We start from the raw sequence: 48,426 nt of genomic DNA, 5'->3' as shown, positions 1-48,426 counted from the left end.
GCAATCTCTTCGACCGGTTCGGCGTCATGTGGGCGCTGTCCGTGGACGCCTGAGGGGAGTGGGGACGATGAAGCACGCGATGATCTTCGTGAATCTGCCGGTCGCCGACCTGGCGGCGTCCCGGGCCTTCTTCGAGGCACTCGGCTACACCTTCGACGAGCGGTTCAGCGACGAGAACGCCGCCGGGCTGCTCCTCGGTGACACCCAGGTGGCCATGCTGCTGCGGCGCGACTTCTACCAGACCTTCGTGCCGGATAAGCAGGTCGCCGATGCGCGGTCGGCCAGCGAGGTCCTGGTCTGTCTGTCCGCGGAGAGCCGGGACGAGGTGGACGCGCTGGCCGATGGCGCGGTGGCGGCGGGAGCGAGCGCGGGACGGACCGAAGACCACGGATTCATGTACGGTCGCTCGTTCGACGATCTGGACGGGCACACGTGGGAGATCATGTGGATGGATCCGGCCGCCGTCGAGGCGGGGCCGGAGGCCTACGCCGCCGGGCAGTCCTGAGCGGCGACCAGCAGATCGGACGGTGGAGGTGGTCACGGTGACCGGAGACGGTTCGCGCGCGCAGACGGACGAGGTCACGCGCGACTTCGAGTCGGCGACCGCCCCGCTGCGCGCCGAGCTGCTGGTGCACTGCTACCACCTGCTCGGCGCGGCGACCGACGCCGAGGACGTGGTGCAGGAGGTGTACCTGCGGGCCTGGAAGGCCTTCCACCGCTTCGAGGGCCGCTCGTCGGTACGCACCTGGATGTACCGGATCGCCACCAACGCCTGTCTCGACGCGCTCGCCGGCCGGGCCCGCCGGCCGCTGCCGGTGGGCCTGGGCGGCCCGGCCTCGGATCCGCAGGTGCCGGTGGTGGCCGACACCGAGACGCTCTGGCTCCAGCCGCTGCCCGACGCGGCGGTGAGCGCGGCCGCCGGGGACGTCGCCGACCAGGTGGCGCGGACCGAGACGGTCGGACTGGCGATGGTGGCGGCGCTGCAGGAACTGCCGGCCCGCCAGCGTGCGGTGCTCAGCCTGCGCGAGGTGCTGGCCTTCAGTGCGGCCGAGACCGCCGCCATGCTGGACATGACGGTGCCGGCGGCCAACAGCGCTCTCGCCCGGGCGCGGGCGAGCATCGGCGACGGCGTCGCGCAGGGACGGCGGGTCAGTGAACTGTCCGACCGTGAACGGGCGGTGTGGGACCGGTTCTGCTCGTCGTTCGCCCGGCACGACGTCGACGGGGTGGTGCGCATCCTGGCCGAGGACGCGATCTGGGAGATGCCGCCGTTCCCCGGTTGGTATCAGGGGGCCGAGCAGATCGGTCAGCTGACCCTCAGCCAGTGCCCGGCGCAGCATGACGGCGACCTGCGGCTGATCAAGACGAGCTGCAACGGGCAGCCCGCCACCGGCATGTACCTGCGCGACGACGATGTCTGGCATCCGTTCCAGCTGAACGTGCTGTCCTTCTCCGCCGCCGGCGAGCTGGTGCACGTCGGGGCCTTCTTCGAACCGGAGCTCTTCCGGCTGGCCGGGCTGCCCGAGGTGCTGACCTGAGCTGACCGGACTCTCTGTGGGCGATCGTGATGCTGGTCACGATCGCCCACAGAGACCGCACTGCGTCAGACGTCGTCCTCGGCGACGGGGCCGCCCTCGTCCTCCCAGGTGTCGATCATGGTCACGGCAGTACGGGTGAACTTGCGGCGCACCCCGACTCCGCCGTTCTCGTCCTCCGGGACGAAGCGGGCGCCGAAGTAGGTGAGTGCGTCGGTGAGCTGCTGGATCTCGCCGGCCGAAAGGGTGTCGCCGCCCTTCTCGTACTTGCGCACCGCCTTGGTGTCGAGGCCGGCGCGGCGGGCCACCGTACGCACCGAGACCTGGCACAGATGGCGCGCCGCGCGGGCCAGGGAACCGTCCATGTGGAATTCGATCGCAGGCATGGCCCCAGCCTCTCATGTTCTGCCTCCGGAGGGGCGAACGCCGACGGGTCAGGGGGCGGCGGTGAGGGCGCGAAGCGACCCGAGCCGGGCGTGCGCCTGACTCATGATCGACTCGATCAGTTCGGCGCAGCTCGGCAGATCCTCGATCATGCCGACCACCTGGCCGGAGGCGAGCACCCCGGCGTCGGTGTTGCCGTCCACCAGCCCGGCCTTGAGCAGCATCGGGGTGTTGCCGGCCATGATGATCTGCTGCCAGGTGCGCTCACCGGACTTTCGCATGGTCCGGCCGTCGCGCAGCATGGTGGTCCACTTCATCCCGGTCAGCTGCTTGAACTCGTTGGCGTTGCGGGCCGCCGCGGCCAGCGCTCGGACCTTGGAACCGCTCTCGAGCGCGTTCACCAGTTCGGTGCGCAGCACCCGGTGCGGCATGCCGTCGACCTTCGTCGAGACCACGGTGTCGGCCAGCCCTCGCTGCAGATACTCCTGCTTGACGCTCTCGGGCACCGCCGAATCGCTGGTCAGCAGGAAGCGTGTGCCCATCGCGACGCCCTCGGCGCCGTAGGCCAGGGCCGCGACCAGTCCGCGGCCGTCGAAGAAGCCGCCGGCCGCGACCACCGGAATGGAGGTCTGCCCGTCCGGGCCGCCGAGCGCGTCGATCACCGACGGCAGCAGCAGCGAGGTGGCCACCCCGCCGGTGTGCCCGCCGCCTTCGCCGCCCTGCACGATCACCGCGTCGGCGCCCCAGGAGGCCACCTTGACGGCGTGCTTGGCCGCTCCGATCGACGGGATCACCACGATCCCATGGTCTTTCAGCTTCGCGATCAACTCGGCCTTGGGTGCCAGCGCGAACGAGGCCACCTTGACCTTCTCCCGGATGAGCAGATCGATCCGCTCGCCGGCGTCGGTGGCGTCGGCACGCAGGTTCACCCCGAAGGGCTTGCCGGTCAGCGACTTGGTCTTGGCGATCGCCGCCTCGAGCTCGGGATAGGTCATCGTCGCCGAAGCGAGGATGCCCAGCCCACCGGCCTCGGCGGTCGCGGCCGTCAGCCGCGGGCCGGACACCCAGCCCATGCCGGTCTGCACGATCGGGTACTCGATCCCGACGAGATCGGTGAACCGGGTACGCAGAGCCGGGGCGGTCACGACTTCACCTCGCGATCGCGCACACTCTTCGGGTCGAGCACCTCGCGGATGATCCGCAGCTGCTCGGCCGTCGGCTCGGCGGTGACCGGTGCGCTGTCGAGTTCGGCCACCGGGAACGAGGTGTTCTCGGCGACCTCGTCCGGGGCGACACCCGGATGCAGCGAGCGCGCCCGCATGCTGTGGGCCGGTCCGTCGAAGTCGAAGACGCCCAGATTGGTGACCACCCGGTGGATGTTCACCCCGTCGAAGGCGGGGTTCTGCTCGTCGACCTTGTCGAAGCCGATGCCGGCGACGATGTCCACCTCGCTGAAGACCCGGGCGCTGTGGCGGCCCACCCAGTAGCTGGTGGCGTGGTTGATGGTGTTGCCCGGGGCGCCGCGCACCCCGAACATCTGCCGGGTGGGATGCTGCAGCGGGCCGAAGGCCGACAGGTTCTGATTCCCGTACCGGTCGATCTGGTTGGCGCCCATCACCACGTGCCGACGGCCGCTCGCGACCACGTCGAAGACCTTGCGGAAGGGCATCCAGCCCTCGATCGGTCCGGTCGCGCCGATGGCCGGAGTGTCGGCCAGGATCAGTGCCTCGCCGTCGGTGATGAGCAGGTCCGGTTCGGTGGTCAGCCGCGCCAGCCGGGCACCGAGCAACGGCACCGGCGCCATCGGCGAGGCCATGATCTCGCCTGCGCCGGAGAAGATCTCGGCGCAGGCTGCCACGCAGTACTCCGCCCTGGTGATGTCTGTCGCACTCACTGCTGCTGCTCCTGTTCGGCCTGCCACCTGGTCACTTCGCGCTGATATGCGGCCTCGTCGACGTCCAGGAAACGCTCCTTGAACGACGCCCAGGCCTGCTCGTCGGCGGCCGAAGCCGCATAGAACTTCTGGAACGCCTCGTCGCGGCGGTACTCGCCGGCGAAGGTGAAGTGCGCCCCGTTGGGCGTGTGCACCACGCGGTCGACGTTCATCCGGCTGATGAGCAGCTTCTCCCGCGGCACCGCGGCCACCAGTTCCTCGGTGGACACCAGCCGGTCGGCCTCGAGGTACCGGCGATCGGCGGCCGCGAGGTAGAGGTCGTCGAAGTACGGATCCACCCCGGTGTAGGCGGCGTTGCCGCGGTCGTCGGCCAGATCCAGGTGCACGAAGGCGGCGTCCAGGCGCAGCGCGGGCATGGCGACGAGGGTCTGGGTGCGCCCGTCCGGATCCGGATACGGCGACTGCACGGTCTGCAGCTCGCCCTCCCAGAAGTTCAGCACGTCGGAGCCGAGGCCGGCCCGGATCGGCAGGAAGGGCAGTCGGGCGGCGGCGGCCTCGAGTCCGCACTTGACCATGCCCTCGTCCATCTCGCGTGCCTCGATCACCCCGCCGGTACGGGCCTTGGCGAACCACGGATCGTAGAAGGGGGCCGAGTCGAGGGAGACGAATCCGTAGTAGGCGCGCTTGACCTTGCCTGCCGCGCAGAGCAATCCGAGATCGGCGCCGCCGTAGGTGACCACGGTCAGATCGGTGATCGAGGAGCGGGCCAGGGCGCGCACCAGGGCCATCGGCTTACGCCGCGAACCCCAGCCGCCGATGCCGATGGTCATGCCGTCGGAGAGTTCGGCGATCACCTCGTCGAGCGTCGAGGTCTTGTCGTGTCCGGCCATCATCAAGCCCCTTTCGGTTTGCCGGTCTCGACGAAGGCATCGCGATGCTCGTCGGCCACCCCGGCCAGGTTGAGTTCGTAGGTGTACCGCTGCTCGAGCAGATAGCTGCGTTTGACGTCCACCGGGTCGATGTTGTTGATGGCGGCCTTGGCGGCGCGGATCACCCGGGTGTCCTTGGCGGCGATCAGGGCCGCCACCTCGCGGGCGGTGGCGAGCAGCTGCTCGCGCGGCACCACCTTGTACACCGAGCCGAAGTGCTCGAGCTGCTGCGCGGTGACGTTCTGCGCGGTGAAGTACAGGGTGCGCATCAGATGCTGGGGGACCAGGCGGGCCAGGTGGGTGGCGGCCCCGAGGGCGCCGCGGTCCACCTCGGGCAGGCCGAAGACGGCATCGTCGGAGGCGACGATCACGTCGGCGTTGCCCACCAGCCCGATTCCGCCGCCGACGCAGAAGCCGTTGACGGCGACGATCACCGGGACGGCGCAGTCGTAGACCGCGGAGAAGGCCGCCGCGCAGCCGCGGTTGGCGCCGATCAGAGCGTCGAAGCCCTCGGTGGCCTGCATCTCCTTGATGTCCACGCCGGCGTTGAAGCCCCGTCCCTGCGCGGTGAGGATCACCACGGAGGTGCGCGGGTCGTCGCCGGCGTCCAGGATCTTCTCGGCCAGTTCGAACCAGGCGGCGCTCGGCAGCGCGTTCACCGGCGGGAAATCGACGGTGACGGTGACGATGCCCGCGTCATCGCGGGCGGTGGTGATCGGCACTCGCAGCTCCTTCCAGAGTCGCCCAAGCAAATGCTTGGTTGTTTGGTAGGGTAGCACCATGACTGATCCGGTGCACACAAGCCTCGACCTGGGCCTGCAAGGGCAGATCGTGCTGGTCACGGGCGGTGTTCGCGGAGTCGGCGCGGGTATCGCCGAGGTGCTGGCCGGACTCGGGGCCCAGCCGGTGGTCTGCGCCCGCCGGACCGACGGTGCACGGTGGCCGGCCTATGCGTGCGATGTCCGCGACCCCGACGCCGTGGCGGGCATGCTCGAGCAGATCGTCGCCGAGCACGGTCGCCTCGATGCGGTGGTGAACAACGCCGGCGGCTCACCGTTCGCGCTGGCCGCCGACGCCTCCGCCAACTACTCCGCCAAGATCGTCGGCCTGAATCTGCTGGCACCGCTGGCGGTGGCCACCGCCGCCCATGCGGTCATGTCCGGCCGGCCCGGCGGCGGTGCCATCGTGAACATCTCCAGCGTCAGCGGTCACCGGCCCTCGCCGGGCACCGCCGCCTACGGCGCGGCCAAGTCCGGACTCGACAATCTGACCGCCAGTCTGGCCGTCGAATGGGCGCCCGACGTCCGGGTCAACTCGGTGGTCGTCGGGCCGGTGCAGACCGAACTCGCACACCTGCACTACGGCGACGAGGAGGGAATCGCCGCCGTCGGCGCCACCATCCCGATGGGCCGGATGGCGCTGCCGTCCGATGTCGGCCACGCGGTGGCCTTCCTGCTCTCACCGCTGGCCGGTTACCTGACCGGATCGTCGATCCTGGTGCACGGCGGCGGCGAGAAGCCGGCCTTCCTCGATGCGGCGAACGCCGGGAACGCGACCTGACACACTCACTCGACAAGAAAGCGAAAAACCTTGAGCACCAAGATCAATGAAGGCCGCATCGTCATCGTCACCGGCGCCGGCCAGGGTATCGGCGCCGCCCACGCGCAGGCCTTCGCCGCCGACGGGGCGAGGGTCGTGGTGAACGACTACGACGCCGAGGCCGCCGCCCGCACCGTCGCCGCGATCACCGACGGCGGCGGCACCGCCGTCGCGGCGGTCGGCGATGTGGCGGACTGGGCCACCGGCGAGCGGATCGTCGCCACCGCGGTGGATGCCTTCGGTGGCCTGGACGTGCTGGTGAACAACGCCGGCTTCCTGCGCGACCGGATGCTGCTCTCTATGAGCGAGGAGGAGTGGGACTCGGTGGTGCGGGTGCATCTCAAGGGGCACTTCGTCATGCTGCGCCACGCCGGTGCGTACTGGCGCGCGGAGTCCAAGGCCGGCCGCAGCCCGGTCGCGAGCATCGTCAACACCTCTTCCGGCGCAGGCATTTTCGGTTCGGTGGGCCAGGGCAACTACGCCGCGGCCAAGGCGGCGATCGCCGAGCTGACCATCCAGGCGGCCACCGAACTCGGCGGTTACGGTGTCACTGTGAACGCGATCGCGCCGTCGGCGCGGACCCAGATGACCGTCGGTGCCGGCGGCGAGATGGCGGAGCGGATGGCCGCACCCACCGACGGTTCCTTCGACGTGATGAACCCGGCGAACATCTCGCCACTGGTGGTCTGGCTGGGCTCCCCGCAGGCCCGTGAGGTGACCGGCAGGCTCTTCGAGGTGGAGGGCGGTACCGTCACGGTGCTCGACGGCTGGCAGCGCGCGGCGTCGGCCGACAAGGGCGCCCGCTGGGAGCCCGCCGAGCTGACCGGCGTGGTGCCCGGGCTGATCGCCGAATCACCGGTGCAGGTGAAGGCATATGGCGCTCGGTGACGCCGACCGCATCGCGGCAGCGCGGGCCTACGTCGATGCGCTGGTCAGCCACGACATCGCCGGGGTCCGGGTGCATCCGGCGTGCACCCGCACCGAACTCGGCGTACGCACCGGTCGCAACGGCGCGCACATCCTGGCGAGTCTGCAGCGCGGACCGCAGTTCCGGCTGATCCACGCGATCAGCGGCTTCACCGCCGAGGTGGACGACGAGGGAACGGTCCGCACCAGCTATCACGTGCACGTGCGGCCGAAGGCGCTGGGTCTGGCCGCCACGGTGATCGAGAGCTTCGAGGTCGACGACGACGGCCGGCTCACCGCCATCGTCGCCCGCTTCTCCGCCCCGCACCGCCGACCGCTCTGAGACCCGGGCGGGCGCGGCACCCGGCGCGCCGCACGATTGAGGCCCCGCTCCGGCGGGGCCTCAATCAGGCGGTGTTCAGGCGCCCGGGTGTTCAGGCGCTGGGAATCCAGGCGCTGGGAATCCAGGCGCTGGGAATTCAGGCACTGGGCGCGCGCACCACCATCGGCACACCCGGGAAGTGGGCGGCCATCTGGGCGCGCGAGCGGCGCAGCGCAGCGGTGCCGTAGCCGCGCTTGCGGGCCTGCGGCCGGATCCAGATCCGCACGTCCACTTCGCCGCCGTGCAGTTCGCCGAAGACCAGGCCGATCTTGGCGTCGCCCTCGACGGCGACGAGCCAGACGGCGTCCTCGGAGTCCACGCGCTCGACGCCTTTGGCGATCTCCTCGCTGACCTCGCCGGCCGGTGCACCCGAGCCGTCGGCCGCCACATGCAGTTCCTCGGTGCGCTCGGCCAGGATGTCGGCGTCCTCCGCGGCGGCGAACGGCCGCAGGTCGACGGCATCGTCGGTGCTCGCCGGACGCTCGGACGCGGTGAAGGGGATCTCCGCATCGAGATCGGCGAGTGCCTCCTGGTTCTTGCGCCGTTCGTCCTTGGTGAGCTGATGCAGTGACATGTTCAGCACCGCATCGACGCCGATCGGCGACTTGCCGAGCAGCGTGGCGATCGCCTCGACGGCGGCCTCGCGGTTCTCGGCGTCGACGATCACGTCGAGCACCTCGTGGCGCCGCTCGAGCGCGGTGAGCAGAGCATCGGTGATATCGCGTCGGGCGGTTGCCTTGTCCACATCAGTCATAGCGCCGATGGTAAGCGCGTTCCGGACGGTGCGCAGGCTACCGATCGGTCTACCCACGGGTATGACATCTGATCGTCACAGTGGGACGTCGTGACCCCGGTTCCGGCCGGAACTCTTTCCAGGAAATAGAACACGTTCTAGTGTGTAGGTCATGAGTGAAACCACACCTTCCTCGCACCTGCGCACCGGTGTCCACCTCGGCGACCTGATGGTCGCCGCGCTTGCGCGCCACGCCGATTCACCCGTTCTGCAGATCGGTGAGGTGGCCCTGACCGGTAGGCAGATGGCCGACGAGATCAGCCGCTACGTCCAGGCCTTCGAGGCCAACGGCGCCGGTACCGGCACGGCGGTGGGCCTACTCGCGCTGAACCGCCCCGAGGTGCTGCTGGTGATCGGTGCGGGTCAGACGCAGGGCTGGCGGCGTACCGCGCTGCACCCGCTCGGCTCGCTCGACGACCACGCCTATGTGCTCTCCGATGCGGGCGTGCAGACCCTGGTGATCGACCCGGTGCCCGCCTTCGTCGCGCGGGCCCGGGCACTGCTGGAGAAGGTCCCCGGGCTGACCACGGTGCTCACCCTGGGACCGGTCCCGCCGGAGCTCGCCGACGTGGGGGTGGACATCGTGGCCGCCGCGGCGCAGTATCCGGCCGCGCCGCTGACCGCCGCCGTGCTCGAGCCGGATCACGTCGTGTCGATCACCTACACCGGCGGCACCACCGGCAAGCCCAAGGGCGTGATCGGCACCGCGCAGGCCATGGCCACCATGACCCAGATCCAGCTCGCCGAGTGGGAGTGGCCGGACCGGCCGCGCTTCCTCATGGCCACCCCGCTGTCGCACGCCGGGGCCGCATTCTTCGTCCCCACCCTGATCAAGGGCGGAACGATGGTGGTGCTCGACAAGTTCGACCCGGCCAAGGTGCTCGAAACCATTGAGCGGGAACGGATTACCGCGACCATGCTGGTCCCGTCCATGCTCTACGCGCTGCTCGACCACCCGGACGCGAAGACCCGCGACCTGAGCTCACTCGAGACCGTCTACTACGGGGCCTCGCCGATCAACCCGGTGCGGCTGGCCGAGGCCATCGAGCGTTTCGGGCCGATCTTCGCGCAGTACTACGGACAGTCCGAGGCGCCGATGGTGATCAGCTATCTGCGGCGTGACGAACACGATCCGGCGCGGCTGTCGAGTTGCGGACGGCCGTCGGCCTTCCTGCGGGTGGCGCTGCTGGACCCCGAGGGGCGGCCCGTCGCGCAGGGCGATCCCGGCGAGATCTGCGTCTCCGGTCCGCTGCTCGCCGGCGGCTATCTCGGCCTGCCCGAGCAGACCGCCGAGACCTTCGCCGGCGACTGGCTGCACACCGGCGACGTCGCCCGTCAGGACGAGGACGGCTTCCTGTTCATCGTCGACCGCACCAAGGACATGATCGTCAGCGGCGGCTTCAATGTCTTCCCGCGTGAGGTGGAGGACATCGTCGCCGAGCACCCGGCCGTCGCTCAGGTGGGTGTGGTGGGCACCCCCGACGACAAATGGGGTGAGGCGGTCACCGCGGTGGTCGTGCTGCGCGAGGACGCCGACCAGAGCGAAGCGGGCCGGGCGGCGATCACCGAACAGATCCAGGCCAGGGTCAAAGAGGTCAAGGGATCGGTGCAGTCGCCCAAACAGGTTCTGTTCGTCGACGCGCTGCCGCTCACCGCGCTCGGCAAGCCCGACAAGAAGGCACTGCGCGCCCGGTTCTGGACCGGTGAGCGGGCCGTCGGCTGACGGCGCCGAGAAGCACCGTCGGCCGAGGCCTTCGGGAACCGTCTGCCGGCGGGGCTCAGCGGGTGCGTTCGCTGAAGGCGCCGGGCCGGTGGGCACCCAGTGGTGTGCCGTTCGCTTCGAGCAGCGCGCCGATCGCCTGCGGGACCTCGCCGGTCACCGTCCGGCACATGGAGAACGCGATGCGCGAGCCCTGCAGCTTGGCCAGATCGGCGTGCGGGCCGCTGTAGTGGTCGTCGACGGTGGCGTGCCACAGGGCGAGCCAGCGTTCGAAGTGCCGCGGCTGCAGGTGCGCACGCTCGTGCAGTTCGCGATGCGGGGTCAGCACGTTCCGGCGGTACCGGCCCTCGTGCAGAATCACCTTGGCCCAGAAGTCCGTGATGTCGGGGATGTGGACGGACAGATCCATCCGGGCGATGTCGACGAACACCGGCCGCAGCAGTGCATCGGCGAACGCACGGCGGTAGAAGTCGTCGAGCAGCACCGTGATGTCCTCGCGGTCGGCGAGGTCGGGCAGATCCGGGCGGATGTCCACGATGCCGACGGTACGCGCGCCGCGGGGGAGCGGTGAAGGGCCTTGCGACCCGCTTCGGCCGCGTCGTCGGCGCCCGCGCGGCATGATCGACGGTATGAGTGGCGAGAGTCTGCCCTCCGACCTGATCGACGGGCTGCGGGTGCGGTCGGCGCGGCCCGTCTCCGGTGGTGACATCGCCCGGGCGTACCGGTTGGAGACGCCCGACGGGACGCTGTTCCTCAAATGGCGCCCGCAGGCGGCTCCCGGACTGTTCGAGCGGGAGGCGCTGGGTCTGCGTGCTCTGCGGGCGCACGCGAGCGGACTCGGCGTGCCGCAGGTGCTGCGGTCGAGTCCGTCCGGGCTGGTGCTCGAGTGGATCGAGGCCGGGCCCGGCTCGGCGGGCGCCGACGAGGACTTCGGGCGCGCGCTGGCCGGCCTCCATCGGACCGCCGGCCCGGCGTTCGGGGCACTCGACGGCGGGCGCACCGGCTATCTCGGTTCGCAGCCCGTGGATCTGACGCCGACCGGCGACTGGCCCGAGTTCTACCGGGACCGCCGGCTGAGACCGCTGATGCGCCGGGCCGTGGAACTGGGCCGGCTGCCGGAGTCGGCGATGGGGCTGCTCGAGTCGCTGGACGCGCGCGAACTGTGCGGGCCGGCCGAACCGCCGGCCCTGGTCCACGGCGATCTGTGGGCCGGGAACCGGATGGTGGACGTCCGCGGCCGCAACTGGCTGATCGATCCGGCCTCGTTCTGGGCGCACCGGGAAGTGGATCTGGCGATGATGGCGCTCTTCGGCGGCTTCGGGGCCGGCGCCTTCGCCGCCTACGACGAGACCTTCCCGCTCGCGGACGGCTGGCGGGACCGGGTGGACTGGTATCAGCTGGCGCCGCTGCTGGTGCACGCCGTGCTGTTCGGCGGCGGTTACGGCCGCCGGGCGCTGGCTGTGGTGCAGAGCTACGCGCGCTGATCTGCACCCATTGCAGTTGGTGTGGGGCTGCGTAGACTCGCATCAGGTGGGCCTGTCCGCGCAGGCCCCGTTGCGGCGCGTACCGGACCCGTGGTGAGTTCCGGACGATTCTTCCTCGCGGCCGCCGGGGTGTGCGGCGGCGCCACCTGAGCCGTCGGCAGTCAGTGCTTGCTTCGCTGTGCGGCGGCTCGCGATGACAACAGAAGATCGGCCGAATGCCGAATGAGGGAAAGGATCTTCCGATCGTGACAACTCGCAGCGCAACTCGACCAGTCGATGTGTACCGCACCCGACTGAACCATCGCAGCCAGATCGAGCCGCGGCCGCACCCGGTGGTGTGGGCGGACGGCGCCGCCGGTCCGCTGAACCGCACGCAGCTCAGCGCGTACGACGAGCGCGGCTATCACACCGCCGAAAACGTCCTCTCCGCCGACGACATCGCGACCACGATGGCGCAGGTGCAGTCCGTCGTCGACCGGCTCGGGGACGACGAGCGCATCATCCGGGAGGCGAGCGGCGGTGCCGTGCGCTCGGTGTTCGCCGTGCATGAACTCAGTGAGGCCATCGCGGAGATCTTCGCTCGGGAGGAGATCGCCGGGGTGGCCCGGCAGATCCTCGGCGAGGACGTCTACATCCACCAGAGCCGGGTGAACCTCAAGCCGGGTTTCGCCGGTGGACCGTTCTACTGGCATTCGGACTTCGAGACCTGGCATGCCGAAGACGGCATGCCGGCGCCGCGGGCGCTCAGCGTCTCGCTGGCGCTGACCCCCAACTATCAGACCAACGGGGCGCTGATGATCATTCCGGGATCGCACCGCCGGTTCGTCAGCTGCGTGGGGAGCACCCCCGACGGCTATCACGAGGAGTCGCTCAGCTCCTACCGGCCGCCGTTCGGCACTCCCGAGGAGGAGGATGTGACGGCGCTGGCCGCCGACCACGGCATCGACCTGATCACGGGCCCGGCCGGCTCGGCGCTGTACTTCGACTCCAACTGCATGCACGCCTCGGCCGGCAACATCTCTCCGGACCCGCGCAGCAACCTGTTCGTGGTGTTCAACGCGGTGTCCAATGCGCTCGAGGAGCCGTTCGGCGCCGAACGGCCGCGCCCGCGCTACCTGGCGCATCGGTGACGTCGCGCAGCCGCGGGCCGGCCGACGGCAGCTGACCGCACGACGCCGGGGCCGGTACCGCCGGGCGGTACCGGCCCCGGCGTCGAACCGGTCAGCGGGGCTCGCAGATCACCACGGGGATCTCACGATCGGTCCACGCGTCGTAGGTGTCGAAGTCGGCGTAGAGCTCGGTGAGCCGTGGCCACAGCGCAGCGCGCTCCTCGGGGCCGGCGGTCCGGGCGCGGTAATCGGCTGTCCGCGAACCGATCTGGATAGTCACCTGCGGCTCGGCCACCAGATTCAGGTACCACGCCGGGTTGCGGGCCAGACCGCCCTGCGAGGCGACGACGACGATGCGCTCGCCGTCGCGCAGGTAGAGCAGCGGCGCGGTGCGCGGCTGCCCGGACCTGCGGCCGACGGTGGTCAGCAGGCACACCGGCACCGGCTTGCGCAGGCCGGCGCCGATCCGCCAGGTACCGCCGAGCCGGCCGCCGGTCAGCGCATAGAGCCGGGCGTTGAACCGGGAGCCGAGCTTGATGATCCGCGCGACGATCGGCGAGTCGAGCTGGTCCGGGCGCGCCGCCGGATCCATGATCAGATCCGCTCGATGATGGTGGCGGTCGACAGCGCGCCGCCGGCGCACATGGTGATCAGCGCGGTCTGCCGGTCACTGCGTTCGAGCTCGTGCAGGGCGGTGGTGATCAGCCGGGATCCGGTGCTGCCCACCGGATGCCCGAGCGCGATCGCGCCGCCGTTGACGTTGACCTTGTCCATGTCCGCGTCGTGGACCCGCGCCCAGCTGAGCACCACCGAGGCGAAGGCCTCGTTGATCTCCACCACGTCGATGTCGGTCATCGACATCCCGGAGCGCTCGAGCACCCGCTCGGTGGCCTGGACCGGTCCGTCGAGGTGGTAGTACGGCTCGGCGCCGACCAGCGCCTGGGTCTTGATCCGGGCGCGCGGGGTCAGGCCCAGTGCGCGGGCCTTGTCCTCGTCCATCAGCAGCACCGCGGCGGCGCCGTCGGAGATCTGCGAGGAGTTGCCGGCGGTGTGGATGCCGCCGTCGATCACCGGCTTGAGCTTCGCCAGGGATTCGGCGGTGGTCTCGCGCAGCCCCTGATCGCGGGTCACGTCCAGGGTCTGGCCGGTCGGCTCGCCCTCCTTGGTCCGCTCGGGGGCCTTCATCGACAGCACTTCCCGGTCGAAGCGCCCTTCCGCCCAGGCCCGCTGCGCGTTCTGCTGGCTGCGCAGGCCCAGTTCGTCGACGTCCCGGCGGGTGATCCCGCGGCGCCCGGCGATGCGCTCGGCGGCTTCGAACTGATTGGGCATGTCGATGTCCCAGGACTCGGGGCGCCGCGGCCCGGCGTCGGTGCCCACATTGGCGCCGAGCGGCACATGCGACATGCATTCGACGCCGCAGGCCATGCCCACGTCGACCGCGCCGGTGGCGATGAGCCCGGCGATCAGGTGGTTGGCCTGCTGGGCCGACCCGCACTGGCAGTCGATCGTGGTGGCGCCGGTCTGCCAGGGCAGGCCGGCGTGCAGCCAGGCCGTCCGGGTGACGTTGTTGCCCTGTTCGCCGACCTGCATGACGGCACCGCCGATGACCTGTTCCACCTCGGTGGCCGGGATGCCGGCCCGCTCGAGGACCCCGCTCTGCGCGGCGCCGAGGATCTCAGCCGCGTGCAGCCCCGACAACCAGCCGTTGCGCTTGCCGATCGGAGTGCGTGCCGCTGTGACGATGACCGGTGTACCCATGGAAATACCTCTTTCGTTGCGCGGCCGCGGGGAACGGCCATGAGACAAAACTAGAACATGTTCTTGTCGCCGTCTAACTTGTGTGGCACAGTGAGCAATGACACACAGTGAAACAAGTTCTCGTTTTGTGGGTGCCAGCCCCGGAAACGTGTGAGAGATGAAGGTGGAGGCGTGACACAGATGACGCAAAGTGTCCCGGCGACCGACGCTGCCGAGCAGTGCCCGTTCATGAAACAGGAGGGCTGGGACTTCACCGACCCGTTCCTGCTCGAGAAGGGGCTGCCGGTCGCGGAGTTCGCTCAGCTCCGGAAGACGGCCCCGGTCTGGTGGAACGCCCAGGCGCCCGGCAAGGGCGGCGGCTTCCACGACGGCGGCTACTGGGTCGTCTCGCGGCACCAGGACATCCGTGACATCTCCAAGAACTCCGAGGACTGGTCCGCGGCGGAGAACGGCGTGATCATGCGCTTCGAGGACGACATGGGCGCCGACGAGATCGAGATCACCAAGGCGCTGCTGATCAACCACGATCCGCCCGAGCACACCAAGATGCGCAAGATCGTGTCGCGGCTGTTCACCCCCAAGGCCGTGCACGCCCTCGAGGAGAAGCTCGACGCGGCGGCGCGCAAGATCGTCAGCGAGGCGGCCGAGGCCGGTTCCGGCGACTTCGTCTCCCAGGTCGCCGTGGACCTGCCGCTGATGGCGATCGCGGATCTGCTCGGTGTGCCGCAGGTGGACCGGATGAAGCTCTTCGAGTGGTCCAACTCGATGATGAACGCCGACGATCCGGACTTCCCGATGGACCCGAAGATGGCCAACGCGGAGATCCTCGGTTACGGCTACACCATGGCCGAGGATCGGCGGAAGTGCCCGGCCGACGACATCGTCACCAAGCTGGTGACGGCCGACATCGACGGCGAATCGCTCGACGAGACCCAGTTCGGCTTCTTCTTCATCCTGCTGGTGGTGGCCGGCAACGAGACCACCCGCAATGCGATCAGTCACGGCATGAACGCCTTCCTGAACAATCCCGACCAGTGGGAGCTGTTCAAGAAGGAGCGGCCGGCCACCGCGGTGGACGAGATCGTGCGGTGGGCCACACCGGTCAACTGCTTCCAGCGGACCGCGCTGCGCGACATGGAGATCGGCGGCCAGCAGATCGCGAAGGGGCAGCGCGTCGGCCTCTTCTACGGCTCGGCGAACTACGACGAGGACGTCTTCGACGACCCGTTCAGCTTCAACATCATGCGCGATCCGAACCCGCACGTCGGATTCGGCGGCAACGGCACGCACTTCTGCATCGGGGCCAACCTGGCCCGCATGGAGATCAACCTGATGTTCAACGCGCTGGCCGACCTGGTGCCCGACATCTCCCGGCTCGGCGAGCCGGTGCGGCTGCGGCACGGCTGGATCAACGGCATCAAGGATCTCCAGGTGGACTATGGCACCAAGTGAGGCCCCAGTGACTGACGATCGCACGCCGGCGTATCTGAACATCGACCGGGAGAACCATCCCGCGGTGCTCGCCGGCCGGCGTTCGCGCGAGGCCGTGCAGGCCCGGGACAAGGAGGCCTGGCTGGCGAACTTCTCCGCCGACGGCAGTGTCGAGGACCCGGTGGGGCCGTCGATGTTCGACGAGGAGGGCGTGGGTCATCGCGGCCCGCAGCAGCTCTCGGAGTTCTGGGACAAGACCATCGGCACCACGGAGAAGATCGACTTCGTCTTCGACCGGGAGATCATCTGCGGCGACGAGGTGGCATACATCGGCACCATCGTGACCAGGATCGCCGGACACATCTCCGAGGCCCAGGGCGTCTTCACCTACAAGGCCGACGCGGACGGCAAGCTCGCCGCGCTGCGGGCCTTCTGGGAGGTCGAGGCCACGATGAACTCCCTGCGGCCGGCCTGACGGCCCCCGAGTCACTCGACGACTCTGCCCCCGCGCGATCGCGGGGGCAGAGTCGTCGTTCGGGTGGGTCCGATGCTCAGCCGGCGTCGACGGATTTCCGCTTGCGCAGGCGCAGCACGTTGCCGTCCACCGAGAGGACGCCCTGGTCGGCGACGCCGACGGCGATCAGTCCGGCGATGAGGGCCAGCGGCAGTTCGAAGCCGCCGATCAACGGCTGGTCGATGTGAGCGATGAAGATCGCGCCGATCATGTCACCGATGAGGATCAGCGCCACCAGAGGCGTGGCCAGACCGACGATCAGCAGACCGCCGCCGATCAGCTCGGCGAGCGCAGCCAGCCAGGCTGAGAAGGTGGGTGCCGGAGCGCCCATCGCCTCGAAGCCGGCGGCGGTGGCATCCATGCCGTTGGTGACCAGCTTCTGCCAGCCGTGGGCGAAGAAGATGATGCCCAGGATCACCCGGGCGGCGGTGACGGCCAGGGCCTGGCCGGAGTGCAAGCGGGACATCGACGGTCTTCCTGTTCGGGGGGTCGGACCTCGTCGACATTAACCGGACTGCGGTCCGGTAGCAAGCGGGGTGGTGCAGCTAACACTCGATCGGCTCCGTCGCGGCGCGGGCCGTGACGGAGCCGATCGGGCGAGTCGGTGGATCGGGGCGGGGCTAGGGCTTCTCGGCCCCGACCAGCCACATGGAGAAGTACTGCGAGCCGCCGCCGTAGGCGTGCCCGAGCGCCGTGCGGGCGTCGGGGACCTGGTGGTCACCGGCCTTGCCCATCACCTGGATGGCCGCCTCGGCGAAACGGATCATTCCGGAGGCGCCGATCGGATTGGAGGAGAGGACGCCGCCGGAGGCGTTGAACGGAATCCGGCCGCCGATCTCGGTCTCGCCGGCCTCGGTGAGCTTCCAGCCCTCGTTCTCTGCCGCGAAGCCCAGATTCTCCAGCCACATCGGTTCGAACCAGGAGAACGGCACGTAGACCTCGGCGGCGTCGATCTGGTTGAGCGGATCGGTGATGCCGGCGGCCTTCCACAGCGCCGCGGCCGCATCCCGGCCCGCCTGCGGACTCACCACATCGCGATGTGCGAAGTTCAGCGGTTCGGTGCGCATGGCGGTGGCGTGGATCCAGGCGACGGGCGTGCCCTGTGCCACGGCCGCGTCGGCCACGTCCTCGGCGCCGATGACCACGGCGCAGGCGCCGTCCGACGACGGGCAGGTCTCGTCGAAGCGGATCGGATCCCAGAGCATCTGGGACTGCATGATCTTCTCCACCGTCATATCCGGCTGGTGCAGGTGTGCCAGCGGATTCAGGGCGCCGTTGCGGCGATCCTTGGCGGCCACGATGGCGCCGATGTGCTCGGGTGCGCCCGAGCGGCGGATGTAGGCGCGCACATGCGGGGCGAAGAAGCCGCCGGCGCCGGCGCCGACCGGTTTGGTGAACGGGACCGGAATCGACAACGCCCACATGGCATTCGACTCCGACTGCTTCTCCCAGGCTACGGCCAGCACCCGCTTGTGCAGTCCGCCGAAGACCAGCGAGGCGCCCACATTGGCAGTGGTGCCGCCCACCGAGCCGGCGGTGTGCACGCGGATCAGCCGCTTGCCCACCGCGCCGAGCGATTCGGCCATGGCGAACTCGGGGATCATGGTGCCCTCGAAGAGATCCGGCGCCTTGCCGATGACGATGGCGTCGATCTCGTCCATCGTCACCCCGGCGTCGGCGAGGGCCTTGTCGATGGCCTCCCGGCACATGCCGGCCATCGTCACATCGTGCCGTTTGGCGACGTACTTGGTCTGTCCGGTGCCCAGTACCGCGGCGCGGTTCCTGCTGCCCATCAGTTCTGTCCTTCCGCCGCGGAGCTCAGAGTGACCACCATGTTCTGCTGCAGCAGCGGTCCGCCGGCGGCGTGGGCGACCGCGGTGCCGGCCTCGCCGCTCAGAATGGCGTGAGCGGCGTAGCCGATGCGCTGCAGGCCCGCCGAGAACAGCGAGTTGCCGGTCAGGGCGCCGCCGGACGGATTGATGCGCACCGAATCGGGAAGCCGCAGAGCGTTCTTCACGATCAGCTCCTCGTGCGTGAAGGCCGCCTGGATCTCGGCCACGTCCACTGCCCGGGACCGGTCGCCGAAGGCGGTGTCACCGGCCAGCGCCGTCGACGGCGAGACCGCCAGGTCGCGGGCGCCGAAGTTCGGCGAGTCGATGCGGTGATCCCAGCCGGTGATGAACGCCGGATTCGCCACCAGCTCGCGAGCACGGTCGGCCGTCGCGATCACCACGGCGGCCGCCGCGTCGGTGAACGGGGCGATGTCGTGGGCGCGCAGCGGGTGATAGCGGTAGTCGGCGGCGAGCAGCTCGTCGACCGGCGTGCCGGTGGTGCGGGCGGCGACCGCGGCCATGTCGGCCTCGGAGAAGGCGCCGGCGTCCAGTCCGGCCCGCGCCTGCAGGGCGCCGAGGGAGTGGCTGTGCGGCCACAGCGGGGCCACCGTGTACGGATCTGTCTGCATGGACAGGGTCAGGTCGACGTCCGAGGCCGAAGACTTGCCGAATCCGTAGGCCAGAGCCAGGTCCACCTCACCGGAGGCGACCTTGGCGTAGGCCTCGTACAGCGCCCAGGCGCCGTCCATCTCCACATGCGATTCGTTGATCGGCGGCATGGCGCCGATCGAATCGACTGCCGAGATGAACGAGAAGGCGCGGCCGGCCAGGTAGTCGGAGGATCCGCTGCACCAGAAGCCGATGTCGGTGCGCTCGATGCCCAGCTGCGCGTACAGCTTCTCGAAGCAGGGGATCAGCATCTCCACGCCGTTGGTGGTGCCGTGGGAGCCGACCACGTTGGGGCTGTGCGCGAAGCCCACCACAGCGATCTCGGGAACGGTCATCACACGTACTCCTGGTAGCTCTGGTAGTCGGCGTCCGGTTCGCCGGTCGGCCGGAAGTGGCTGATATTGCCCATCGAGTGCTCCCACTCGTCTTCAGGCAGCCACACCGCCTGCACCCGCATACCCATCCGGACCTCGTCCGCCGGGCAGTCCAGGATCAGGTGTAGGAACGGGATGTCGGTGCCGTCGAGCAGCACGTAGGCGGCCACGTACGGCGGTGTGATGCGCTGTCCCTGGAAGGGCACGTTGACGATGCAGAAGGTGGTGACCACGCCGGTATCGGGCAGTTCCAGAAACTCGGCGGAGGGGGCGCCGTCGGCCGGACTCACATCGCGCGGCGGGAAGTAGACCCGGCCCTCGTCGACACCGGAGGCGATCCGGTTGCCGATCAGCTTCCCGGCCTTGATGCCTTCCAGGAAGACCGATTCGGCGGCGGCGGCCGAGTGGGTGATGGCGGTGGTGATCGGGGTGGTGACCACCACGCCGGCGCTCTCGTCGGCCGGGAGCTCGGCGGTGTTGGCCGGCACCGCCGCCGGGGCGTCACCGGGAACGAAGTGAGCGATGTCGGTGATCAGTCCGGTCCGCACCGGACGGAACTCGGCGCGCACCCGCATGCCGGTGCTCATGTGGTCGGGGGAGTCCACGGCCACCGCGTGCAGCAGGGCGGTGTCGGCGCCGTCGAGCCGGATCAGCGCCCAGGCGAACGGGCGGTCCGCCGGCTGCGGGTCGGCCGGTTCGGGCTGCCAGGTCCAGGTGACCACGGTCCCCACCGGGGCCACCTCGACGAGGTTCTCGGTGGCGGCCAGCGTGTGCGGATCGAACTCCACCGGCGGGACCGAGACGGTGCCGTCACTGTTCTTCGAGCCGAGGATGCGGCCCTCACGCAGAGCCAGGGCGAACTGGCTGAGGACCGGCCCCAGCGAGCGCGTGTAGCCGAAGGTGTTGACCAGCGGTGCGGACAGAAGAGTTGTCGACGGCTCCGGGACGGTCGCCACCGGAGAGGCGGCGGCATCGGGCGTGGATGAACTGTGGCTCACAAAATTTGAGTAGAACACGTTCTAGTATTGGGCGCAAGGTAACAGGCGACAACGCCTACACAGGTGCCGAACATGTTTCATCGGGAACGATGCTCGGCGTTCGACGCAAGCGAGGTGTGCCATGAAACTGGGTCTGCAGCTGGGCTACTGGGGGGCCGGTCCGATCCCCGACGCCCCGGAGCTCGTCGCGGCGGCCGAACAGGCCGGCTTCGATGCGGTGTTCACCGCGGAGTCGTGGGGGTCGGACGTCTACACGCCGCTGGCGTGGTGGGGTGCGGCCACCGATCGGCTGCGGCTGGGCACGGCCGTCGCCCAGCTCTCGGCGCGCCCGCCGACCTCGCTGGCCATGGCGGCACTGACCCTCGACCACCTCTCCGGCGGCCGCCACATCATCGGGCTGGGCGTCTCCGGACCGCAGGTGGTGGAGGGCTGGTACGGGCAGCCCTTCGGCAGGCCGCTCGCCCGGACCCGTGAATACGTCCAGATCGTCCGCGAGGTGCTGGCCCGGGAGGCGCCGGTGACCAGCAGCGGACCGCACTATCGGTTGCCTCTGCCCGCCGGCGCGCCGGGTGTCACCGGACTGGGCAAGCCGCTCAAGCCGATCACCCATCCGCTGCGCGCCGACATCCCGATCTGGCTGGGTGCGGAGGGGCCGAAGAACGTCGCGCAGACCGCCGAGATCGCCGACGGCTGGCTCGCGATCTTCTTCACGCTGCGGCTGGCCGATCAGTACAACGCCTGGCTCGACGAGGGTTTCGCCCGGCCCGGTGCCCGGCGCAGCCGCGCGGACTTCGAGGTGGCCGCCACCGTCCAGGCCGTCATCACCGAAGACGTCGCGGCGGCGGTGGAGCGGTACCGCCCGTCGACCGCGCTGTATGTGGGTGGGATGGGGGCGAAGGAGAAGAACTTCCACGCCGAGCTGTACACCCGGATGGGGTACGGCGACGCGGTCGAGGAGATCGGGCGGCTGTTCCAGTCCGGCCGCAGAGCCGAGGCCATCGCCGCCGTCCCCGACGAGATGGTGCGGGAGACCATGCTGGTGGGTACCGAGGCCGAGGTCAGGGCTCAGATCGGGCAGTGGGAGGCCGCCGGGGTGACCATGCTGATGGTCACCTGCCGCGACGCCGACACCATCACCCGGCTCGGCACCATGGTCTGAGGAGGCGCCGGTGGCGCACGCCGGCGGCGGTGCGCCGGTCTCCGGCGTACACCAGAGTTCCCGCTGACGGGCACCGTCGACCCGGCCGCGATGGTGTCCGCGATGGGGAACTCTCCGGTCGTGCTGCCCCGGTGCGGCTCAGTGCCGACGGAGATGTGCGCGCCGGCGGACGAGGTCGAGGATCACCCCGTTGCAGCGTTCCCAGTAGTCGGTGATCTGGCGGCTGGTCAGGTGCAGGGTCAGATAGCCGAGAGCGAGAGCGGCCTGATCCCGCCGCCGGTCGTTCTCGAAGGCGGTGCGGTCGCCGTGGTACTCCCAGCCGTCGGTCTCGATGATCAGCCAGCGGACCACCAGCAGGTCCACCCGGCCCACGCCGTCGATCGGCACCTGCAGCCGGGTGCGGATGTTCTGGCTCTGCAACCGGAGCCGGACCATCGTTTCGAGCCCGTATGCGGCGCGGCCGTCGCACCGGTCGAGTGCCTGCTGGACGGTCGCGGGGGTGTCGCGCAGGGTGTGCTCGATCTCCTCGCGGGACAGCAGGCCCTGGTTGAGCATCGAATCGGCGACCACCACCAAGCCTTCGGCGTCGAGGCAGCGTGCGGCGTATTGCAGGGCGGTCGGCAGATCGTCCACCGCCCCGGATTCGGGCTCGGGGCGGCCGTACCGGCGACAGTAGCGCTCCGGGTGCCGACGGACGGCGGAGACGTTGCCGCGCACATGGAGGTGCGGATCGTCGGGAACCCAGACGCCATGCCGGCGCAGCGCCGAGACACAGCTCAGGACACCGCCGGCCCGGACCGCCGAGACCTCGTCGGGGTGCGCGGCGCCGACGGCGTACCAGCCCGAGCGGAGTCTGACGGCGGTGCCGGCCCGTACGGCCCGGTTCAATTCGGCGCGACGCAGCCGGGTGCTCAGGACCCGATGCGGATAGACCCCCGGTTCGATCTGCATGCCCGAGGACTGTGCTGCCCGGGCGCCGGAGTGTCCAGGGCGTTGTCCACAGGCACACCGGAAGGCCTACCGGAAGGTTCCCCCGAGCGCGTGCCGTCGACGTGGGATCGATGGCGCGGGCTCGGGGGACTCTGCGGTACGGGAGGGGTTACGACGGTGGGATCACTCGCCGGTGAAGACCGGCTTCTGCTTCTCGGCGAAGGCGCGCGGGCCCACCTTGGCATCCTTCGAGGCGAAGACCGCGGCACCGAGCTCGGCGTCGATCTTGAACGCCTCCTCCTCGTGCAGTCCCTCGCTGTCGCGGATCGTCTTGAGGATGGCCTGCACCGCCAGCGGACCGTTGGCGGCGATCTGATCGGCGATCTCGAGTGCTCGGTCGAGTGCCGTGCCGTCCGGGACCACGTGGCCGATCAGGCCGTACTCCTTGGCTTCGGCGGCGGTGATGTGCCGGCCGGTGAGCAGGATGTCGGCGGCGATCGTGTACGGAATCTGCCGCACCAGCCGGACGGCGCTGCCGCCGAGCGGGAACAGGCCCCACTTGGCTTCGGAGACACCGAATTTCGCGCTCTGTGCGGCCACCCGGATGTCGGTGCCCTGCAGGATCTCGGTGCCGCCGGCGATCGCCGGTCCCTCGACCGCCGCGATCAGCGGCTTGGTCAGCCGGCGGCCCTTGAGCAGGGCCGGCATCCGGGTCAGATCCCAGCCGCCTTTGGCGAACTTGTCGCCGGGAGCGGACTTGTTCATGTTCTTCAGATCGGCGCCGGCGCAGAAGTAGCCGCCCGCGCCGGTCAGGACGGCCACCCGGATGTCGGGATCGTCGTCGACCCGGTCCCAGGCCTCTTCCATGATCCGCATCATCTCGGTGGAGAGCGCATTGCGCGCCCGGGGGCGGTTCATGGTCACGATCAGGGTGTGGCCGCGCTTCTCCACCAGGCATTCGGGCGCATCGCCGGTGGCAGTCTCCAGATCTTCGGTGACGGTCATCTCGTACCTCGCGTGTTGTGACGGCTGCTACTTGCCGAAAACAGTAACACGTTCTAGTTTCATTGCATGGCGTACACCATCGCAGACCTCATCGAGCATGCGGTCGACCTCGTACCGGATCGCATCGCACTCGAGACGGCGGATGCGGAGCTGACCTATGCGCAGCTCGAAGAGCAGGCCAACGCGCTGGCCCACACTCTGCAGGAGCTGGGCGTGCAGCCCGGTGACCCGGTGGGGCTGTACAGCCGCAACACCCTCGAATGCACGGTGGCGATGATCGCCGTCTTCAAGGCGCGGGCGGTGATGGCCAACGTCAACTACCGCTACGTCGAGGCCGAACTCGAGCACATCGTCACCGACTCCGGCATGAAGGTGCTCATCCACGAGCGGCAGTACTCGGACAAGGTGGCCGCCGTGCTCGCCTCGTCGCAGCATCAGGTCGCCGGGCTGATCGTGCTCGACGACGACAGCGGTCTGCCGGCGCCGGACGGGGCGATCACCTACACCGAGGCGGTGGCGCGCGGCAGCCGTGAGCGGGACTTCGGCGAGCGCAGCGACGACGACCTCTACATGCTCTACACCGGCGGTACCACCGGAGCCCCGAAGGGCGTGATCTGGCGCCAGGAGGACATCTTCCGGGTGCTCGGCGGCGGCATCGACTTCCACACCGGCGAACCGATCACCGACGAGTGGCAGTTGGCCCGCGACGGCGCGGAGAACCCTCAACTGGTGCGTTTCCCGATCCCGCCGTTCATTCACGGCGGCTCGCAGTGGGCGATCTTCCAGTCGCTCTTCGCATGCGGCAAGTCCGTGGTCTATCCGGAGTTCGGCGGCCACTCCAGCTGGGAGGCGATCGAACGGCACAGGGTGAACGTCGTGATGATCACCGGTGACGCCATCGGCCGGCCCATGGTCGATGCGCTGGCCGCTGGCCGCCGGGACGGCAGCGCGTACGACACCTCGTCGGTGATCACCATCGCCTCCTCGGCGGCGCTCTTCTCGGCTGCGGTCAAGGACCAGTTCCTCGATCTGCTGCCCAACCTGCTGATCGTCGACGCCATCGGATCGTCCGAAACCGGTTTCTCCGGAATGGGTTTCGCACAGAGGGGCGCCACCGAGGCCGGGCCTCCGCGGGTGACCGCCGACCGGGAGGCGCACGTGCTGCGCGAGGACGGCACGCCGGTCGAGCGGGGCAGCGGCGAGGTGGGGATCCTGGCGCGCACCGGACACATCCCGCTGCGGTACCACAACGATCCGGTCAAGAGCGAGAAGACCTTCAAGGTCTTCGGCGGGGTCCGGTACTCGATCCCCGGCGACCTGGCGACGATCGACGCGGACGGCACCATCACCATGCTGGGCCGCGGCTCGCAGTCGATCAACACCGGTGGCGAGAAGGTCTTCCCGGAGGAGGTCGAGTCCGCGGTCAAGGCGCACCCGGAGATCTTCGATGCCACCGTGGTGGGCGTGCCCGACGAGCGCTTCGGTCAGCGGGTCGCCGCCGTCGTGTCCACCCGTGGCGGCCGGCGCCCCTCGCTCAGTGAGATCAACGAGGTGGCCCGCGAACGCATCGCCGGCTACAAGTGCCCGCGCAGCATCTGGTTCGTCGACGAGGTGAAGCGCTCCCCGGCCGGCAAGCCCGACTACCGGTGGGCGGCACAGGTCGCCGCCTCCGGAGAGCCGGACGAGAGGCTCGTGCCGGCCGCCCAGTCCTGAGCGTGATGCTCGCCGGCCCACCACAGCCACCCAGCCCCACAAGTCCAGCCATTCGAGAAGGACGAACGCCATGACCGCCGTCAGTATTCAGACCCCGCTCACCGAGAAGTTCGGCATCGACTACCCGATCTTCGGATTCACCCCCAGCCAGCACGTGGCCGCCGCGATCAGCCGGGCCGGTGGGCTCGGCGTGCTCGGCTGTGTCCGGTTCAACGATCCGGCCGAACTGCACGAGGTGCTCGAGTGGATGCACGAGAACACCGACGGCAAGCCGTTCGGCGTGGACGTGGTGATGCCCGCCAAGATTCCCACGGAGGGCTCGCGCACCGACCTGGACTCGATGATCCCGCCCGAGCATCGGGCCTTCGTCGAACGGACCCTCGACGACCTGGGCGTCCCGCCGCTGCCGGACGGCGGCGATCGGGTGAACACCGGCGTGCTCGGCTGGTTGCACTCGGTGGCGCGCTCGCACGTGGACGTCGCCATGGAGCACGCCGAGAAGTACGGCCAGATCAAGCTGATCGCCAACGCACTCGGTTCGCCGCCGGCTGATGTCATCGACGTCGCGCACCAGCACGGAGTCGCGGTGGCGGCGCTGGCCGGTTCGCAGCACCATGCGCTCAGTCATGTGGAGGCCGGCGTGGACATCGTGATCGCCCAGGGCTATGAGGGCGGCGGGCACACCGGCGAGGTGACCTCCATGGTGCTCTGGCCGGAGATCGTCGACGCGGTGGGCGATCACCCCGTGCTCGCCGCCGGCGGAGTGGGCGACGGACGCCAGATGGCGGCAGCGCTGGCGCTGGGCACGCAGGGTGTGTGGATGGGCACCGCGTGGCTGACGGCCGCCGAATACCAGCTCGGGGCCACCGGCGACGGACCGTCGACCGTGCAGCAGGCGCTGCTGAAGGCCACCTCGCGCGACACCGTGCGTCGGCGGATCTACTCGGGTAAGCCCGCCCGGCTGCTCAAGACCAAGTGGACCGATGCGTGGGATGCGGCCGGTGCGCCCGAACCGCTGCCGATGCCGCTGCAGAACCTGCTCGTGGGGGAGGCGCACGCACGGATCTCGAACTCCGACGATCCCGACGTGGTGGCCATGCCGGCCGGTCAGATCGTCGGCCGGTGCAACGAGATCGTTCCGGTGGCCGACATGATCGAAGCCATGGTCCGCGACTACGGGGCGTCGGTGGCCCGGATGAGTGCGAGCCTCAAGGACGGCGACGGCGCGGTCTGAGGCGGCGCCCGCACGCCACGCGGCGGGCGCCGAACCGGGATCGGCGCCGGTTTAGTCCGATTGGGGGACCGTTTCTGCGGTACTGTTTGTGCACCGCATCGCCGAGAATCCCCCGACGAAGGAGTCCCTCGATGGACCTCAAATCCCTGCACCCGTTCCAGACCGGCGCGCTCGCGGCCGGTCTGGTGGCACTGATCTTCTCGTTCTTCAACCGCTTTGTGACGGCCTCGTTCATGGGGCAGACGGCGGGTGAGAACGCCTGGTACAGCTATGCCGTGCTCGGCATGCTCCTGATCATCGCCGCGACGGTGCTGGTGGCCGTGCAGGCCTTCGCGCCCGACGTCCTGCCGGCGACGGCGCCCTGGAATCTGATCACGATGGTGGTGGCCGGACTGGGGACTCTGCTGCTGCTGGTCCGCGGCCTGACCGAGGACAACGCCGGATTCACCGGTGTCGACGTGGGTATCGGCTGGACCGGCTGGATCGTGATCATCGCCGGTACCGTCCTCACGATCTTCAGTGTGCTGAGCTTCCGCGATTCGGACGAGAAGCTCCCGGACTTCAGCAACCGGAACTGATCTGCACCCATTGCCGGGAGGGCCGGACCGCCGTTGCGCGGTCCGGCCCTCCCGCATCGGTGAGCCAGATCAGCCGGGGCCGGTCGAGGGCAGCAGTGCGGCGATGGCATCGCGGAGCTGTGCGACCTCCCCGGCGGAGCCGTCGCGCATGCCGAAGCCGATCGTGGTCAGTGCGCGGGTCGCCTCATCGGCGATCCGCCGGCCGTCGTCGGTGATCGCCACGCATGTGGCCCGGCGATCGGTGGGATGCGGACTGCGCCGGACGAACAGCCGTCGCTCCAGCCGGTCCGTCGCCAGCGTGGCGGTCGTCGCATGCACCATCAGGTGCCGCGCGAGGCTGGAGATGAGCTGGGTCCCGTCCTCGGAGAGCTGCAGCGTCATCAAGACGAGATAGTCGGTGGTGTTCAGGCCGCGCTTCTTGAGAGTCGAGTCCACAGCGTCGGCGACGAGGCGTTGATAGCGCAGCAGGGCGGTGAAGGTGAGGAACTGCTGCTCGTCGCCGTCGAAGCCGTGCCGATGCCAATAGTCCGCGACCGAACCGGAAGGATCTGCCAGGGGATCGGCGCTCTCGGGGTCGGCAGTCACGGCTACTCCTCACGTCGGTCCGCAGCTCGCCAGTCTACTCTCCAGTATCTACGGGGCCGGGACTCCTCGAACGTTCCGGCGAACGCCGCCGGCTCAGCGGGTGCCGTAGCGGCGGTGGAACTTCTCCACCTGTCCGGCCGCGTCGAGAACGCGCTGCTGGCCGGTCCAGAACGGGTGGCTGGCACTGCACACCTCCACCGTGATCAACGGGTACTCGTTGCCGTCGGACCAGAGCACCGTGCGCTCCGAGACGGCGGTCGACCGGGTGAGGAAGGCGTCTCCGGTGTTGGCGTCGCGGAAGACGACGGGGTGGTAGTCGGGGTGAAGGTTCGGCTTCATCGTTCTCTCCGTTCTCGGTGGTGGTGGCGGTGTCGATGGTCGGCTCGTTCGGCTCGCGGTCGGTGCAGGGATCGGTGTGCCGGTCCCCGAACGGGGAGTCCAGTGCGCTGAGATAGCCGGGGCCGCGGGCGAATTCGTCGTCGGTCACGAGTGCGGCCTGCAGTGCGGTCTCGATCTCGGCGGGATCGGCTCGATGGGTCAGCACGGCCAGGCTGGTGTGCCGGTCGCCGTAGACCGGATCCCAGGCCAGAGCGGCCAGCGCGCGGTACTCGCGTTCGTGGTCGGGCAGGTGTGCGCCGGCCTCCTCGGTGCCGTCGTCGCAGGCGAGCCAGCGGCCCACCCGCCCGATGCCCAGCCCGCCGCCGGCGCTATCGAGCCACAGCACGTCGTCGGGTGCGCTGGCCAGCCAGAGCCGTCCGTAGGCGGTCACCACCCCGTCGAGCAGGACGTCGAAGGCCTCGTGCAGCCGATGCGGATGGAACGGGCGCGCGGCCTCGAAGAGGCTCAGTTGCACGCCGCAGTCGCGGGACAGCTCCGGCCGCCCGGCCAGCAGCGGGTCGAACGGCCGTCGCGGGCGTCCGCGCGGCGCGTCGGCGCCGACGGATCCCAGCGCGTCGCCGAGGATTCCGGCGGTCAGCGGCTGCCGGCTGTTGAGGGTGCGCATTCCGGCCGCCGGGGCCAGGCGCAGCAGCACCGCGTGCAGCCGGACCAGTTGCCACATGTCCTCCACTCCGTCGGCGCCCTCGACGATCAGAGCATCGGCGAAGCGCGCCTGGCTCACCGCCACCTGGGCGAGCGTGCGCTCGTCCTCGAGTCCGGTCAGGCCCGCCTCGGTGAGGGTGACATCGCCCGTCGCCGACTCGAGCCAGCTGGGCGCATCGATGGCGCAGACGGTGGCCTCGATGCTCACGTCCAGGCCGGCCGGACCGTCGGGCATTCCAGGTCCGCTCACCACCACCTGGTGCAACTCGGTGCACAGCAGTTCCGGCTCGATCGCCGGATCCAGGGCGACCACGATACGCGCGGTGCCGGCGTCGCGGTGCAGTCGGCGCAGCTCGGGAAGCAGGTCGAACCGCAGCGTGCACGAGACGCAGCCGTGCTCGATCTCGATGTGGTCGACGGTCAGTTCCTCCCGTCCGTCCGGAGCGATGCGGTGGCTGGTCCGGATCACCCGGCCGTCTGCGACGTCGCGCAGGTCGACGGTGACCACGGTGGTGCCCGGGGGAGGCGGCCGCCCGGGCCGGCCGGGCGACTCCGGTCCGATCCAGGCCGGTCAGCACTACCACCGGTGTGCGGTCGGGGCGGGGATGGACGGGCACGAGACACCTTCCTTATTGCTATTGATTGTCAATAAGCGTGCTCGCACTGTAGCGTGATCGACGTAGTTAATGCGAATCGTTGTCAATAAATGGAATGGGAGGTGCACCGTGAGTGCCAGATGTCAGGTCACCGGCAAGGTGCCCGGATTCGGGAAGCAGGTGTCGCATTCGCATCACCGGACCAGCCGGCAGTGGCGGCCCAACCTGCAGCGGCGCAGCTACTGGGTGCCCAGTCTGCGGAGGCGGGTGACCCTGCGGGTGTCCACCGAGGGAATCAAGGTCATCGACCGGGACGGCATCGACGCGGTGATCGCCCGGATGCAGGCGGCGGGGGAGCGGATCTGATGGCGAGCACCGATCTGCGGCCTGTGGTCAGACTCCGGTCGACGGCCGGCACCGGCTACACCTACGTCACCCGCAAGAACCGGCGCAATCATCCCGACCGGCTGGTCCTGCGCAAATACGATCCCATCGTCCGCAGGCACGTCGAGTTCCGGGAGGATCGCTGATGGCCAAGAAGTCCAAGATCGTCAAACAACGCAAGCGGGAGGCGCTCGTCGCCCGCTATGCCGCGCGGAGGGCCGAACTGACCGCGATCATCGCCGATCCGGCCGCCGGCGCCGAGCAGCGGGCGGCGGCGCGCGCCGAACTCTGCCGGCAGCCTCGCGATGCCAGTGCGACCAGGCTGTGCAACCGCGATGCGGTCGACGGCCGACCGCGCGGCTACCTGCGCAGGGCGGGCCTGTCCCGGATCCGGTTCCGGCAGATGGCCCACCGGGGTGAACTCCCGGGCATCTCGAAAGCGAGTTGGTGATGGCGAAGAGAACTGGGGCCGAACGTCATCGGACGGCAGCCGGACGGAAGCGGCGGGCCTATCCAGGACTGACCTTCGACTACAAGGACACCGCGGTGCTGCGGCAGTTCCTCACCGACCGGGGCCGGATCCGCGCACGGCAGGTCACCGGCCTGTCGCCGCAGCAGCAGCGGCAGCCGGCGACAGCGGTCCGCAATGCGCGGGAGATGGCGCTGCTCCCGTTCGGCGCCGAACGGCTCCGGTAGCCCGCGCGCCGCAGCACAGGAATGGGGGCTCGACCACGCGCTGGGTGCTGAACCGGCCGGCGGGGCTATCGGACCGGAGGTAGCTCCCAGGTGGGGGTTCCGAGGGAGGTGACGAGTTCGCTGCGGCGGACCTTGAAGGTGGCGGTCTGCGGGAGGTCGTCGACGATCCAGACGGCTGTGGGCCTCTGCTTCGGCCCCAGATCCGATTGTGCGGCAAGGAATCCGGTGAGCGATTCCAGAGTGAGCCCCGGGGCGACGAGGGCGGCGCCGACATCGTCGCCGATCTCCCGCGGAACGCCGAACACGGCGCAGTCGACGATCTGCGGATGCCTGCGCAGAATCTGCTCGATGGGAGTGGTGCCCAGATTCTCGCCGTCCACCCGCAGCCAGTCGCCGGTCCGCCCGGCGAAGTGCACGAAACCGGCCTCGTCCACCCAGCCCAGATCACCGGTGCGGTAGAAACCGCCCCGCAGGCGCTCGGCGGTGGCCTCCTCGTCGCGGTAGTAGCCGTCGAAAAGCCCCGCGCCGGAGGAGTTCACGATCTCGCCGACCGTCCCGGCCGGGACCGCCGCCAGGGTGTCCGGATCCACCACGGCCACCGGCCCGCGCAGCGGGCCGAGCGCGTCGTCGGGAGTCTCCGGGGTCCGGGTGATCGACACCCCGCCCTCGGTAGAGCCGAATCCGTCCACCACTCGCGCACCGAAGCGCCGCTCGAACTCTGCGCGATCGGCGGCCGTCGCCTCGTTGCCGTACATCAGCCGCAGTGAGGTCTGCGCATCGTCACTGCGTTCCGGGGTGGTCAGAATGTAGTGCAGCGGCTTGCCCACGTAGTTCGCGTAGGTCACCCCGTAACGACGCACATCGTCGCCGAACCCACTGGCGGAGAAGCGCTCTCGCAGGGCGATCGACGCTCCGCCGGCGGCGGCCACCGACCAGCCGGCGATCAGCGCATTGGAGTGGAACATCGGCATCGACAGATAGACGACGTCGTCGGCGCCGATGCGGAAACGCTCGGCGAGCATGGCTCCGGCGGCGGCGAACTTGCGCTGGCTGCACCGCACCGCCTTCGGCGCCCCGGTGGTGCCGGAGGTGAAGATCAGCATCAGCAGTGCATCCGGATCGGCCTCCGGTACCGCGACCGGCGCCGGGGGCGCCGGATGGGCGGCGAGCAACTCGGCCCAGGCGTGCCCGGCGACGTCGAATGTGGGCGCCGTGGTGCCCGATTCGGTGATCAGCCCGCCCAGGCCGTGACCGGTGAGCACCAGCTGGCAGTCGCTGCGGGCGATGTCGTCGGCCAGGGCCGCACCCCGCCGGGTGGGGTTGAGGCCCACCAGCACCACATCGCTCATCGCGGCGGCGGCGAACAGAACGCTGAACTCGGGCACATTGGGCAGCAGCACACCCACATGCGGTGGACGGGTGGGGCTGAGCACCGAGCCGAGCACCCGCGCCCACTGCTGCGCCGTCGCGAGGTGATCGCGCCAGCTGGCGAACTCGTCGCGGTAGTGGATGCCGTGCTCGGCGTCGCCGGCCAGCGGGGCGAGCAGCGAGGTCAGTGCGAGCCGGTCGGTCACGGCCGCCGGACTCATCGGCCGGGCAGCCCGGAAGCGGCGAGCACGGCGCCGAGATCGTCGAGGACCACCGGGGCGGTGCCGAGGGTGAACTCGTTCTGCTTGGCGCGCAGGAAGTATCGGTGCGCCGGATGTGAGGTGTCCAGGCCCACGCCACCGTGTACGTGCACGCTCGTGTGCGCCACCCGATGCCCGGCCTCGGCGGCCCAGAACTTCGCCGTCGCGACGGCGGACGAGATCTCCCCGGCATCGGCGCCCGCCTCCGGGGACAGCAACCAGGCGGCCTGCTCGGTGGTCAGGGTCAGGGCCTGGACATCGATGTAGCCGTCGGCCAGACGCTGCGCCACCGCCTGGAAGGAGCCGATAGGGCGACCGAACTGTTCGCGTTCGCGGGCATAGGTCGCGGTCGCCTCCAGAGCCGCGGCGATCACCCCGGTCTGATCGGCGGCCACCGCCAGCCGCAGCAGATCCACGGTGCGGGCCAGGGTCGCGGCGCCACCGGTCAGGACGTCGTCGTCGGCGACCGGCACCTCGGTGAAATCGACCTGGTAGACCGGGGTCAGTCCGGTGCTCGGGGTCTCCGTGATCCGCACCCCGGCACTGCCGGTGCGCACCGCCGTTACCGCGGGTCCGTCGGGACCGGTCACACTCACCAGCAGCGCGTCGGCCGCCGCCGCATAGGGAACGTTCACCTTGCTGCCGCTGAGCGCCAGGCCCGACCCGCCCGATGCGGTCAGGGTGGCCGACGGCGCATGCAGATCCACGCCGAGATCCTCCTCGACCGCGGCCGAGCAGATCGCCGCACCGGTGGCGGCCGGTCCGAGCAGTTCGGCGCGCAGCCGCGCAGAGCCCGCGGTGGCCAGCACCGGGACCGCGGCCACCGCATGCGAACCGTACGGCACCCGCGACAGATGCCGGCCCAGCGCGATGGCCACCGCCACGGTCTCCTCGGGCCCCAGTCCGGCGCCGCCGTCGTCCTCGGGAGCGGCCAGACCGAGCAGTCCGGCCCCGGCGAGCTTCCGCCAGAGCCGGTCGTCGATCGGGGCCGTCCCGGCTTCGAGATCGGCGACCCGTGCCGGGGTGCTCACTGCGGCGGCGATGTCGGCGGCCAGCCCGGCCAGATCGGCGGCGGCTTCGGAGGGGGTGAAGTCCATGGGGTGCTCCTTGCGGGCGGAAAGACGGCGGGCGGTGTGCGGATCAGCGACGGGCCGGGGGCAGTTGCAGGGCGAGCATGCCGATGATGTCGCGCTGGATCTCGTTGGTGCCGCCGCCGAAGGTGAGGATCAGCGAGGTGCGGGAGAACCGTTCGAGCCGGCCGAGCAGGTGGGCGCCGGGACTGCCCTGGCGCAGGGCGGCGGCCGGTCCGACGACCTCCATCAGCAGCCGGTAGGCCTCGGTGGCGAACTCGGTGCCGAAGACCTTGGTGGCCGAGGCATCGGCCGGCGACGGCGAACCGCCCTGTGCCGCGATCGAGGCGATCTTCCAGTTGATCAGTTTGAGGAACTCGACCTTGGCCTGCACCCGGGCCAGATTGGCCCGCACCCACGGCACGTCGGCCAGCCGACGGCCGTCGCCGGTCTTGGCCTCGGCGGCGAAGGCGAGGGTCTCGCGCAGCGCCGTCTGGATCGGTGCGGCGCTGCACAGCGCCACCCGCTCGTGGTTGAGCTGATTGGTCACCAGCGGCCAGCCGCCGCCCTCCTCGCCGACCAGCGCCGTGGTGGGCACCCGCACATCCGAGTAGTAGGTGGCCGAGGTGTCCACCCCGGACATGGTGTGCACAGGGGTGTACGAGAAGCCGTCGGCCGTGGTCGGCACGATGAGCATCGAGATGCCTTTGTGCTTGGCGGCCTCCGGGTCGGTGCGGCAGGCCAGCCAGACGTAGTCGGCGTAGGGGATCAGACTGGTCCACATCTTCTGCCCGTTGATCACGTACTCGCTGCCGTCGCGGACGGCGGTGGTGCGCAGGGCGGCCAGATCGGTGCCGGCACCCGGCTCGGAGTAGCCGATGGAGAAGTGCAGCTCACCTGCGGCGATCCGGGGCAGGAAGAACTCCTTCTGCTCGTCGGTGCCGTAGTGCATGATAGTCGGCGCCACCGAGTTGATGGTCAGGAACGGCACCGGTGCGCCGGCGATGGCCGCCTCGTCGGTGAAGATGAGCTGATCCATCATCGAGCGGTTCGCGCCGCCGTATTCGGTGGGCCAGCCCAGCGCGAGCCAGCCGTCGCGGCCCATCTGCCGGACCACGTCCCGGTAGGCGTCGCCCTCGCCGAGTTCCCCCTCGCCGCCGGCCAGTGCGGCCTTGCGCTCCGGGGTCATCAGCGCGGTGAAGTAGTCGCGCAGTTCGCGGCGGAGCCGCTCCTGCTCGGGGGTGTAGGCGATCCGCATGACCTGCTCCTGGGATATCCGGTTCGGAAGCCGGCGGACGGCCCGCGAGGGCGGCCGCTTGCGTCAAACACTTGGCTAGTACTGAAACACGTTCTAACGTGTAGTCACCGACACAGTCAACCACGTGCTCGGGGAAACCGGAGGAAGAACATGCGAGTCAAATGCGACTTCGATCTGTGTGAGTCCAACGCGGTCTGTGTGGGGATGGCACCGGATGTCTTTGACCTTGACGACGACGATTACCTGGTGATTCTCCAAGAGGAGGTGCCTGCCGAGCGGGAGGAGGAGATGCGCCAGGTGGTGGCCAGCTGCCCTAAGTCGGCACTGAGTCTGGAGTAGCGCCGGCGGATCTTTCCCGGATTCGCTGGCCTGTCGCGACGGGGATGTGTTAGAACATGTTCTACTTGATCCGACCCAAGGAGAGGACCCCCTCGTGAGTTCCCCGTTGCACGGCCGCGTCGCGGTGGTGACCGGTGCAGGCGCCGGCCTCGGACGTGCCGAGGCGCTCGGCCTGGCCGCCGACGGCGCCACCGTGATCGTCAACGATCTCGGCGCCGCGCTCGACGCGAGCGACGTGATCGACGAGATCCGGACCGCCGGCGGACACGCCGTCCCGGTGGCCGGCGACATCTCCGACAGCGCCACCGCCACCGAGATCATGCGGGTGGCCACCGAGGACCTCGGCGGGCTGCACATCGTCATGAGCAACGCCGGGATCACCCGCGACGCCATGCTCTTCAACATGACCGACGCGGAGTTCGACGCCGTCGTCGCCGTCCATCTGCGCGGTCACTTCCTACTCAACCGGAACGCCGCCGCCCACTGGCGGGCGGCGTCCAAGGAGGCCGGCGCGCCGGTCTACGGCCGGCTGATCAACACCGCCTCCGAAGCCGGGCTGCTCGGCCCGCCCGGACAGGCCAACTACGGTGCCGCGAAAGCCGGCATCACCGCGCTCACCCTCTCCGCCTCCCGCGCCCTCGAGCGCTACGGCGTGCGGGCCAACGCCATCTGCCCGCGGGCCCGGACCTCGATGACCGCCGACGTCTTCGGCGAGGCCCCGGCCGGCGAGGTGGATCCGCTCTCGCCCGATCACGTGGTCACGCTGGTGCGGTATCTGGCGGGCCCGGCCTCCGAAGGGGTCAACGGACAGGTCTTCGTCGTGTACGGCAACACCGTCACGCTGATGGCCGCCCCGCGGGTCCAGCAGGTGTTCATCGCCGACGGCGACGAATGGGACGAAACGGTCCTCGGCGAGCGGCTCTCCGGCTACTTCGCAGAAGCCGATCGTGGGACGTTTTCCGCTTCCGATCTCATCTAATCGATTGTTGAGAAAGTCGATCCGTCCGCCGTGAGTGGGCGTGATAGGTTGCCAAGCACGCTGACAGAGGAGGGGACTTGCTGAATCGGCTGGCCGCTCCGATGAGCGGAGTGGGGGACTTCGTCGCATTGGGTGTCGAATCAGCCCGTGAGTTGGTTCGCCGGCCGTTTCAGTGGCGCGAGACGATCGAGCAGTCGTGGGCGATCGCCCGTGTCTCGCTGGTGCCGACGCTCCTCGTCGCCATCCCGTTCACCGTTCTGGTGAGCTTCACCCTGAACATCCTGCTGCGTGAGATCGGCGCCCAGGACCTCTCCGGAGCGGGCACCGCACTGGGCACCGTCACCCAGATCGGCCCCATCGTGACCGTGCTGATCGTGGCCGGTGCCGGCGCCACCGCCATCTGCGCCGACCTCGGGGCCCGGACCATCCGGGAAGAGATCGACGCGATGAAGGTGCTCGGCATCAACCCCACCCACCGGCTGGTGGTGCCGCGCGTGGTGGCCTCGACCATGGTCGCGCTGCTGCTCAACTCGCTGGTGTGCACCATCGGCATCGCCGGCGGCTTCGTCTTCTCGGTCTACCTGCAAGACGTCAACCCGGGCGCCTTCGTCGCCAACCTGACCCTGCTCACGGGCCTGGGAGAGCTGGTGATCTCAATGGTCAAGGCCGCCCTGTTCGGTCTCTTCGCCGGCCTCGTCGCCTGCTACCGGGGACTCAACGTGAAGGGCGGGGCCAAGGGCGTGGGCGACGCGGTCAACGAGACGGTCGTCTACTCCTTCATGGCCCTGTTCGTGGTGAACGTCGTCGTCACGGCGGTCGGCCTGAAAGCGACGATGGGCTAGCGATGGTTCTGCCGGGTACTACGAGACTGCTCACCGCGCGCGTCGCGCTCAAACGCGCCGGGGAGGACTGGAACAAGATCGGCGATCAGGCCCTGTTCTACTGGGATTCGCTGATCTCCATTCCGCAGGCGCTGCGCCGCTATAAGAAGGAGACGCTCCGGCTGATCGCCGAGATCTCCATGGGCACCGGCGCGCTGGCGATGATCGGCGGCACCGTGGTGGTGGTCGGCTTTCTCACCCTGTTCACCGGCGGCACCATCGCCGTGCAGGGTTACAGCTCGCTGGCCGACATCGGTGTCGAGGCCCTCACCGGCTTCTTCTCCGCCTTCATCAACGTGCGCATCGCGGTGCCGGTGATCGCCGGCATCGCCCTGGCCGCGACCATCGGGGCCGGCGCCACCGCCCAGCTCGGCGCGATGCGCGTCGCCGAGGAGATCGATGCCCTCGAGGTGATGGCCATCCGGTCCATCCCCTACCTGGTGAGCACGCGCATCGTCGCCGGACTGATCGCGATCATCCCGCTCTACTCGCTCGCGGCGCTCGCCTCGTTCCTGGCCAGCCGCTTCGCCACGGTCGTCCTCTACGGACAGTCGGCCGGCGTCTACGACCACTATTTCTCGACGTTCCTCATCCCGTCGGACATCCTGTGGTCGTTCGTGCAGGCCATCTGCATGGCCGTGGCCGTCATGCTGATCCACACCTACTACGGCTTCAACGCCTCCGGCGGTCCGGTAGGCGTGGGCGTGGCCGTCGGCAACGCCGTGCGCGCCTCGCTGGTCGTGGTCGTGGTCATCACCCTGCTCACCTCGCTCGCCATCTACGGCGCCGACGGCAACTTCAACCTGGCGGGCTGAGGTATGAAACGAGGACGTCCCAACTGGCTGCGCAAGCTGGCCGCCGCGATCATGGTGGGCCTGCTCGCCGCCGTCGTCGCGCTGGCCTCCGGCCAGTTCCTGGGCTGGTTCGACAGCACCAGCACAGTGACCCTCCACAGCCCGCGTGCCGGTCTGGTGATGGACCCCGACGCCAAGGTGAAGCTGCGCGGGGTGCAGGTGGGCCGGGTGGCCAAGGTCCGCAACCATGGCGACCATGCCGTGCTGACCCTCGAGATGGACAACGACACCATCCGTGAGGTCCCGGACAATGTGGTCGCCGACATCAAGTCCAACACCATCTTCGGTGCCAAGGCCGTGAACCTGGAGATCCCGGACACCGGAGCGTCCAACGCCCATCTGCGGGCCGGTTCGACGATCGACGCCGACCACGTGGTCGTCGAACTCAACACCGTCTACCAGCAGCTGGTGACCGTGCTGGCCACGATCGAGCCGCAGAAGCTCAACACCGTCATCGGCGCGGTGGACGAGGCGCTGGCCGGCAACGGCGAACGCGTCGGCGACGCGCTCGAACAGCTGACGAACATTCTCGGCAAGACCAACAAGCATCTGCCCGAGTTCAACGACCTGCTCGAGCAGGCGGCCGGTGCGACGAATGTCTACGCCGATGCCATGCCGAACCTGATGCGCACCGTCGACAACGCCACCCAGGTGGGCAACACCCTGGTGGAGAACACCGCCAACCTGGACTCGCTGCTGATCAGCGTCACCGGCATGGCCAACACCGCGAACGGGGTGCTCTCCCGGGCCAAGAAGGACGTGATGGCCACCCTCACCGATCTCAACCCGGTGACCTCGCTGCTCGGCTATCACGCGCCCGCCCTGCGCTGCTTCATCACCACGGCCTCGGACCTGGTGGACATCGCCAGTCCGTTGCTGGGCGGACGCAACGGTATGCTGCTGCTCGACGCCGCCCTGATCCCCGGCCAGAATCCCTACCGCTGGCCGCAGGATCTGCCCCAGGTCAAGGGCAACGGCCCGGCCAGTTGCGAGGGTCTGACCGATTCGACGTCCAAGGAGCACGTGCGCTTCTACGTGATCGACAACGCGCCGCAGCCCTACCAGCCGCGGACCACCGCCAAGCTGCAGCCGTTCAAACTGTTCAACCTGCTGTTCGGAGGGCCGGAGCTTGGATAAGCGCGCCCGCGCGTTCCGCGCCACGATCATCAAACTCGCCAGCTTCATCGTCGTCATGCTGCTGGTGATGGCCGGGCTGGTGCTCGTCTTCAGCAAGTACCAGCCGGGCGGCACCGAGTCGTACAAGGCCCTGTTCACCAGCGCCTCGGCCATGAAGTCCGGCTCCCGCGTCAAGATCGCCGGCGTGGACGTGGGCACCGTGAACAAGGTGCACCTGACCCGCGACAACACCGCCGAGGTGAAGTTCGACGTCAACGAGGACTTCCGCCTGCCCACCTCGGTGCGTGCCCTGGTGCGCTACGAGAACCTCACAGGTGACCGGTACCTGGAGCTGCAGCCCGGCGGCGGCGACCTGGAGAAGTACCTCTCACCGGGCGCCACGATCCCGATCACCCAGACCGAACCGGCCCTGGACCTGGACAATCTGCTCGGTGGCTTCAAACCGCTCTTCAAGACGATGAGCGCCGACGACGTCAACGAGCTCTCCACGGCGCTGATCGCCGTCTTCCAGGGACAGGGTGAGGGACTCAACCAGCTGCTCGCCAGCACCGCCTCGTTCACCGACCAGCTGGCCGACCGCGATGCCCTGATCGGCTCGGTGATCGACAACCTCAACCAGACGCTGACCACCCTCGAATCCGATCATCAGGGCCTGGATCAGAGCGTGGACCGGTTGCAGCAGCTGGTCACCGGCCTGGCCGAGGACAAGGGCGTGATCGGCAACGCCGTCACCCAGACCGCCGAGGTGACCAACTCGCTGGCCGGTCTGCTCGGCAACACCCGGCCCGATCTCAAGCAGACGATCACCGCGCTGGGCCAGACCTCGGCCGAAGCCCTCAAGTCCAGGGACTTCCTCGACCAGCTCCTCACCGAGCTGCCCGGCAGCTTCAAGACGCTGTCGAATCTGGGCAGCTACGGATCCTGGCTGCAGATCTACTTCTGCCGGATCCGGCTGCTCCTGCCGGGACCGGGCGACAGCCAGTACTTCTTCACCTCCATCGACGCGATGGGCGACAAGACCAAAGCGGGCGGGAGGTGCGCGACGTGAGTGAAGAACAGTTCGAAGGACGCCGCGGCACCAAGCGCAGCCGCTTCTCGATGGGTGTGCTCGGCGTGGTCCTGGTCGCCGCCCTGGTGATCAGCGCCCTGCAGATGGATCGGCTGCCGTTCCTGAGCCAGGTGAGCACCTACGACGTCTACTTCGACGATGCGGGCGGGCTGGTGACCGGCGACGTGGTGACCGTGGCCGGCGTCGAAGTGGGCAGCGTGGAGAAGATCGGCATCGATCAGACCAAGGACGGGCTGCTGGCCAAGGTGCGCTTCCGCCTCAACGACACCATCGAGCTCGGTGATCAGACCCGGGCGGCCATCAAGACCGAGACGGTGCTGGGCCGGCGCAACCTGACCCTCACCCCGCTCGGCGAGGGCCGGATCAAACCCGGTCAGTCGATCCCAGTGGACCAGACCGTCGCGCCGTACTCGCTGACCGATGCGCTCGAGGACGCGACGTCGACGCTGACCGACACCGACACCGACGAGCTCAACAAGGCCCTCACGACGCTCAACGAGGCCTTCTCGGACACTCCTGCCAACATGCGGGCGGCCGTCGACGGGGTGAGCCGGCTGAGCGCCTCGATCGCCGAACGCGACGATGCGCTCGACCATCTGCTGCAGAAGGCGCGCGGCGTCAGCGACATCGTCGGCAAGCGCAGCGATCAGATCGAGCAGCTGCTGATCGACGCCAACGCCCTGCTCGGTGAACTGCAGATGCGCCGGCAGGCGCTCGGCCAGGTGATCACCGGGACCAAGAACGTGACCGCCGAGCTGACCGGCTTCGTCGAGGACAACAACGAACAGCTCAAGCCGGTGCTCGACCAGTTCAACCAGGTGCTCGACGTGCTGAACAAGAACCAGGACAACTTCTCACGGGCCATCGACGAGCTCGGCCCGTACGCCAACACCCTCGGCGAGGCGGTGGCCTCGGGCCCGTACTTCTCGTCGCTGGTGGGCCTGCCCACCTGGGGTGGCTACATGGGCTCGTTCATGCGGGTCCTCGAGGGCAAGTACCCGGAGGCGTTCGAGTACTTCACCAAGTACTCGGGCTTCCCGGCCTGGCCGGAGAACTGGTCGGAGGCGCCGGGCAGGAACGCCCCGGACCTGCCCAAGCGGCCCACACCGAGCAGTGCTCCGCCGACCGCACATGGAGGGCGCTGAGATGGCAGTTCGTGAACGTGTCGCGGGCATGTCCGTCCTCGGCAAGACGCTCGGCTCGCTGGCCGTGGCCCTGGTGGTGATCGTGGCGGCCGTGGGCATCTACTTCGGTGTCAACCGCGCCACCACGCACACCGTGACCGCCTACTTCCCGTCCACCACCGGACTCTACGAGGGCGACCCGGTCCGGGTGATCGGCGTGAACATCGGCAAGGTCACCGAGGTGCAGCCGCGCGAACACGACGTCAAAGTGGTCATGCGAATCGACGACGACATCCCGGTGCCCGCCGACGCGAAGGCGGTCATCGTCGCCCAGTCGCTGGTGTCCGGACGGTTCATCCAGTTCAGCCCCAGCTACACCGGCGGCCCCAAACTCGCCGCCGACGCGGACATCCCGATGGAGCGCACCGTCATCCCGATGGAGTGGGACGACGTGAAGAAACAGCTCGACGAGCTGAGTACGGCACTCGGCCCGAACTCCGACGGCAAAGAGGCCGGCACCGCCGCCGACACCATCGACACGCTGGCCGCCAACCTCGACGGCAACGGGGCGGCGATGGCCACCTCGATCAAGGAGATGTCGCAGGTCGCGGGCACGCTGTCGAACCGGCGCGAGGACCTGTTCGCCACCGTCAAGTCGCTGCAGAAGCTGACGGACCTGCTGGCCGACAACCACGATCAGCTGGTCCAGTTCAACGGCCGGATCGCCGACGTCAGCGATGTGCTGGCCGACGCCGACGACGACCTCGGCGATGCGATGGAGAACCTCGACGAGGCCACCGGCGCGCTCAAGACCTTTCTCGACCGCAACAGCGGGGAGCTCGGCGACACCGTGACCAAGCTGGCGCAGTTCACCGGGACGCTGAAGAACAAGGACGAGGAACTGCGCGGGCTGCTGCATTCGGCGCCCAACCAGCTGGCCAACTTCATGAACATCTACAACCCGATGAACGGCGCGCTCGACGGCGTCTTCGGTCTGGGCATGGGCAACAACCTCATCACCCTGCTCTGCGGGTCGATGGACTCGACCGCCCGGCCGATGGACACCGAGGAGAACGTCGAGAAGTGCGTGGATCTGATCGCCCCGATCATGAAGGACGTGGTGGTGAACTACCCGCCGTTCATCGCCAACCCGCTGATCGGCCGCGCCGCGTACCCGGACCAGATCTACTACCAGAACCAGAGCGTCAAGGAACGCGCCCAGCAGGGTGAGCAGGAGCGCGACGTGGCCAGCACCAAACCCGACACCTACGTCGACCCGGTCACCAAACTCCTGCTGCCGTTCGGAGGCGGACGATGAAGCGCCTGGGCAGGGGAGTGGTCGCGATGGCCGCCGCAGCCGTACTGGTGGCGCCGCTGAGCGCCTGCGGCGTGGACGTGGTCTCGGGGGTGTCGTCGATAGGCGCCGCCGGCACCGGACAGGATGCGTACTCGATCACCGCGCTCATCCCGTCGGCGGCGGGCCTGGTCAAGAACGCGCCGGTGATGATGACCGATGCCACCGTCGGCAGCGTCGGCGATATCAAGGTGGAGAACTGGAAGGCCAAGATCACTCTGCGCCTGGACAAGGGCGTCAAGGTGCCGGTCGGCTCGCACGCCATGATCGGGATGACCTCGGTGCTCGGCTCGTCGCATGTGGCGATCGTCCCGCCCGAACACCCCGACGGGAAGTTCGTGACCGCCGGCGGCGCCCTGGAACTGCCCGACTGCCCCGAGCAGGAGAACATCGCGGTGCCCGACAAGGACCCGGTGCCCGACATCACCAGTTCACAGCAGGTGGATCCGTGCCGGTATCCGACTACCGAGCAGGTGCTCAGTTCGCTGTCGGTGGTGCTCAACGGCGGCGGCCTCTCCCAGGCCGGCAGTGTGGTCACCGAACTGAACAAGGTCTTCGGCGGCCGCGAGGACGTTCTCAAAGACCTGCTGCCGCGGCTGACCACCTTCGTCGACGACCTCGACGAGCAGACCGACAACATCATCGCCGCCATGAACGGGCTGGACCGGCTCGCGGCGTCGATCAACGCTCAGCAGCCCACCGTCGAGCGGGCGCTGGCCGACAGCCCGCAGATCCTGCAGCTGATGGTCGATCAGCGGGAGAACCTGGTCAACGCGCTCGGTGCGGTGGGGCAGCTTTCGGACACCGCCAATCAGGTGCTGCGCAAGAACCGCGACGACATCGAGACGATCGTGCCGAACGTGCGCGCGCTGCTCTCGCAGCTGGCGACCACCGGTCCGGCGCTGATGAACTCGCTGCGGGTGCTGCTGACCTTCCCGTTCGTGCAGGACAAGATCGACGGGCTGGTCCGCGGCGACTACGTCAACTCCGACCTGGTGCTGGACCTGACCGTCGACCGGCTCAACAAGACGTTCATGCAGGGCGCCGGACTGACCGGGCCGGAAGGACTGCTGGGCATCTCGGCCGGCGCGGCGCGCAAGACTTCCGATCCGTTCGCGGCGCCCTTCGAACAGCCGGGCAGTGATGGGTCCGGGAAGAAGCCCTCCCAGAAGAATCCCTCCCAGAAGGAGACCGGCCAGAAGAAGTCCAGTCCGGCGACCTCGCCCCGGAAGACGTCCCCGGGGAGTTCGGCGAAGAAGCCGGCCTCGACCACCGGCACGCGGGGAGGGAACTGATGAAGATCACCGGTTTCGTACGCGCCCAGCTGATCATCTTCTCGATCGTCACCGTGATCTCGATCGTGGCGATGGCCGTCTACTACATTCGTATTCCGCAGATGGTGGGCATCGGCTCGTACACGGTCAAGGCACAGATGGACGCCTCGGGCGGGCTGTACAAGAACGCCAACGTCAGCTTCCGCGGAGTCAACGTGGGCAAGGTGACCGGTATGCGGCTCACCGAGAAGGGTGTCGAGGCCGAGCTGCGGATCGACTCGGGGACGCACATTCCGGACAACTCGGTGGTCTCGGTGCGCAGCGTCTCGGCGGTCGGCGAACAGTTCGTCGAGTTCTCTCCGCCGGCGGAGAACGTCAGCTCGCACAGCCTGGGCGACGATGCCACGGTGGAGGTCACCGACCTGCCGGTGGAGATCTCCTCGATGCTCGACCAGGCTGATGCGCTGCTCAACCAGGTCGGCGACACCAAGCTGCGGGATCTGATGGACGAGGCCTTCGCGGCCTTCAACGGCACCGGTCCGCAGCTGCAGCGGCTGCTCGACTCGATGGCGCTGTTCGTGGCCGAGGCCGACAAGAACGTCGACACCGCGATCGCCCTGGTGGATCAGGCCGGCCCGATTCTCGAGACTCAGAATCAGACGGCCGCGCAGATCCGCTCCTGGACGCGGGACGTGACCACCTTCACCGACACCCTGCGGGCGCACCGGCCGGAGATCACCGACATCCTGCGCGAGGGGCCGGGCACGGCGAACGCGGCGCAGAAGCTGTTCTCGGACATGAACGAGTCGCTGCCGCTGGCCGTCTCGAATCTGCGGGTGGACGCCCGCACCATGGCGCTGTACCTGCCGAACCTGCGGCAGACCATCGTGCTCTATCCGCGTGTGCTCGCCGCCCTGCTGACGGCCGTCAACACCGGCTCGAGCCGGTACGGCGCCAATGTCTCGTTCACCCTCGGCTTCCAGGATCCACCGGCCTGCACGGTGGGCTTCCTCCCGCCGGATCAGTGGCGCTTCCCGTCAGCGCAGGACGCCCGCGACCTGCCGCCCGGACAACTGTGCCGGCTGCCGCAGAACGCCCAGTCGACGGTGCGCGGCGCCCGCAACTTCCCCTGTGTGGAGTATCCGGGACGCCGGGCGCCCACCCCGGAGGAGTGCGCCACCGGCTACAAGCCCGACGCCGACCAGAACCTGGCCCTGCCCAACGGTTTCCCGGGTACCGACCTGCCGAAGGCCTCCGAGGTGCAGCCGCGGCAGCCGGCCGGCCGGGTGGTGCCCGGAAGCGCCAAGTCGTACGACTCCGAACCGGCGGTGTACGCGACCACCTACGACCCCGACACTGGCGAGTTCATAGGACCCGACGGTAAGAAGTACACAACCGGCGAGTTGAGCAAGGAAACCGAGGGCCAGAAGACGCAATGGTACGACCTGATCACGAAGACGGTGGAGAACTGAACCCGGACTCCTCCGCTGACCAGCCCCGATCGGTGGTGCGCAAGTCGAGCCCACTGGGCCGTTCGCGGCGCCGCCGGCCGGCGCCGGGCCGGCAGTCCGCGGCCTCGGCGGCGGGCGGCACCGGACCCGCCGAGAGCGGCGAGGACACCGAGAAGCTGATCGTCGCCGATCCGTCCGGATCCGATCCGGCCGACGCCGCGGAGCCCGAGGCCGGTGCCGACGCGAAGGTCGCTGACACCACGGGGAACGCGGAGAACGCGGAGAACGCGGAGAATGCCGCGACCGGCGGGGAGCACGCACAGTCCTCACCGGCCGACGGCGAGAGCGACGATGCCGACGGCCCTGCGGGCAGTGCGGCCGCCGACAGCGACGGCGCCGCCGACAGTGCGGCCGACGACACCGTGGTGATCGATGCGGACCGGCCGGCCGCCGTCTCGTACCGGGAGCGCCGACGCTCCCGAGGCACCGCGTCCCGCGCCGCGGCGACGACGTCCGCTGCCGGGACCGACGCCGGATCGCCGGCCGATGACCCGGCCACCGGCACGCGAGAGGCCGGGAAGAAGCGCAGGATCGGCAGGAAGCGGGCCGGGAAGCCCCGGGCCGGAACGAGCGGCCGCGGTCCGGCGAAGTCCGGTCCGGCCCGCAGCGCGCCGGCCGGGGAGCGCACCCGGCTGCTCACCGCCATCACGGCGGCCGCCGGAGTGGTGATCGTGGTGGGCTGCATCGTCGCCTCGGTGGTCTTCACCGTGAAGTACGACGAGCTGCGCGATCAGCGTCAGCAGCGCAACGATTACGCCACCTTCGCCAAGCAGGTGGTGGTGGAGATGACCACCCTGAACCCGGACAACGCCGACGACATCTACAAGCTCTCCCAGGAACGGACCACCGGCCGGGCGCAGCAGATGTTCCGCGACAACATGAAGATGGTCGCCGAGATGATCCGGCAGGGCAACGCCAAGACCGCCACCACCGTGCTCTCCGACGCCGTCACCGAGTCCACGGACAAGGAGGGGCAGGTGATCATGGTCTTCGGCTGGGTGGGCGCCACCACCGACCCCAAGGACGAGCCGATCTATCAGACCTTCCGGTGGAAGGTGGACATCACCAAGATCAACGGCCAGATGAAGGTCAGCAATATGGAGTTCGTCATATGAGCCGGGGCACCGCGTCCACGCCGACAGGCAAACGCCGGGGCACACGCGACGGCACCCTGCTGCGGCGCGGCCTGATCGCGCTCTCCGTGCTCGTCGTGATCGCGGCGATCGCCGTGACCACGGTGCTCGGCGTCCGGTACGCCGGTGCGCAGGCCGAAGAGGACGCGCGCTCCAGCGCTCTCGACGCCGCCGACCGCTACGTCAAGCTGATGTTCGGCTACACCCCGCAGGATGTGGAGGAGAACATCAAGAAGACGATGGCGGTGGTGACCGGCGAGGCGAAGAAGACCTATCAGGAACGCATCGTCGAGAAGAACATCGCCACCGAGGTCAAGCAACAGGGCATCGTCTCGCAGATCGAGATCCAGTCCTCCGGGGTGGTGGAGAACACCCGCGACAGCGCCAAGGTGCTGCTGTTCATCAACCAGTCGGCCAGCGCCGCGAAGTCCGACGATGTGGCGGCCAATCCCAGCCGGATCCTCTACACCATGCACAAACAGGGCGGTGAGTGGAAGATCAGCGACATCGAGATCATCGACGACACCGTGCTCAAGGACCTGGTCGAAAGCGGCGACGTGGACCTCGGCGACGCCGTGCCGATCCCGAACCCGACCACCTCGACCCCGGCCCCGGAGCCGACCGGCCCGCAGCAGAGTCCGGCGGTGACCCCGGAGGCCACGCCCACCACCGAGGCGCCGGTGCCGACCGGATAGCCGCCTCCGGCCGCTCGGGCCGGATCCGCCGGACGCCGAGAGCCCCCGCGAGACGTCTCGCGGGGGCTCTCGGCGTCGCTACGCCTGCGGCGTCTACTGCTCGGAGCTGTAGCCCATCGGCAGGATGATCGCCTTGTGCTCGAGGTAGCTCTCCAGCCCCTCGCGGCCGTTCTCCCGGCCGATGCCGGAGTTCTTGTAGCCGCCGAACGGGCTCGCCGGATCGATGGCGTACCAGTTGATGCCCATGGTGCCGGTGCGCACCTGCTTGGCGATCTCCACACCGCGCTGCACGTCGGCGGTCCACACCGAGCCGGCCAGGCCGTAGTCGGAGTCGTTGGCGATGGCGATCGCCTCGTCGACGTCGTCGTAGGCGATGACGCTGATCACCGGGCCGAAGATCTCTTCCCGGGCGATCGTCATATCGTTGGTGACGTCGGTGAAGATCACCGGCCCCACGAAGTGTCCGGTGCCGATCTCCGGCACCTCCATCTCGTAGGCGGCGGTGGCGCCCTCGGCCTTGCCGGTGGCGATGTAGCCGCGGACCTTCTCGTACTGCTTCGCGTTGATGATCGGCCCCATGGTGGTGCCCTCCTCGGCGGGCAGGCCGGGCACGAAGCTCGCCGCGACGGCGGTCATCGCCTCGACGATCTCGTCCTTCTTGGACCGCGGCACCAGCACCCGGGTCTGCGCCACGCAGGCCTGGCCGGAGTTGAGGATGCCGGTGAACACCAGCATCGGGGCCGAGGCGGCGATGTCGGCGTCGTCGAGCACGATGGCGGCCGACTTGCCGCCGAGCTCGAGCGAGCAGCGCTTGAGGGTCTCGCCGCAGCGGGCCGCGATGGCCTTGCCGGCCAGGGTGGATCCGGTGAAGGTGATCTTGTCCACGTCGGGATGATCGACCAGTGCCTGCCCGGCCTCGACGCCGCCGGGCACCACCGAGATGACGCCCTCGGGAACGCCGGCCTCGGTGAAGAGCTGCGCGAGCAGGTTGGCGTTGAGCGGGGTCTCCGGGGCCGGCTTGAGGACCACCGAACAGCCGGCCGCCAGCGCCGGGCCGAACTTGTTGCAGATCAGGAACAGCGGAACGTTCCAGGCGATGATGGCGCCGACCACGCCGACCGCTTCGCGGGTCACCAGGGTCTCGCCGAACAGGCCGTGCCGGGTCTCCTCCCAGTCGTAGGCGTCCGAGGCGTCGGCGTAACCGTTGAGCACGCCCGTTCCGGCCAGCTGCTGCAGGGTGGCGACGTCGCCGGGGGTGGCGCCCATCTCCGCGGAGACCAGGGCGCAGATCTCGGCCGAGCGTTCCTCGATCAGCTGTGCTGCCTTGCGCAGCACGGCGGCCCGCTCGGCGGGCGGGCGGGCGCTCCACACCCCGGAGTCGAAGGAGGCGCGGGCGGCGCGGACGGCGGCGTCGATGTCGTCGGCGTCGCCGAGCGGCACGCTGCCGACCAGTTCGCCGGTGGCCGGGTTGGTCACCTCGAGCCGGTCGGCGGAGTGCGGGTCCACCCAGTGTCCGCCGATGTAGAGCTGGCTGGTTTCGATGGGTGCGGCCACTGCGGTCATACGTGCTCCTGAAAGGTCGTGGGTTCTCCCATCGATACTAGAACACGTTCTAGAAATGTGAAGGGGCTTGCCGCGGCAATCTGGATCGCAGCCGGATGCGTGAAGCCGGCGACCCGTCACGGATCGCCGGCTTCACACCGATGCAGGTGCCGGTCAGCCCTTGGGGGCCACGTCCAGCACGACCTCGAACTCGAGGAGATCGGCGCCGGTGGCGACCGGCTTACGGGCTTCGCCCGCATGCGCGGCCCGCGCGTCGCCGTTGGCCCAGTTCGCAAAGGCCGCCTCGGTCTCCCACTGGGTGACCACGAAGTACCGGTCGTCGCCC

At 69.1% G+C, this 48,426-nt stretch carries 52 protein-coding genes and 1 pseudogene; 30 read left to right on the top strand and 23 right to left on the bottom strand.

Annotated features, from left to right (window positions below):
* Window positions 1-67 precede the first annotated feature (67 nt).
* Together ACJMNC_RS14175 and ACJMNC_RS14170 are read left to right on the top strand one after the other, a co-directional pair.
* Window positions 68-505 (top strand): VOC family protein, encoded by a 438-nt coding sequence (locus ACJMNC_RS14175; RefSeq protein ID WP_408948607.1) that lies wholly within the window; start codon window positions 68-70, stop codon window positions 503-505.
* Window positions 506-542: 37 nt separating this feature from the next.
* Complete coding sequence (locus ACJMNC_RS14170) at window positions 543-1,538, top strand: sigma-70 family RNA polymerase sigma factor (protein ID WP_408948606.1); 996 nt, start codon at window positions 543-545, stop codon at window positions 1,536-1,538.
* A 65-nt stretch (window positions 1,539-1,603) separates the two neighbouring features.
* Here the strand turns inward: ACJMNC_RS14170 and ACJMNC_RS14165 are convergent, their stop codons facing one another.
* From ACJMNC_RS14165 to echA20, 5 genes are read right to left on the bottom strand one after another with little or no spacing between them, the layout of a single operon-like run.
* Window positions 1,604-1,921 (bottom strand): helix-turn-helix domain-containing protein, encoded by a 318-nt coding sequence (locus ACJMNC_RS14165; protein ID WP_408948605.1) that lies wholly within the window; start codon window positions 1,919-1,921, stop codon window positions 1,604-1,606.
* A gap of 48 nt (window positions 1,922-1,969) precedes the next feature.
* Window positions 1,970-3,064: an NAD(P)H-dependent flavin oxidoreductase gene (locus ACJMNC_RS14160; protein WP_408948604.1), complete on the bottom strand. Its 1,095-nt coding sequence runs from the start codon at window positions 3,062-3,064 to the stop codon at window positions 1,970-1,972.
* Window positions 3,061-3,813, bottom strand: coding sequence for a CoA-transferase subunit beta (locus ACJMNC_RS14155; protein WP_408948603.1), 753 nt, complete (start codon window positions 3,811-3,813; stop codon window positions 3,061-3,063). Before ACJMNC_RS14155 ends, ACJMNC_RS14160 begins: the two co-directional genes overlap by 4 nt.
* The gene (locus tag ACJMNC_RS14150; protein WP_408948602.1) at window positions 3,810-4,706 is read right to left on the bottom strand and encodes a CoA transferase subunit A; all 897 of its coding nucleotides are present in this window, start codon (window positions 4,704-4,706) and stop codon (window positions 3,810-3,812) included. Before ACJMNC_RS14150 ends, ACJMNC_RS14155 begins: the two co-directional genes overlap by 4 nt.
* A complete protein-coding gene (echA20, locus tag ACJMNC_RS14145) occupies window positions 4,706-5,464 on the bottom strand; it encodes a (7aS)-7a-methyl-1,5-dioxo-2,3,5,6,7,7a-hexahydro-1H-indene-carboxyl-CoA hydrolase (protein ID WP_408948601.1) in 759 nt (252 codons plus the stop codon). The genes ACJMNC_RS14150 and echA20 overlap by 1 nt, the downstream gene beginning before the upstream one ends.
* A gap of 58 nt (window positions 5,465-5,522) precedes the next feature.
* Here echA20 and ACJMNC_RS14140 point away from each other — a divergent pair, with 58 nt between their 5' ends.
* The 3 genes from ACJMNC_RS14140 to ACJMNC_RS14130 are packed head-to-tail and all read left to right on the top strand — an operon-like array spanning window position 5,523 to window position 7,590.
* Window positions 5,523-6,302, top strand: coding sequence for an SDR family oxidoreductase (locus ACJMNC_RS14140; RefSeq protein ID WP_408948600.1), 780 nt, complete (start codon window positions 5,523-5,525; stop codon window positions 6,300-6,302).
* Between the two features lie 30 nt (window positions 6,303-6,332).
* Entirely contained in the window at window positions 6,333-7,229 is an 897-nt protein-coding gene (locus ACJMNC_RS14135; protein WP_408948599.1) for an SDR family oxidoreductase, read from the top strand.
* Window positions 7,216-7,590: a hypothetical protein gene (locus ACJMNC_RS14130; RefSeq protein WP_408948598.1), complete on the top strand. Its 375-nt coding sequence runs from the start codon at window positions 7,216-7,218 to the stop codon at window positions 7,588-7,590. Before ACJMNC_RS14135 ends, ACJMNC_RS14130 begins: the two co-directional genes overlap by 14 nt.
* A gap of 136 nt (window positions 7,591-7,726) precedes the next feature.
* Here ACJMNC_RS14130 and ACJMNC_RS14125 read toward each other — a convergent pair whose 3' ends face one another.
* Window positions 7,727-8,383: a GNAT family N-acetyltransferase gene (locus ACJMNC_RS14125; RefSeq protein ID WP_408948597.1), complete on the bottom strand. Its 657-nt coding sequence runs from the start codon at window positions 8,381-8,383 to the stop codon at window positions 7,727-7,729.
* Between the two features lie 151 nt (window positions 8,384-8,534).
* On the opposite strand from ACJMNC_RS14125, the gene fadD8 reads away from it, so the two are divergent.
* Window positions 8,535-10,145, top strand: a complete 1,611-nt coding sequence (fadD8, locus tag ACJMNC_RS14120) for a fatty-acid--CoA ligase FadD8 (protein WP_408948596.1) — start codon at window positions 8,535-8,537, stop codon at window positions 10,143-10,145.
* A gap of 55 nt (window positions 10,146-10,200) precedes the next feature.
* Here fadD8 and ACJMNC_RS14115 read toward each other — a convergent pair whose 3' ends face one another.
* Window positions 10,201-10,677, bottom strand: a complete 477-nt coding sequence (locus ACJMNC_RS14115) for a group III truncated hemoglobin (RefSeq protein WP_408948595.1) — start codon at window positions 10,675-10,677, stop codon at window positions 10,201-10,203.
* 94 nt (window positions 10,678-10,771) lie between these two features.
* Between ACJMNC_RS14115 and ACJMNC_RS14110 the strand changes: the two genes are divergently transcribed.
* Window positions 10,772-11,626: a fructosamine kinase family protein gene (locus ACJMNC_RS14110; RefSeq protein ID WP_408948594.1), complete on the top strand. Its 855-nt coding sequence runs from the start codon at window positions 10,772-10,774 to the stop codon at window positions 11,624-11,626.
* A gap of 215 nt (window positions 11,627-11,841) precedes the next feature.
* Window positions 11,842-12,756 carry an ectoine hydroxylase gene (thpD, locus tag ACJMNC_RS14105; RefSeq protein WP_408948593.1) on the top strand — a complete coding sequence of 305 codons (915 nt, stop codon included), beginning with the start codon at window positions 11,842-11,844 and terminating at the stop codon, window positions 12,754-12,756.
* A 91-nt stretch (window positions 12,757-12,847) separates the two neighbouring features.
* On the opposite strand, the gene ACJMNC_RS14100 is transcribed toward thpD, so the two are convergent.
* Together ACJMNC_RS14100 and ACJMNC_RS14095 are read right to left on the bottom strand one after the other, a co-directional pair.
* Window positions 12,848-13,327 carry a nitroreductase family deazaflavin-dependent oxidoreductase gene (locus ACJMNC_RS14100; protein ID WP_408948592.1) on the bottom strand — a complete coding sequence of 160 codons (480 nt, stop codon included), beginning with the start codon at window positions 13,325-13,327 and terminating at the stop codon, window positions 12,848-12,850.
* Window positions 13,328-13,329: 2 nt separating this feature from the next.
* A complete protein-coding gene (locus ACJMNC_RS14095; protein WP_408948591.1) occupies window positions 13,330-14,493 on the bottom strand; it encodes a steroid 3-ketoacyl-CoA thiolase in 1,164 nt (387 codons plus the stop codon).
* 180 nt (window positions 14,494-14,673) lie between these two features.
* Here ACJMNC_RS14095 and ACJMNC_RS14090 point away from each other — a divergent pair, with 180 nt between their 5' ends.
* Both ACJMNC_RS14090 and ACJMNC_RS14085 read left to right on the top strand, forming a co-directional pair.
* Window positions 14,674-15,945, top strand: a complete 1,272-nt coding sequence (locus ACJMNC_RS14090; protein WP_408948590.1) for a cytochrome P450 — start codon at window positions 14,674-14,676, stop codon at window positions 15,943-15,945.
* Window positions 15,932-16,399 carry a nuclear transport factor 2 family protein gene (locus ACJMNC_RS14085; RefSeq protein ID WP_408948589.1) on the top strand — a complete coding sequence of 156 codons (468 nt, stop codon included), beginning with the start codon at window positions 15,932-15,934 and terminating at the stop codon, window positions 16,397-16,399. Before ACJMNC_RS14090 ends, ACJMNC_RS14085 begins: the two co-directional genes overlap by 14 nt.
* A gap of 76 nt (window positions 16,400-16,475) precedes the next feature.
* On the opposite strand, the gene ACJMNC_RS14080 is transcribed toward ACJMNC_RS14085, so the two are convergent.
* From ACJMNC_RS14080 to ACJMNC_RS14065, 4 genes are all read right to left on the bottom strand, one after another.
* Window positions 16,476-16,904, bottom strand: coding sequence for a DoxX family protein (locus ACJMNC_RS14080; protein ID WP_408948588.1), 429 nt, complete (start codon window positions 16,902-16,904; stop codon window positions 16,476-16,478).
* A 154-nt stretch (window positions 16,905-17,058) separates the two neighbouring features.
* The gene (locus ACJMNC_RS14075) at window positions 17,059-18,231 is read right to left on the bottom strand and encodes a thiolase domain-containing protein (RefSeq protein WP_408948587.1); all 1,173 of its coding nucleotides are present in this window, start codon (window positions 18,229-18,231) and stop codon (window positions 17,059-17,061) included.
* On the bottom strand, window positions 18,231-19,274 hold the full coding sequence (locus ACJMNC_RS14070; RefSeq protein ID WP_408948586.1) for a thiolase domain-containing protein: 1,044 nt from the start codon (window positions 19,272-19,274) through the stop codon (window positions 18,231-18,233). The genes ACJMNC_RS14075 and ACJMNC_RS14070 overlap by 1 nt, the downstream gene beginning before the upstream one ends.
* The gene (locus ACJMNC_RS14065) at window positions 19,274-20,269 is read right to left on the bottom strand and encodes a Zn-ribbon domain-containing OB-fold protein (RefSeq protein WP_408948705.1); all 996 of its coding nucleotides are present in this window, start codon (window positions 20,267-20,269) and stop codon (window positions 19,274-19,276) included. Before ACJMNC_RS14065 ends, ACJMNC_RS14070 begins: the two co-directional genes overlap by 1 nt.
* Before the next feature lie 163 nt (window positions 20,270-20,432).
* On the opposite strand from ACJMNC_RS14065, the gene ACJMNC_RS14060 reads away from it, so the two are divergent.
* Window positions 20,433-21,470 (top strand): LLM class F420-dependent oxidoreductase, encoded by a 1,038-nt coding sequence (locus ACJMNC_RS14060; RefSeq protein WP_408948585.1) that lies wholly within the window; start codon window positions 20,433-20,435, stop codon window positions 21,468-21,470.
* A gap of 138 nt (window positions 21,471-21,608) precedes the next feature.
* Here ACJMNC_RS14060 and ACJMNC_RS14055 read toward each other — a convergent pair whose 3' ends face one another.
* Both ACJMNC_RS14055 and ACJMNC_RS14050 read right to left on the bottom strand, forming a co-directional pair.
* Complete coding sequence (locus tag ACJMNC_RS14055) at window positions 21,609-22,421, bottom strand: endonuclease domain-containing protein (RefSeq protein WP_408948584.1); 813 nt, start codon at window positions 22,419-22,421, stop codon at window positions 21,609-21,611.
* 162 nt (window positions 22,422-22,583) lie between these two features.
* On the bottom strand, window positions 22,584-23,405 hold the full coding sequence (locus ACJMNC_RS14050; RefSeq protein ID WP_408948583.1) for a crotonase/enoyl-CoA hydratase family protein: 822 nt from the start codon (window positions 23,403-23,405) through the stop codon (window positions 22,584-22,586).
* A 66-nt stretch (window positions 23,406-23,471) separates the two neighbouring features.
* Here ACJMNC_RS14050 and ACJMNC_RS14045 point away from each other — a divergent pair, with 66 nt between their 5' ends.
* The 3 genes from ACJMNC_RS14045 (at window position 23,472) to ACJMNC_RS14035 (ending at window position 26,930) form a co-directional block, all read left to right on the top strand.
* Window positions 23,472-25,118 carry an acyl-CoA synthetase gene (locus ACJMNC_RS14045; RefSeq protein ID WP_408948582.1) on the top strand — a complete coding sequence of 549 codons (1,647 nt, stop codon included), beginning with the start codon at window positions 23,472-23,474 and terminating at the stop codon, window positions 25,116-25,118.
* A gap of 70 nt (window positions 25,119-25,188) precedes the next feature.
* On the top strand, window positions 25,189-26,352 hold the full coding sequence (locus ACJMNC_RS14040; protein ID WP_408948581.1) for an NAD(P)H-dependent flavin oxidoreductase: 1,164 nt from the start codon (window positions 25,189-25,191) through the stop codon (window positions 26,350-26,352).
* 131 nt (window positions 26,353-26,483) lie between these two features.
* Complete coding sequence (locus ACJMNC_RS14035; RefSeq protein ID WP_408948580.1) at window positions 26,484-26,930, top strand: hypothetical protein; 447 nt, start codon at window positions 26,484-26,486, stop codon at window positions 26,928-26,930.
* Window positions 26,931-26,999: 69 nt separating this feature from the next.
* Here ACJMNC_RS14035 and ACJMNC_RS14030 read toward each other — a convergent pair whose 3' ends face one another.
* The 3 genes and pseudogenes from ACJMNC_RS14030 to mrf all read right to left on the bottom strand — a co-directional run.
* A complete protein-coding gene (locus tag ACJMNC_RS14030) occupies window positions 27,000-27,515 on the bottom strand; it encodes a MarR family winged helix-turn-helix transcriptional regulator (protein WP_408948579.1) in 516 nt (171 codons plus the stop codon).
* Between the two features lie 93 nt (window positions 27,516-27,608).
* A complete protein-coding gene (locus ACJMNC_RS14025; protein WP_408948704.1) occupies window positions 27,609-27,854 on the bottom strand; it encodes a type B 50S ribosomal protein L31 in 246 nt (81 codons plus the stop codon).
* A 115-nt stretch (window positions 27,855-27,969) separates the two neighbouring features.
* Window positions 27,970-29,025 (bottom strand): annotated as a pseudogene (mrf, locus tag ACJMNC_RS14020) (ribosome hibernation factor-recruiting GTPase MRF); the annotation flags it as partial.
* 256 nt (window positions 29,026-29,281) lie between these two features.
* On the opposite strand from mrf, the gene rpmB reads away from it, so the two are divergent.
* Genes rpmB through rpsR form a run of 4 tightly spaced genes read left to right on the top strand, consistent with a single transcriptional unit; the run spans window position 29,282 to window position 30,232 of the window.
* Window positions 29,282-29,518 carry a 50S ribosomal protein L28 gene (rpmB, locus tag ACJMNC_RS14015; RefSeq protein WP_408948578.1) on the top strand — a complete coding sequence of 79 codons (237 nt, stop codon included), beginning with the start codon at window positions 29,282-29,284 and terminating at the stop codon, window positions 29,516-29,518.
* Window positions 29,518-29,682, top strand: a complete 165-nt coding sequence (rpmG, locus tag ACJMNC_RS14010; RefSeq protein ID WP_408948577.1) for a 50S ribosomal protein L33 — start codon at window positions 29,518-29,520, stop codon at window positions 29,680-29,682. Before rpmB ends, rpmG begins: the two co-directional genes overlap by 1 nt.
* On the top strand, window positions 29,682-29,987 hold the full coding sequence (gene rpsN / locus ACJMNC_RS14005; RefSeq protein ID WP_408948576.1) for a 30S ribosomal protein S14: 306 nt from the start codon (window positions 29,682-29,684) through the stop codon (window positions 29,985-29,987). The genes rpmG and rpsN overlap by 1 nt, the downstream gene beginning before the upstream one ends.
* Complete coding sequence (rpsR, locus tag ACJMNC_RS14000) at window positions 29,987-30,232, top strand: 30S ribosomal protein S18 (RefSeq protein ID WP_408948575.1); 246 nt, start codon at window positions 29,987-29,989, stop codon at window positions 30,230-30,232. Before rpsN ends, rpsR begins: the two co-directional genes overlap by 1 nt.
* Window positions 30,233-30,297: 65 nt before the next feature.
* Here rpsR and ACJMNC_RS13995 read toward each other — a convergent pair whose 3' ends face one another.
* From ACJMNC_RS13995 to ACJMNC_RS13985, 3 genes are read right to left on the bottom strand one after another with little or no spacing between them, the layout of a single operon-like run.
* The gene (locus ACJMNC_RS13995; RefSeq protein ID WP_408948574.1) at window positions 30,298-31,821 is read right to left on the bottom strand and encodes an AMP-binding protein; all 1,524 of its coding nucleotides are present in this window, start codon (window positions 31,819-31,821) and stop codon (window positions 30,298-30,300) included.
* Window positions 31,818-32,957: an acyl-CoA dehydrogenase family protein gene (locus tag ACJMNC_RS13990; protein ID WP_408948573.1), complete on the bottom strand. Its 1,140-nt coding sequence runs from the start codon at window positions 32,955-32,957 to the stop codon at window positions 31,818-31,820. Before ACJMNC_RS13990 ends, ACJMNC_RS13995 begins: the two co-directional genes overlap by 4 nt.
* 43 nt (window positions 32,958-33,000) lie before the next feature.
* Window positions 33,001-34,188, bottom strand: coding sequence for an acyl-CoA dehydrogenase family protein (locus ACJMNC_RS13985; RefSeq protein ID WP_408948572.1), 1,188 nt, complete (start codon window positions 34,186-34,188; stop codon window positions 33,001-33,003).
* A 150-nt stretch (window positions 34,189-34,338) separates the two neighbouring features.
* On the opposite strand from ACJMNC_RS13985, the gene ACJMNC_RS13980 reads away from it, so the two are divergent.
* The 12 genes from ACJMNC_RS13980 (at window position 34,339) to ACJMNC_RS13925 (ending at window position 46,538) form a co-directional block, all read left to right on the top strand.
* On the top strand, window positions 34,339-34,527 hold the full coding sequence (locus ACJMNC_RS13980; RefSeq protein ID WP_408948571.1) for a ferredoxin: 189 nt from the start codon (window positions 34,339-34,341) through the stop codon (window positions 34,525-34,527).
* Between the two features lie 94 nt (window positions 34,528-34,621).
* Window positions 34,622-35,506, top strand: a complete 885-nt coding sequence (locus tag ACJMNC_RS13975) for a 3-oxoacyl-ACP reductase (RefSeq protein WP_408948570.1) — start codon at window positions 34,622-34,624, stop codon at window positions 35,504-35,506.
* A 77-nt stretch (window positions 35,507-35,583) separates the two neighbouring features.
* Window positions 35,584-36,348: an MlaE family ABC transporter permease gene (locus ACJMNC_RS13970; RefSeq protein ID WP_408948569.1), complete on the top strand. Its 765-nt coding sequence runs from the start codon at window positions 35,584-35,586 to the stop codon at window positions 36,346-36,348.
* A gap of 2 nt (window positions 36,349-36,350) precedes the next feature.
* Window positions 36,351-37,202 carry an ABC transporter permease gene (locus tag ACJMNC_RS13965; RefSeq protein WP_408948568.1) on the top strand — a complete coding sequence of 284 codons (852 nt, stop codon included), beginning with the start codon at window positions 36,351-36,353 and terminating at the stop codon, window positions 37,200-37,202.
* 51 nt (window positions 37,203-37,253) lie between these two features.
* Window positions 37,254-38,378, top strand: a complete 1,125-nt coding sequence (locus ACJMNC_RS13960; protein WP_408948703.1) for an MCE family protein — start codon at window positions 37,254-37,256, stop codon at window positions 38,376-38,378.
* Window positions 38,371-39,426 carry an MCE family protein gene (locus ACJMNC_RS13955; protein WP_408948567.1) on the top strand — a complete coding sequence of 352 codons (1,056 nt, stop codon included), beginning with the start codon at window positions 38,371-38,373 and terminating at the stop codon, window positions 39,424-39,426. Before ACJMNC_RS13960 ends, ACJMNC_RS13955 begins: the two co-directional genes overlap by 8 nt.
* Window positions 39,414-40,592, top strand: coding sequence for an MCE family protein (locus ACJMNC_RS13950; RefSeq protein ID WP_408948566.1), 1,179 nt, complete (start codon window positions 39,414-39,416; stop codon window positions 40,590-40,592). Before ACJMNC_RS13955 ends, ACJMNC_RS13950 begins: the two co-directional genes overlap by 13 nt.
* 1 nt (window position 40,593) lies before the next feature.
* Complete coding sequence (locus ACJMNC_RS13945) at window positions 40,594-41,889, top strand: MCE family protein (RefSeq protein WP_408948565.1); 1,296 nt, start codon at window positions 40,594-40,596, stop codon at window positions 41,887-41,889.
* A gap of 26 nt (window positions 41,890-41,915) precedes the next feature.
* Window positions 41,916-43,220, top strand: a complete 1,305-nt coding sequence (locus ACJMNC_RS13940) for an MlaD family protein (protein WP_408948564.1) — start codon at window positions 41,916-41,918, stop codon at window positions 43,218-43,220.
* Window positions 43,220-44,671 (top strand): MCE family protein, encoded by a 1,452-nt coding sequence (locus tag ACJMNC_RS13935; protein WP_408948563.1) that lies wholly within the window; start codon window positions 43,220-43,222, stop codon window positions 44,669-44,671. Before ACJMNC_RS13940 ends, ACJMNC_RS13935 begins: the two co-directional genes overlap by 1 nt.
* Window positions 44,635-45,825, top strand: coding sequence for a hypothetical protein (locus ACJMNC_RS13930; protein ID WP_408948562.1), 1,191 nt, complete (start codon window positions 44,635-44,637; stop codon window positions 45,823-45,825). Before ACJMNC_RS13935 ends, ACJMNC_RS13930 begins: the two co-directional genes overlap by 37 nt.
* Window positions 45,822-46,538 (top strand): hypothetical protein, encoded by a 717-nt coding sequence (locus ACJMNC_RS13925; RefSeq protein WP_408948561.1) that lies wholly within the window; start codon window positions 45,822-45,824, stop codon window positions 46,536-46,538. Before ACJMNC_RS13930 ends, ACJMNC_RS13925 begins: the two co-directional genes overlap by 4 nt.
* A gap of 93 nt (window positions 46,539-46,631) precedes the next feature.
* Here the strand turns inward: ACJMNC_RS13925 and ACJMNC_RS13920 are convergent, their stop codons facing one another.
* Window positions 46,632-48,101, bottom strand: coding sequence for an aldehyde dehydrogenase (locus ACJMNC_RS13920; RefSeq protein ID WP_408948560.1), 1,470 nt, complete (start codon window positions 48,099-48,101; stop codon window positions 46,632-46,634).
* 153 nt (window positions 48,102-48,254) lie between these two features.
* Window positions 48,255-48,426, bottom strand: a 172-nt coding sequence (locus ACJMNC_RS13915) for an antibiotic biosynthesis monooxygenase family protein (protein WP_408948702.1), incomplete at its 5' end; no start/stop codon positions are given.

Origin of the sequence: Gordonia sp. VNK21 (genome assembly GCF_046098115.1) — a bacterium.
GTDB lineage: Bacteria > Actinomycetota > Actinomycetes > Mycobacteriales > Mycobacteriaceae > Gordonia.
The sequence above is the reverse complement of the archived record's forward strand: the minus strand, read 5'-3'. Positions and strand labels throughout refer to the sequence as shown.

Coding starts and splice junctions, on each gene's coding strand:
- ACJMNC_RS13920 (WP_408948560.1), bottom strand. CDS start 48,101: ATGACCGCAGTGGCCGCACCCATCGAAACCAGCCAGCTCTACATCGGC.
- ACJMNC_RS14140 (WP_408948600.1), top strand. CDS start 5,523: ATGACTGATCCGGTGCACACAAGCCTCGACCTGGGCCTGCAAGGGCAG.
- ACJMNC_RS14040 (WP_408948581.1), top strand. CDS start 25,189: ATGACCGCCGTCAGTATTCAGACCCCGCTCACCGAGAAGTTCGGCATC.
- ACJMNC_RS14055 (WP_408948584.1), bottom strand. CDS start 22,421: ATGCAGATCGAACCGGGGGTCTATCCGCATCGGGTCCTGAGCACCCGG.
- ACJMNC_RS13940 (WP_408948564.1), top strand. CDS start 41,916: ATGGCCGCCGCAGCCGTACTGGTGGCGCCGCTGAGCGCCTGCGGCGTG.
- ACJMNC_RS13925 (WP_408948561.1), top strand. CDS start 45,822: ATGAGCCGGGGCACCGCGTCCACGCCGACAGGCAAACGCCGGGGCACA.
- rpmG (WP_408948577.1), top strand. CDS start 29,518: ATGGCGAGCACCGATCTGCGGCCTGTGGTCAGACTCCGGTCGACGGCC.
- ACJMNC_RS14060 (WP_408948585.1), top strand. CDS start 20,433: ATGAAACTGGGTCTGCAGCTGGGCTACTGGGGGGCCGGTCCGATCCCC.
- ACJMNC_RS14110 (WP_408948594.1), top strand. CDS start 10,772: ATGAGTGGCGAGAGTCTGCCCTCCGACCTGATCGACGGGCTGCGGGTG.
- rpsR (WP_408948575.1), top strand. CDS start 29,987: ATGGCGAAGAGAACTGGGGCCGAACGTCATCGGACGGCAGCCGGACGG.
- ACJMNC_RS13935 (WP_408948563.1), top strand. CDS start 43,220: ATGAAGATCACCGGTTTCGTACGCGCCCAGCTGATCATCTTCTCGATC.
- ACJMNC_RS13990 (WP_408948573.1), bottom strand. CDS start 32,957: ATGGACTTCACCCCCTCCGAAGCCGCCGCCGATCTGGCCGGGCTGGCC.
- rpsN (WP_408948576.1), top strand. CDS start 29,682: ATGGCCAAGAAGTCCAAGATCGTCAAACAACGCAAGCGGGAGGCGCTC.
- ACJMNC_RS14035 (WP_408948580.1), top strand. CDS start 26,484: ATGGACCTCAAATCCCTGCACCCGTTCCAGACCGGCGCGCTCGCGGCC.
- ACJMNC_RS14130 (WP_408948598.1), top strand. CDS start 7,216: ATGGCGCTCGGTGACGCCGACCGCATCGCGGCAGCGCGGGCCTACGTC.
- thpD (WP_408948593.1), top strand. CDS start 11,842: ATGCCGAATGAGGGAAAGGATCTTCCGATCGTGACAACTCGCAGCGCA.
- ACJMNC_RS14090 (WP_408948590.1), top strand. CDS start 14,674: ATGACGCAAAGTGTCCCGGCGACCGACGCTGCCGAGCAGTGCCCGTTC.
- ACJMNC_RS14165 (WP_408948605.1), bottom strand. CDS start 1,921: ATGCCTGCGATCGAATTCCACATGGACGGTTCCCTGGCCCGCGCGGCG.
- ACJMNC_RS14070 (WP_408948586.1), bottom strand. CDS start 19,274: ATGACCGTTCCCGAGATCGCTGTGGTGGGCTTCGCGCACAGCCCCAAC.
- fadD8 (WP_408948596.1), top strand. CDS start 8,535: ATGAGTGAAACCACACCTTCCTCGCACCTGCGCACCGGTGTCCACCTC.
- ACJMNC_RS14075 (WP_408948587.1), bottom strand. CDS start 18,231: ATGGGCAGCAGGAACCGCGCCGCGGTACTGGGCACCGGACAGACCAAG.
- ACJMNC_RS14025 (WP_408948704.1), bottom strand. CDS start 27,854: ATGAAGCCGAACCTTCACCCCGACTACCACCCCGTCGTCTTCCGCGAC.
- ACJMNC_RS14045 (WP_408948582.1), top strand. CDS start 23,472: ATGGCGTACACCATCGCAGACCTCATCGAGCATGCGGTCGACCTCGTA.
- ACJMNC_RS14095 (WP_408948591.1), bottom strand. CDS start 14,493: ATGGGTACACCGGTCATCGTCACAGCGGCACGCACTCCGATCGGCAAG.
- ACJMNC_RS14175 (WP_408948607.1), top strand. CDS start 68: ATGAAGCACGCGATGATCTTCGTGAATCTGCCGGTCGCCGACCTGGCG.
- ACJMNC_RS14125 (WP_408948597.1), bottom strand. CDS start 8,383: ATGACTGATGTGGACAAGGCAACCGCCCGACGCGATATCACCGATGCT.
- ACJMNC_RS13945 (WP_408948565.1), top strand. CDS start 40,594: ATGGCAGTTCGTGAACGTGTCGCGGGCATGTCCGTCCTCGGCAAGACG.
- ACJMNC_RS14085 (WP_408948589.1), top strand. CDS start 15,932: ATGGCACCAAGTGAGGCCCCAGTGACTGACGATCGCACGCCGGCGTAT.
- ACJMNC_RS13980 (WP_408948571.1), top strand. CDS start 34,339: ATGCGAGTCAAATGCGACTTCGATCTGTGTGAGTCCAACGCGGTCTGT.
- ACJMNC_RS14080 (WP_408948588.1), bottom strand. CDS start 16,904: ATGTCCCGCTTGCACTCCGGCCAGGCCCTGGCCGTCACCGCCGCCCGG.
- ACJMNC_RS13930 (WP_408948562.1), top strand. CDS start 44,635: ATGGTACGACCTGATCACGAAGACGGTGGAGAACTGAACCCGGACTCC.
- ACJMNC_RS13965 (WP_408948568.1), top strand. CDS start 36,351: ATGGTTCTGCCGGGTACTACGAGACTGCTCACCGCGCGCGTCGCGCTC.
- ACJMNC_RS14150 (WP_408948602.1), bottom strand. CDS start 4,706: ATGATGGCCGGACACGACAAGACCTCGACGCTCGACGAGGTGATCGCC.
- ACJMNC_RS13960 (WP_408948703.1), top strand. CDS start 37,254: ATGGTGGGCCTGCTCGCCGCCGTCGTCGCGCTGGCCTCCGGCCAGTTC.
- ACJMNC_RS13985 (WP_408948572.1), bottom strand. CDS start 34,188: ATGCGGATCGCCTACACCCCCGAGCAGGAGCGGCTCCGCCGCGAACTG.
- ACJMNC_RS14050 (WP_408948583.1), bottom strand. CDS start 23,405: ATGACCGTCACCGAAGATCTGGAGACTGCCACCGGCGATGCGCCCGAA.
- ACJMNC_RS13995 (WP_408948574.1), bottom strand. CDS start 31,821: ATGAGTCCGGCGGCCGTGACCGACCGGCTCGCACTGACCTCGCTGCTC.
- ACJMNC_RS14100 (WP_408948592.1), bottom strand. CDS start 13,327: ATGGATCCGGCGGCGCGCCCGGACCAGCTCGACTCGCCGATCGTCGCG.